This is a genomic window from Pedobacter sp. 22226 (assembly GCF_052045455.1).
Taxonomy (GTDB): Bacteria; Bacteroidota; Bacteroidia; order Sphingobacteriales; family Sphingobacteriaceae; genus Pedobacter; species Pedobacter jeongneungensis.
Genome location: NZ_JBQEPB010000007.1, coordinates 288358 through 346028, shown reverse-complemented (window position 1 = coordinate 346028; position 57671 = coordinate 288358). Strand labels below are relative to the sequence as shown.

Below are 57671 nucleotides of genomic sequence, written 5' to 3'. Positions count from 1 at the left end.
CAAGCTAAAGTTTTTCTGAACTAACAATGCTGCAACTCTGTTTAATGAAGCAAAAGATTTAGAACGGATAGTTGCTTTACCTAAATCGAATTCTAAGTTTTTAATCGCTTCGTTAACTACCTTACGGTCTTCTTCAGTTACGATTACTTTTTCTACAACTTTTTCAGGAGTTTTTAATGGACATCCAGAACCGTCAACAACTGTACCTGAAGGTGTATCAGGACATTTATCCAATTTATCTGCAACACCATCACCATCTGTATCTTTTAAGATGTCGTTTAATTCTGCACGTAATTTTGCGTTATCAGCTTTTTGCGCATTTAAATCAGATTTTAAACCTTCTGCAGTTTGTTTTGCTTTTAATGCTTCATCATAAGTTAAAGCAACCGGATTGTGGAAAGCCAATTGTTTTCCGTTCCCTAAAGCAAACTCTAAACCAGCGTAAGCATAGTTATATTTGTCGTTTCCGCCTCTGTAATAACCGTCAAGGTTATCGCCATCAAGGAATGTGATTGTCCAGCCTAAGTCGAAATTAACCGCATCAGAGATTTTAAATTTAGCACCTAAACCTACAGGGATAATTAATTCGTTGATGTTTTTATCACCTGCATATAAAGATGTACCAGCTGCTGTAGTAATAGTAGGTTTATAACCTGCAATACCGGCACCGGCTGAAGCATATAGCTGTAAAGTGTTCTCTTTTTTAAACATATCGATGTTGAACATGTTCACTACAGCGTTTAAACTTCCAGAGTACGATAACTGAGTATCAAAAGCCCTTACCGGAGAATTATTTACCACACCGCTTTCGTAGGCTTCCGTATTATCGCCTTTTAATTTACCACGAACTCCGTCTAAACGTAATGAGAAATAAGGTGTAAATTGTTTTTTGATGTAAAGGCCATAACCTAAACTCGATTTGTTGTTGCTAAAATCGTTTTTACCACCCAATGGAGAAAGGGGAGTTAAAACACCTGCATTAACTCCAATCGACCACGTTTTGAACGATGTTGATGAAGTTGCCGGACTTTCCTGAGCTGAAGCAACTGACCCGATTAATAAACCAGCGAGTGCTACTGGTAGGGTTTTGAATAATTGTAATTTCATAATTTTCTGTATAACGTTGAATAAGCGTCGTACAACCTTTACAATAGCCATACCAAAATTACAAGCTGATTAAAATAATTATCAACTTGTTAACACTCATGGCTAATACTTTTAATATGGCGAGCATTGAATCTGTCCGTTTTATGATTCTTCCAGGTGTTTTTAAGATCATAAATGAACAAAAAAGCCATTTTCAAGTAATAATTACCAGTTATTCTTAAACATGCTGCTTAATTAATAATCTATGTCATTTTTTTTTAGAGACATGTTATCAGAATTTGCACCAATTAAATTTCTTACCACAAAGTCTGATTATACCTACACATAAAAACTCATGAGTGCTATAACATCTGATTTATGACTGGATTATACGTTCGCTACCTCACCCAAAGAATTTATCAGACCGGTCAACGTGAAGATGGAAAAATTGAAGCGATTACCAGCCGACAGCCTTATCATCACCGCGTGGATCAGCGCCGCCCTGATAATTACCCCATTTGGTTTTTAAGATGGCATCAACCCTGCCTATTGGCCCCCGTGGAACTATTTTATAACCTTTTGCTTTTAATTTTTCTGTCGACAGGCTGTCGATTGCATCTTTTTCTACATATACTTCATCGGGTAACCATTGATGGTGGAATTTCTTTGCCGCTACAGCCTCTTGCATAGACATGTCGAAATCGATTACATTTATAATGGTTTGGAATACAGAAGTAATAATAGTTGATCCGCCTGGTGTACCCACAACCATAAATAATTCCCCATCTTTCTCTACAATACTGGGCGTCATAGAGCTTAACATCCTTTTATTTGGAGCAATGGCATTGGCTTCGCCACCCACTAAACCGTACATATTCGGAGCACCGGGTTTAACCGAAAAATCATCCATTTCGTTGTTTAACAGAAAGCCTGCGCCTTTTACAGTCACCAGGGATCCATAAGACCCGTTTAAGGTTGTGGTAATCGAAACCGCATTTCCATCACGGTCTACAATAGAAAAATGTGTGGTTTCTTCGTGTTCTGCACCTTTTACCTCTCCAGCCAGTACTTCACTGCTTGGAGTGGCCGCAGCCCAGTTAAAGTTTGCCATGCGGTTTTTGTTGTAATCGGCATTTAAAAGCTGTTGTTGTGGCACGGCATAAAAATCGGGATCACCCAAATGTGTTGCCCGGTCGGCATATACCCTTCTTTCGGCTTCTACAATTACCTGTACTGTGGAATCTGCATTATGACCCCACTTTTTTAGGGGAAATTTTTCTACACTTTGCAACAGTTGCACCAGGGCAATACCACCGCTTGATGTTGGCGGCATGGTAATAATTTTATAACCCCTGTAGTTACCTGTAATGGGTTTGCGCCAGGCTGAATGATAATTTTTTAAATCTTCCTTTGTGATTAATCCTTTACCGCGCTGCATTTCGGCAACAACCGAATCAGCCACCGCACCTTCGTAAAAACCTGCCCTGCCTTTCTCCTGAATGAGCTTTAAAGTATTGGTCAGCTCTTTTTGAACGAGCACATCGTTTTCCTGCCAGGTACTTTCAAGGTTTACAAAAGCTGTTCCACCAGGATTGAAATCCATAAATTTCCGGTGTAAACTGTTCAACTCTCCTGCCTGGCGTTTGGTAATTTTGAAACCATGTTGTGCCAGGTCTATTGCCGGTTGCAATACCTGCGCCAAGGAAAGTTTTCCATATTTTTTATGCGCTTCGACCATACCATCAACCGATCCGGGAACTCCGGCGGCTAAATGGCCGTAAAGGCTTTTATCAACGATTGGATTCCCTGCGCTATCGAGGTACATATCCCTGCTGGCAGATGCGGCAGCTTTTTCGCGAAAGTCCAGCGCATTAATTTCGCCATTTGCACCACGGTAAACCATAAAACCACCGCCACCAATATTCCCGGCATTGGGGTAAACCACGGCGAGGGCAAACTGTACGGCAACCGCTGCATCAATGGCATTACCGCCCTTTTTTAAAATATCTATCCCAACCTGCGATGCTTCGGGATGGGCAGAAACCACCATCCCGTTTTTATATTCACCACTATTATTTTTACCCAGCTGTCCGGTTACACAACCAGCCAATAATACCAGCAGGATTATGGAAGCGAATGAATTTTTAAATTTAATGAGGGGCTTTATAGTTTTCTGCATCCTTGTATATTTTTTCGATCACCTCATTGTTTTTCTCGGTAATCACTTTTCTTTTTAAGCTTAATTTTGGGGTAAGTTCGCCTCCATCTATGCTCCATTCTTTTGGTAAAAGCGCAAATCTTTTTACTTGTTCCCACTTACCGAAACCCGCATTTGCAGCTTCGATAACCTCGTTATATTTGGCAAGCACCTGTTCGTTTTTAATAATCTCTTCGTTGGTGGTAAAAGCAATTCCTTTTCTACCGGCCCAGGTTTTTAAGGTTTCATAATTTGGGACGATTAATGCTGATGGGAATTTTCTGTTTTCGCCCAATACCATAATCTGTTCGATAAAGATCGATTCTTTATATTTATTCTCCAGCATCTGCGGCGCCACGTATTTACCACCTGCTGTTTTAAACATTTCTTTTTTACGGTCGGTAATTTTTAAGAAACGGCCATCAACCAGTTCACCGATATCTCCGGTGTGGAACCAGCCATCTTTATCAACCGCTTCGTCAGTTAAATCAGGTCGGTTGTAATAACCTTTCATTACCTGATGACCGCGGGTTAACACTTCGCCATCTTCTGCAATTTTAACTTCTACACCTTTTATTACTTCACCAACAGTTCCGAACATCGTTCCGCTGAAATGGTTAACGGTAATTACCGGTGAAGTTTCGGTTAAGCCATATCCTTCGAAAACAGGCATTCCCGCTGCCCAGAAAATCCTGGCCAGGCGTGGATTTAGTGCCGCTCCACCTGAAACAATCACTACAATTTCTCCTCCAAGTGCTTCCTGCCATTTTTTAAAAACGAGTTTACGGGCAATACCAAGTTTAAAGTTGTACCATCCTCCGGCATTAACGGTATATTTTTCTGCCAGTGCTACAGACCAGAAGAAAATGCCTTTTTTAATCCCTGTTAGTGCTTTCCCTTTCTCCATAATCTTATCGTACACTTTTTCGAGTAAACGCGGAACGGTAGAAAATGCATTAGGTTTTACATGCTGAATATCGGCCACAATGGTATCCATACTTTCGGCATAATAAATAGCCGTGTAATTAAAGAGGTACAGATAAATGATCATCCGCTCAAAAATGTGTGAAAGCGGCAAAAAGCTAAGTCCTTTTTTAACCCCCTCTGGCATTACTACCGCTGAATTTACAAAGTTTGCCACCAGATTGTTATGGGTGAGCATCACCCCTTTTGGCGTACCTGTAGTACCGGAAGTGTAAATTAAAGTTAAAATATCTTCTGGAGCAACTTTAGCACGGTATTCATCCAGATTGATATCGGTACTAGCTTTGCCCAATTCGATTAATGTGTTCCAGTTATCGGCTTCAGGAATTTCATTAAAGCTGTAAATCTTAATATCAGGTTTTATGGCATCAGCACAGGGCTTTATCTTATTATACAGTTCTTCGTCGGCTACGAAAATGATCGAAATTTCGGCATCTTTTAAAATAAATTCTATATCGTGTTCGGCAAGTGTGGGGTATAAGGGAATCTGATAGGCGCCGATCTGATTGGCTGCAAAATCCGCAATATTCCATTCGGGCCTGTTATGCGACATTACCGCTACCCTGCCCCCTTTGGCAATGCCTTGTTTAATCAATCCACGGCTAAGGTGATCTACTGCATCACAAAAATCAGCTGTACTATAATTTATCCATTTTCCATTAACTTTTCCGCTGATGAACTCTTGCTTTGGATTTTCGAGGCTGTATTTCAAAAGATCAAAAACCCGTTTAATTTCTGCCGCCATATGAATTGTATAATATTTGGTTAAGTTAAAAATTCAATCTTAAAGATTGATGTCTATGTGTGTTTTTAATAAAAATAATACCTCGCAATTAAGAAACCGCTGTATTTATGCCTGTCAAAAAATATTTAAATAAACTTAGCAATTAGAAAATTACTATGCAAGCATTGTTTTTTATCCTTTCAGATTTTGACCCAAAAAACATAATCGGCATCAAAGTTGTTAGGCAGGTATTATTTTACAAAAACATTTAAATTATGAAAAAGTTATTTACAATTTTAGGTTGCATTGCATTATTTGCCTTTAGTACAACAAACGTTAAAGCTCAAAATTATAAAACCGGACTAGGTTTAGGTATTGATTTTGGAGATGGTGCTACGTTGGTTGGTCCTTCAATCAGACACCACTTCAGCTCAAAAGCAGCAATTCAGGGCGATGTTTTATTTGGTGGAAATTCTACTGTAATCCAGGCTTTTCTTCAATACAACTCTTCAATCCCCGGAGCAAAAGGATTAGATTGGTATTTAGGTGGTGGTCCATCAGTTCAATTGTATGATGGTGGCTCTAGCTTCTACTTAGTGCCAATGGTGGGTTTGGATTATAAATTCTCAGGTGCGCCTTTAGCATTAGCTTTAGACTGGAGACCAAGATTATACATCGGCAGTAACGACAGCGATTTTAACGCCGGAAGATTTGGTTTAGGCTTTAGATATACTTTCTAGGCAAAGCGCATGGCGCTGAGCGCAAAGCGAACATAAAAAATCCCGTAAGAAATTTATCTTGCGGGATTTTGTTTATGTAGACAGTCTAAATTATGTTATAATATTTTAATTACTGGTAACACAAGGTGATGCGTGATCTAAAGCTCATTGCTACTTTTTTATTGTTACATTCTGCTGGTTCCCAATCGGCGCAGGTTTTTAATAATTTAATCATGTTACGATCCAGCCGTGTATAATCTTTAGGTAGTTTCTGGTAAATGCCAATGCCTTTTACATGACCTGAAGCATCAATCACAAAAGTTGGAAAAATAGTTGATTGCAATAATTCGTTATTAACTCCTTTCAACGGCACACTTCCAATAAATTTATAAAATTTAGCAATTCCCCCAGGATATTCTGGCATCTTATCAACTTCTGTATAAACAAATAGCCTCAATTCCTTGTCATAATAGCCTTTACAAGGGGTTTGTTGTGCAAAACACTGCTTACCCTTTAAAAAGGACAAGCTTAAAAGGCATAAAATGAACACAGGATATTTTATCATGGGTTTGATATTAACATAAAAATATCAAAAAAAAGATTCCGTTGTGCTAACGGGATCTTTTTTATTTTGCTTGTATTTAAACCTTACTTTCCGGTCCATTTAGCGAGTACTGCTTTTTGTGCAGGAGTTGCATTTTCGTTAACGGTCGCTTTTAAGCGCACATTCGGGTTTTCTTTTAAGGTTAAAGAGATTTCTTTTTCAAGTCCATCGCGTTTAACTTTTACTTTCAAAACATCACCGATATTCTTTTTGGCTACCAAAGGGATAACATCTAAAGAAATCATCGGGCTTTTTAACCTTACGGTTGATAATGCATCGCTTAATGAGGTATCATCTAAACTGAGTACCACATCATTTACGTTTAACCCGCTAACCCAGGCTGCAGAATTTCTTGTGGTAGAAGAAATCACCAAACCATCATTGGTTAACTGTCCGGAAGCTCCGGTAACCGGTTTGCCTGGCGTAGCATTTTCTGTTGATACATCTACACCGGCATAAGCAAAGTATTTTACATACTCTACATCATCTACCCCATTAACATATTTTGCCCAGAAACTGGTAAAACTGATGCCCGATATTTTTTCTACCATAGCTTTAAACTCCGCATCGGTATAACCACGTTTTAAGGTTTTGCACTGTAAGTACATGGCTTTCATTACATCATCCAAACTTTTGGTGCCTTTTGTGGCGTTGATGATTTCTAAATCCATCAAAATACCAATTACTTCTCCTTTATTATAATAAGAGATGGAATTGTTTTTTGAATTTTCATTCGGACGGTAACCGATAATCCATGCATCGTAACTTGATGAAGCTGCCGATTGATATTTGGCTCCGGGCGTATTTAAAACCGTACCTACACCGCTGGCAAGATCTTTCAAAAACTCATTTACATCGGTAAAACCAGCCCTGTGGATGTATTTATTCTCGTAGTATGAAGTGAATCCTTCTGCTACCCAAAGGTTGGTGGTATAATTTTCGTTGTCGTAATCAAACGGACCTAAAGCCACGGGGCGTAAACGTTTAACATTCCACAGGTGGTGATATTCATGTGCCACCAGGCTCAAAAATCCTTTATACCCTTCTGCAGTATTGTATGCGTTTCTGGTTGCACCCAAAGTGGTAGAGTTTAAATGCTCTAAACCGCCGCCACCTCTTAAAAAGTTGTGTACAATAAAAACATAGTGTTTATTTGGATTTTCGCCATAAACCTCAGTCTCCTTCTCCACAATTTTGGCCATATCTACCTTAAGTTTCTCCTTATCGTAGTTACCACCACCATACATGGCTACTTCGTGGCGAACGCCTGCTGCGGTAAATTCGAAAACATCCTGGTTACCTACTTCGATAGGGCTATCGTAAAGAATGTCAAAATCGGTAGCTTTATAGGTAAACTGTTCGCCGGCAACAGGAGTTAAACCGGTTGAAACTTTGCTCCAGGTATTAAAAGGAATAATTTTTACCGTACTTGGCGATTTAATCATGCCATCAGGATGCATAAAAATCCCTGTTGGAGATAAAAATGCATGCGATTCGTCAATAAACGGTGTACGCACCGAAATTTCGAAGGCATAAACACGGTAATTGATCTGGATATTGGCTGCCTTTGCAGAAAAAATCCTCCAGGTATTTTTTCTTACTTTTTCTACTCTAACCGTTTTTCCTGCTGCTGTAGCTTTAAATTCTTCTACACTTTTTTCAAACTCACGTACCAGATAAGAACCTGGAGTCCATACCGGCATTTTTACATCTACATAATCTTTCGCCAAGCCAGAAATATTCATCTGCACTTCAGCATAGTGTGCCTGTGGTTCTTTAAAAGAAACCTCAAAGCCTATTTTTACCTGCGCCTTCGCTGCCATAATACACGTTAGTAGTAAAACTAAACTTAAAATTGATTTTTTATTAAACATATTGAGGGTGTTTTGCCACAAATTTATATTTATTGGTGATGTTTTGGAACAAAATAGCTAAATGTGGTGTAAAATAGTTGTTTCTGTTTGCCCCCGCGTTTGGCGTTGGGCGATATGCGGAAAGTAGATGGAACTTTAACAGCCAAGTGGCACCAGGCATTAATTTGTTGATTTTCGAGGGATAATAATTGATCAGTACTTATTATTTTGCATCCAAACTATGGACTTCCGACTTCAGACTCCGAACTCAAAGCTGTAACATCCTTAATACAACAAATTTAGGACTAAACTATTTGAATATTTTTACGCTCTAATTCTGGAACATTAATCTTATTTTAATATCCGGAATACGCACGACACAAATATAAACATGAAGAAAAGGTATATTATCTATGCTGTTTTAGCCATAGGCCTGGCTTATTTAGTCTATTACAGAATTAACGCTAACAAGAAACTCGAAGGAAAAGGCGGGGCATCTGCTGCAGGGGCAGGAAAAGGGAAATCAGGTGGTAAAGATGGTAAATCGGCACCGCTTGTGGTTGATGGAATTGTAGTAAAAACAACTTCATTTGATAACGATCTTGAAGTTACAGGCGCAATTGATGCCAACGAATCGGTGGTGCTTAAAAGTGAAGTATCGGGATTGGTAACCGGCATCTTTTTTCAGGAAGGCACAACGGTATCGAAAGGAAGCGTTTTAGTAAAAGTAAACGACAGAGACATCCAGGCACAGTTGCAGGATGCATTAACCAAACAAAAACTTTCCGGCACCAACGAAAACCGGGCAAAACAGCTTTTGGCCAAAGGCGCCATCAGTCAGGAAGAATACGATACTTCTTTAGCCGATTTAAAATCATTGCAGGCACAGGCACAATTAATCAGGGCACAGCTTGCCAAAACCACTATCCGCGCTCCTTTTACAGGTCGCGTAGGTTTACGCAGCATTTCTGCGGGTACTTATTTAACCCCGGCAACAGTAATTGCCAATCTGGTAAGCACCAATCCGGTTAAGGTTACTTTTTCAGTTCCAGAGAAATATGCAGGTCAGATTAAAATAAATTCGGAAATTACTTTTACAACAGATGGTTCTTCAAAAGAGAATAAAGGAAAAGTTTATGCCATAGAGCCGGGTATTAACGCTGCTACGCGTACTTTACAGATCAGGGCTTTAGCTCCAAATGCTGATAACGCATTGTTGCCAGGATCTTTCGCCAAAATTAAACTGGCTTTGAATACGCTTCAGAATGCGATTCTGATTCCTAACGAAGCCGTAGTACCGGTTTTAAAAGGCAAAATTGTGTATATCCAGAAAAATGGCAAAGCGCAGGAGGTAAAGGTAGAAGCCGGCACCCGTACCGACGAAAACATTGTGATTACTTCCGGATTAAAAGTTGGCGATACGGTTTTAACCACCGGATCGATGGCTTTAAAGAAAGATGCTCCTGTAAAAGTTCATTTGGTTAAAGAATAATTATGAGTATCTCCACCACGAGTATAAAAAGGCCTGTTTTGGCCATTGTGATGAACTTATTGATTGTCCTTTTCGGGATAATCGGCTATACCTTTCTGGGTGTAAGAGAATATCCGTCAATTGATCCAACGGTAGTTTCGGTGAGAACATCTTATCCGGGTGCAAATTCGGATATCATTGAATCGCAGATTACCGAACCTTTGGAAAAATCGATCAATGCCATTGACGGAATCAGGAACATTTCTTCCTCAAGTAACCAGGGTACCAGTAACATCACCATCGAGTTTAACCTCGATAAAAATATTGAAGAGGCTGCGAACGATGTACGCGATAAGGTATCGCAGGCCGCCCGTACTTTACCCAAAGATATCGATGGTTTACCGGTGGTAAGCAAGGCCGATGCCAACTCCGATCCGATTCTATCGATGACGATCCAGAGTGATAAACGGAATACGCTGGCTTTAAGTGATTATGCTGAAAACGTAATCGCCGATCGTATCCAGACCATCCCGGGAGTAAGTAGTGTGCAGATTCAGGGCCAGCGGAAATATGCCATGCGGATCTGGATGGACCCGAATAAACTGAGCGCTTATGGATTAACCTCGCAGGATATTGTAACCGCATTGGATAATGAAAACGTAGAGCTCCCATCAGGAAAAATTACCGGGGCAACCACAGAGTTAACCGTAAAAACCCTTGGAAAACTAACCGACGAAAATCAGTTTAACAACCTGATCCTGAAAACAGACAGCAATCAGGTAATTAAATTAAAAGATGTGGGTTATGCGGTTTTAGGTCCGGAGAATGAGGAAACTATTTTGCGCGAATCAGGCAGGCCGATGGTGGCCATTGCCATTATTCCACAGCCCGGCGCCAACTACCTCGATATCAGTAAAGAGTTTTATAAACGTTTTGATAAATTAAAAGCTGATATTCCGCAGGATATTAAACTGAAAGTTGCCTTAGATAATACCTTATTTATTAAACGTTCGGTAACTGAGGTGGCTGAAACTATCGGTTTATCGCTGGTTTTGGTAATCCTGATCATTTACCTTTTCTTTAGGGATTGGGCCATTGCTTTCAGGCCATTGATTGATATTCCGGTATCATTGGTTTTCACTTTTTTTATTATGTATGCTTTCGGTTTCTCGATAAACGTATTGAGTTTGCTGGCTATTGTACTCGCCACCGGTTTGGTGGTGGATGATGGTATTGTGGTAACCGAAAATATCTTTAAAAAGGTTGAAGAGGGCATGTCGCCATTCGAAGCCGCTATTAAAGGATCAAATGAAATCTTTTTTGCGGTAATTTCCATCTCCATTACCCTTGCAGCGGTATTCCTGCCCGTAATTTTCTTACAAGGTTTTGTGGGGCGCTTGTTCAGGGAATTTGGCGTGGTAATCGGTGCGGCTGTATTGGTATCGGCTTTTGTATCTTTAACCTTAACACCGATGTTAAATGCCTACCTGATGAAAAAAGGTGGACACAAACCCTCCAGGTTTTACAATTGGACAGAACCATATTTCGTAAAGTTAAATGATGCTTATCAATCGAACCTGAATAAATTTTTAGATAAAAGATGGCTTTCCATTCCGATTATTCTGGTATGTATGGGTTTAATTTTCTTATTCTGGAAGATTTTACCAAAAGAAACTGCTCCATATGATGACAGAAGCGCCGTTAACATCAACGTAACCACGCCCGAAGGTGCATCTTTTACCTATACAGATCAGTTTATTATGAAACTGAACCAGTTGGTAATTGATTCAGTCCCTGAGAAAAATGTAAATATCACCATTACCTCGCCAGGTTTTGGCGGATCGGGCTCGGTTAACTCCGGTCTCGTGAGGATGGGTTTGGTAAATCCGGAAGATCGCGAACGTTCACAAAAAGACATTGCCGATATGCTGACGCGGGTGACCAAAAAATACACTGAAGGCAAAACCATTGTCAGTCAGCAACCTACCATTTCAGTTGGGCGCCGTGGTGGTTTACCGATCAGTTATATTATTCAGGCACAGAATTTTGAAAAGCTGAGAGAGAAAATTCCTTTGTTTATGGATGCGGTTTCGAAAGATCCAACTTTTACCGTTTCGGATGTAAATTTGAAATTTAACAAACCCGAAATCAACCTGACCATCGACCGTGATAAGGCTAAAAACTTAGGTGTTTCTATCTCTGCTATCGCCCAGACTTTAAACTTAGGTTTAAGTGGACAAAGGTTTTCGTACTTTTTTATGAACGGAAAACAATATCAGGTAATTGGTCAGTTTGACCGCGGCGACAGAAAAGATCCTTTAGATCTGAGTTCGGTTTATGTGCGAAATGATAAAGGCGAACTGGTTCAGCTCGATAACGTAGTAACCGCTAAAGAAGAAAGCAGTCCACCGCAATTATACCGGAACAACCGTTTTATCGCGGCTACTGTTTCAGCAGGTTTAGCCCCCGGAAAGAGTATCGGCGAAGGTATTGATGCCATGGATGCCATTTCTAAAAAAGTACTGGATGAGACCTTTTCTACCGATTTAAGCGGAGAATCGCGGGATTTTAAAGAAAGTTCGTCAAACACCTTTTTTGCATTCGGTTTAGCCCTCCTGCTCGTTTATTTAATCCTTTCTGCACAGTTTGAGAGTTTTAAAGATCCGATTATCATCATTTTAACGGTACCAATGGCCGTTGCAGGTGCATTTTTATCGCTATGGTTATGTGGCCAGAGCTGGAATATTTTCAGTCAGATCGGTACCATTATGTTAATTGGTTTAGTAACCAAAAACGGTATCCTGATTGTTGAGTTTGCCAACCAGTTAAAAGAAAAGGGAATTGCCATTCCTGAAGCCATCCGCGAAGCTGCTGTTTCGCGTTTGCGCCCGATTTTAATGACCAGTTTGGCCATTGCTATTGGCGCTTTACCTATCGCACTCGCTTTAGGTGCCGCTGCAAAAAGCAGAATGAGTATGGGAACCGTAATTGTAGGCGGAACATTATTCTCGCTGGTATTAACCTTATTTGTAATCCCGGCCATTTACTCTTACTGGGCAAAACCATACAAACCGAATAAAGAATTAAAAGAAGCCCATCGTTTTGAACAAGAAGCTTTACACACAGAAGAATAAGATGAGCAAGAAATTTAAAATATTGATCCTGTTGCTAAGCCTGTCGATTTCAGGCTTTGCGCAAGAGAAATTAAGCTTACAAGAGGCCATTACCATTGCCTTACAGAATAATTACGACATCAAAATCAGCAAAAACCAGATCGATATTGCAAAAAATAATGCCAATATTGGTAATGCAGGCATGTTGCCCAATTTAACCGGGAATTACACCAATGGCGGAAGTATTCAGAATACCCGTCAAACGCCTGCAACCGGGCCCGACCGCGTAATTACAGGCGCTAAAAGTACCAATAATAGCTATGGCGCCGATTTAAACTGGACCATTTTTGACGGTTTTAGCATGTTTGCCAATTACGACCGTTTGAAAGAACTGCAAAAGCAGGGCGAACTTAATTCGAAGTTAACCATTTTAACAACCGTTGCTGATGTAATTACTGCTTACTATGACGTGGTGAGGCAACAACAGCTGGTTATTGCTGCTGATAGTGCAATGGATGTGTCCGTTTTACGTACCAATATTGCCAAAACCAAATTGCAATTGGGCAGGGGTTCTAAACTTGATGTATTAACCGCACAGGTAGATTATAATACCGACACTTCAAATTACCTGCAGACTAAAAATGCCTTACAAGTAGCTAAAGTACGTTTAAACCAGCTGATGGTTAGGGATATTGGCACAACATTTACAGTAGATAGCAACATTGATGTAGATAAAGGAATTTTATATAGCAAAATGGCCGAATTGGCCGAACAGCAAAATCCGAATGTGCAGAATGCCTTTATAAACCAGCGGATTGCTTCATTAAACTTAAAATCGATCCGTGGCGCAAGGTATCCTGCAATTAGTTTAAATTCGGGATATAGCAGGGCGAATAGCACCAGCCCCACGGGTTTTAACCAGAAATTTGCGGCTAACGGATTTACTTATGGTGTAACCGCCAGCATTAATCTATTTAATGGCTTTTTACAAAGGCAAAATGAGCGAAATGCAAAGATAGAAATCGATAATTCGGCCCTTACGCTCAGCAAAACCAAACTCGATGTAAATTCGCAATTGCTCACCGCTTACGAAAATTACAGTACCTATCTCGACCTGATCAAGTTAGAACAACGGAATGTAGATATTGCAAAAGAAAACCTCGACATTACACTTGCAAAATACCGTTTGGGGAGCATAGCTCCTTTAGAACTAAGGGAGGCACAACGCAATGCCATTGATGCCCAAAACCGTTTTATCGAAATGCAATATCAGGCCAAAATTGCCGAAACCAACTTAAAAGCAATTAGCGGGAATATAGATTTATCGAAATAGTTTTATTGGTTCATTGGTAAATTGGTAAATTGGTCATTGGTTATTGGTACCTTGGTCATTAGTGTGGCCAATTCATCATCCTGTTAGCTGTTGCAAGCTGGCAATTAAAAACTATAGCTGATTATTGTTTTTTTTGTTTGTTATTATTAACTTAATGCCTGGTTAAGAACATTGTTGTTTTATCCCTAAAAGAACAATTCAAAACCAAAAATTTGAAGCCCAATTTTCCCTGTTGAGCAATTATTTGTTAATAATATGGAAAATGGATTAGTCAATATACTTAAAATGCGTTTTGCAATATTGCAGAACCAACCTTTAACCGGCGGCATTGTAGCCAAAAACCTGCACATTAGCGATAATGGCAACGGCGAGCTCAGCCTCTATGGCGATTTTACCATTACCCTAAAAGTATTGGATTTAACTACTAACGGTGCTCCAAATTTAAACAGCCTGATGACTTTTACGCAACAGTTAATTTCAAACAAATTACGGGGTGGTGGGTATAAAAGTGGAGTTAGCGTTTTAAAGTACAATCCTGTAAAAAGAGCATTCGATAACAGTAAAACCTGGACTTACTCTATCCGTTATCATTTCAACTTTACGGTAAATGTAATACAAATCAACATGTTAAACCAGTTAAAGGGAAACGATTTCGTATTAGCCGTGGTAGATAGTATTGGATACCAGCATATAGATCAATATGGAAGGCCCCAAAGTGCTGCAGGGCTTACACAAGGTGAAGGCGGCCCGGCTGTGGTGAGTTACAATGGATGGCTAAAAAATAAAAACTTTGGGGTTCATGAGTTTTTTCATACTTTGGGTTTGGCTGATATTGAAGATGGTGATAAGAAGAATAGATTAATGTACCATTTAGGGGATAATGCTGGTCAATCAATATCTGAGAGAGAGAAAGGAGATATGATGGAATATATTTTAGGAGGAGCTAACAACCTGACTAAGAAAAATTATACAAATGCAAGCCTTAATACAGTAACACGATTAAGAACTTTTTTAAACAATCCAACCAATGGTTTCAAATACAATAAGGCTAAGCTTAGGTAGCTTATTAATTTTTTTGATGTTGGCATGTAGAAGTGAGCCAGATAATGTTACCAATGTTGCTCAAAAAAAACCAATTGACACTTGTAGATATTACAGATACGATGCTCGTCATATCGTTTCCGATCTTGGGTGCTATAACTGTCATGTAAAGAACGGTGAAAGATGGTACGAGATGCCAACATTTAAAGAACTATCTGCAATGGATAGCTTAAAACTAATTGATTATGCTTTTACAAAGAAGCATAAAGGCTGGTATAGTAAAAATGGGACCTTCAAAACTGTGAAAATGGATACATTGAGCGATTGTGAAATAAAAAGCGCCATACGTTATATAAAAGATTATAATAGGGATTTACCACCTATGCCTAGCCAATAATCCTTCTAATGGTTTCTAATAAAATAAAGCGAAGTTTAGGCAGCATACTTTTAGTATTCTTTAGCTGCCAAAATGCAGATAATAAGAAAATTAATGTGAAGGTAAGTCCTATCGATGCTTGTAAATATTACAGGTACGATGCTGGCCAAACCATATCTAATCTCGGTTGCAAGAACTGTCATTTGTTAAGTGATATGGAAATCAAAGATGATCGAGGATGGGCGACATTTGGAGGGTTAGCTAAAATGGATAGCTTAAAGCTGATTGATTACGTCTTTAAAAAAAAACACAAAGGTTGGTATAGTAAAAATGGAACATTTAAAACGGCTAGAATGGATACCCTGACTGATTGTGAAATAAAAAGCGTAATTCGCTATATCAAAGATTATGGAAGAGATATTGTATTATATAATCCATAGCTAAGCCAATGGTTTCAAATATAATAAAGCTAAGTTTAGGTAGTTTATTAGTCTTAATATTTTTCAATTGCAAAAATGCAGATAATAGGGGCAAAAATATGACCAAGATATCTACTGATACCTGTAACTATTACAAATATGATGCCCATCAAATTGTATCTAATCTTAGTTGCTATGATTGCCACCTTAGAACAAACGAAAGGCTAGATAATAATATCCCAACATTTGGTGAATTGTCCGCAATGGATAGTTTAAAACTAGTTGATTATGCCTTTACTAAAAAGCATAAAGGAGATTATAGTAAGAAAGGAGCATTCAAAACATCTAGCATGGATACACTTACTGATTGTGAAATAAAAAGTGCCATGCGTTATATAAAAGATTTTGGCAGAGATATTCCAATGTCAAGCCAATAATGTTAATTAAAATTGGCCGATCATGTTAAATTTGCAAAGCATTGATAATCGGGAAATTACTTTTTTCATTAATTATTATAATTACTAAAACGGTTTAACAGAAGTAAAGAAATTATTGCAATCAGGAAATTCTGTAATTAATTTTTATATTTAATCCATGATACTTGTTGCAGATAGTGGCTCATCAAAAACTGATTGGATGGGCTATCATAATGGCGAAACCATTAAATTTAGCACTCCCGGAATAAACCCTTATTTCTTAAGTGAGCAGGAAATTACCAAACTGATAACCAAAAATGAATCGTTGATCCAATATGCCAGTGAGGTTAAGGAAATCTACTTTTTTGGCGCAGGTTGTTCCTCACCTGATAAACACGAAGTGGTTTCCAATGGCTTATCGGCTGTTTTTGAAAATGCTTTTATCTCTGTAGATCATGATCTTTTAGGCTCTGTATATGCCACCTGCGGAAATGCCGAGGGCTTAAACTGCATTTTAGGTACAGGATCGAACATCTGTTATTTTGACGGCAAGAAAATCCACGATGGTCACCACGGTTTGGGTTATGTACTGGGCGATGAAGGATCTGGTACTTTTTTTGGTAAAAAGGTGCTGCTAAGCTATTTGTATAATAAAATGCCGGCAAATTTAGCGGCAGAGTTTAAAAAAACTTTCCCTTTCGAAAAGGAACAGATTATTACCAATGTTTACCAAAAACCTTTCCCAAATATTTATTTAGCAGGGTTTAGCCGTTTCATGGCCAACCATAAGGACCATCCCTTTATTCAGGATATTCTTCGCACAGGTTTTCAGGAATTTGTTGATACCAATGTTAAAGATTACCCGAAACACAAAAGTGTTCCATGCCATTTTGTTGGCTCAATAGCATATTACTATCAGGATTCATTAATTCCGGTATTACTTGAAAACGGCATCGAGCCCGGAAAAATCCTACAAAAACCAATTGAAGAACTATTCAATTTCATCTTGCAAAAAGAAGGTATTGTACAGCAGGCCAGTTAAAGCTGAAATCTATTTTCGGGCAATTATAAATTTATTGTTAAAATATTCTTAAGATTGTAAACATAACAACACAAACCATTGTTATATTTTTAATAGCATTTAAATTGCTAGCACATATGAAGAGAATACTGGTAGTAGACGATGATATTGAGGTTTTAGAAACCATACAATTGATACTGGAAATCGGAGGCTTTAAGGTCTCGGCACTTAGTGATGGTGAAGAAATTTTCAACAGGATTGAAAATTTTAACCCGGATTTAATTTTACTCGATATTTCTCTTGGCCATATTGACGGGCGTGTATTATGCGAACAGTTAAAATCAATAGAAAGCACCTCTAAAATTCCGATTTTGTTGATTTCAGGCTTATACGATCCAAAAGATTTTACCACCTTGAATTATGGTCAGGATGATTTCTTATCAAAGCCTTTCCAAATGGACGTGCTGCTTAAAAAGATTTCAAAAATCCTTTCACTGGAAGAAGATAAACCAAGTTTTCATTTGAATTAATTTCCATCCGGATTAAAATATTAGCCAGAAAGACCTTAAATCTATCTGGCTTTTTTATTTTTATAGCAAATCTATCTGTAAACAAAAATTACTGTCATGAAACCAAGTGAAACGTGGTTAAAAACCTGGAATGAAAAACGCAACCTGTTGGCTTGTCCAAATAACCTTAACGATTATTTCGAAGAAACAACAGTAGCAGGCAAAACAATCGACCATCTTGAACTCGGAAGTGTTTCTATCCCAACCGGCGATATTCTGGTACGCGATCCTTTGGTTTACATTCAAAAAGACGCCGAACCGTACCTGATTAAAGTGCCAAAAGGCGAATTTCCTGTTACAGCGGCCGTAGTGGTACCCGATGATAATGATGATGATTGTGCCCGTTATGCCGCAGTTAAGGTTCAGTTTACCGCTTATGATGCCGTTAGATTTGAAGAGGCATTAATCGGAACCGAAGACCTTGTTGATTTTAATGAAGGTGAATTTTTCGGCTTTAATGTAGATGCTGGTTTAGGTTGTGTTCTGGATAAAGAAACACTAAAACATTTCTGTGCTTTTCAGGATAAATTCCATAGCGAAAATCCGGGCAAAAACTTGTATGATAATTATTTCGCGATCCTTTTTGCCGCTAATTACGCAGAAAATCCAATTTATCAGCGCGAAGCCGGCGACTGGATCAACTGGAAAATCCCCGGAACGGATTATCATATTCCATTTTTCCAGAGTGGTTTTGGTGATGGTACCTACCCTGTTTATTATGGTTTTGATGTTGAAGGTAATGTTTGCTCGCTGATTATCCAGTTTATTGATATTGAACTGGCTTATGTTGAGGAACAATAAGGATATTATTTTATGGCCATAAAATACTGGAATAGTAAAACGAGGGTATTTAACCACAGATTCACACAGATAAACACAGATCTTTTACATGATGTTGGATACTAAGTGATCCGTGGAGACACAGACCCCGGTATCAGAGACACAGACCGCGGAACGGAGGACACAAACCACCGAATAAAATAGTTGTCATCTCGACTGAAGTGAAGCGGAACGGAGAGATCTAGCTCGGGGCAGATTTTGCTTCGCGGAGCCTTCGGGTTCTCGGCTGCGTTGCACTTCGCGCGAAATGACAATAGTTTATAAAAATGGTTCCGGAAAACCACATCCTATTTTCATTTGCTTCAATTTCCCCCTCCATCATCCCTTTTCCATCTTCCATTCCCCATTCTTTCCTGTCATTTTGTCAAATAAATCCTTTTGGAACAACCCTTGTTATGCTCGATGTAGATTTAAACAATTTATTTACGTATGAGCATACAGGAAAAAGGAAATATCTCGATACATACCGAGAACATCTTCCCGATAATTAAGAAGTTTTTATACTCTGATAACGAAATTTTTCTTCGTGAATTGGTTTCTAACGCGGTAGATGCTGTTCAGAAAATCAAAAGATTAGGTTCATTAGGTCAGTTTAACGGAGAAGTTGGCGCACCGCTGGTACAGGTTGCTGTTGATAAGGAAGCCAAAACCATTACCATTAGCGATAATGGTTTGGGAATGACTGCCGAAGAGATTAAAAAGTACATTAACCAGGTTGCATTTTCCGGCGCAAGTGAGTTTGTAGAGAAATTTAAAGATGCTAAAGATGCCAACGAGATCATCGGTAAATTCGGTTTAGGTTTCTACTCGGCATTTATGGTGGCTGATTTGGTTGAAATCCAGACTTTATCTTACCAGGATGGCGCAGAACCTGCACGTTGGGTTTGCGACGGAAGTACTGAATTCGAGATTACTGAAGGCACTAAAACAACCAGAGGTACCGATATTATTCTTCACGTAAACAAAGATTCTGAAGAGTTTTTAGAACAAAGCAAACTTCAGGAAATATTAGATAAATACGCTAAATTTTTACCCGTTCCGATTAAGTTTGGTACTAAAACCGAATCTGTTGAAGATGGCGTTGACGAAGAAGGTAAAGCAAAATATAATGATGTTGAGGTTGATAACATTATCAATACGACTAACCCAATCTGGACAAAAGCTCCTGCAGATTTGTCAGATGAGGATTATTTAAGTTTTTACCGCGAATTATATCCATTTAGCGAAGAGCCATTGTTCTGGATCCACCTGAATGTTGATTATCCGTTTAATTTAACCGGTGTATTGTATTTCCCTAAGTTGAAAAACGACTTTGAAATGCAACGCAACAAAATCAAGCTTTACTCACGCCAGGTTTTCATTACCGACGAGGTTAAAGATATTGTACCTGAGTTTTTAATGTTATTGCATGGTGTAATCGATTCGCCGGATATTCCTTTAAACGTATCACGTAGTTTCTTACAAGCCGATAGCAACGTTAAAAAGATCAATAACTACATTACCAAAAAAGTTGCTGATAAATTAGCTGAATTATTTGCTAAAGACCGTAAAGCTTACGAAGATAAATGGAAAGACATTGGTCTTTTTGTAAAATACGGCATGATCAGCGAAGAGAAATTTTACGATAAAGCCAAAGATTTCGCGCTGGTTGGAAACACTAAAAAAGAACTTTTCACCCTTACTGAATATAAAGAGAAAGTATCTCCATTACAAACCGACAAAAATGGTACAGTGGTTTATTTATACACTAACGATGCTTCAAAACAGGATGCATTTATCCAATCGGCCAATAAAAAAGATTACGATGTCTTAGTGCTGGATTCGCCGATTGACAACCACTTTATCAATCAGTTAGAGCAGAAACTGGAGAAAACTTCAATTAAACGTGTCGATTCCAGCGTTGCTGATAAACTAATTGAGAAAGACGAGCAAAATGAGCACGTTTTAACTGAAGATCAGGTAAAAGAAGTAACTACAATTTTCGAAAAAGCAATTACCAAACCGGGTATGCAGGTAGAAATTGTGGCTTTACATCCTGAAGAGCTTCCTGTAACCATTACCATGGATGAGTTTATGCGCCGTATGAAAGATATGGCTGCAATGGGCGGTGGAATGGGTTTTTATGGCCAGATGCCAGATAACTATAAGGTTGCCATTAACGGAAACCACAAATTAATAAGCAAGATTTTAAACGCTGATGAAGCAGAACAAAGCACTTTAGCGAAACAAGCGATCGATTTAGCGCTTTTGGCGCAAGGCATGTTAACCGGTGCAGAATTAACTGCATTTGTAAGCAGAAGTGTAGAACTGATTTAATCAGGTTATCACAAATAATTGAACTGAGGGTGTTTGGAGAAAATCCAGACATCCTCTTTTTTTGCGCAAAGGGGTTGGTGTTTGGCGATAGACGTACATTTATCTTCCATTAGCTAGCTATTTAATAGCTCAGCTTGAATGCAGCTTTTTACGATTAAACGATTTAAATAATTAACCGATTCACGCCTTTCTTGCATAAAAAAAGTCCCAATCATTAGACCGGGACTCTTTTAAGGCATTCAGGAAATTAATTCGCTGAAAGATATTTTTAGCTTGCTAATGTAGCTTTATGATCTACATTGAAGTAATCTTTGTGTTCTTCGATCATTTTTGCAATGGTAGCTGCTTTAGTATCGGTAATTTTAAACTCGAACAAAGGCTCCTGGTTTTTCTTTGATCTCACCATTTTCTCTGTGTAAAAACGGTACACTAAACCATTGGTTAATAAACCGTATTTAGCTTTTGTTTTACGGAAATACTTAGATAAACGCGAATCGTGGATATCCAAATTGTCGTTATGGTGTTTGCATTCTACCAAAATTGTAGGTTCGCCATCTTTCATGATGGTATAATCTACTTTTTTGCTCTTTTTAACCCCAAAATCTAATACCGCTTCAGACTGAACCTCAGAAGGGTCAAATCCTAAGATTTGGATAAAAGGCATTACCAAAGCATTCCTGGTTAAATCTTCAGATTGAACTTGTGGAAGCATTTTCTTGATTCTTACGGCAAATTGCCCTATTTCGTCTTTTAATTCCATGTTATATATCTTTTTTAGGTTAGTTTTTTAAATTATACTGGTTAAATACCGAATTTGCAGTGATAATGATCTGATCTAAACTTTGTTTGTCAAAAAAGTTCCTGTTCAGCATATCTACCATATAAGTCAACTTGTTAATATCAGTTGCTTTCATGCTAAACTGAAAGCTTTTTAATCCGTCTTTAATGGCTTGCTGAACGTAGTTGCGAACAACCAAAAAAGATTTTCTGAATGCATAATCGCTATCTAGCTTTCCGTTTACAAGACTTGGCACGTCCAAGTTGCTGTATTCGTTTTGCATTCTCTGATACATATCAGCGTTGATTCCCTGGCTTTTAAGAATCCCCTTGTAGTAAATTTTGTTAAGTAAGTACTCGTATTCGTTGTGTTTCATTTTGGAGGTAGATAGATGTAGGGGAATATTTCTTATTTTTCGGTATTTCTTCTTTTTTAAATTTTAGTAAAATCTGTAACCCAGTGTTGTATGGCCTGTTTTTATTTTCTTATCCACAGGCTACACAATAATGGGCAGGTAGATGTTTAATTTTAATCCAGGCTTTTAACTCCCTGATTGTTTTGTTTTTGGCAAACAGTTTAAAGATTACAAAAAGAAGTGTGCTGTGTAATTTTTTTACATCAACCCCGTAGAATATTACACGAAACCGGTAGGTTTTTTAGATGAAAGGGATTCAAGATTTTTTTTGGCCCATTTGCTAAATCAATTCATTTTTATTTAACTTGCATTCAAATCAAATCAAAACAAACATATTTAAAATCATGAATCTAAAATGCGTTGTTATAGACGACGAGCAACATGCAATTGAGGTGCTAACTGACCATATTGCAGAAATGCCGGGGCTAACCATTTTTAAGACCTTTACCAGCCCAGTGCAGGCACTTATGGAGATCAGCATCGACGATGAGATTGATTTATTGTTTATGGATATCGATATGCCTGGCATTAATGGTTTAGAACTTGCCAAAAACATCAGGGAAAAAGCAAAATATTTGATTTTTACCACGGCCCATCCAGATTATGCCCTTCAGGCATTCGACGTACAATCTGATCAGTATCTGCTTAAACCCATTTCGTTTGCAAAATTTGCGCTGGGCATTGATCGCATTTTAAAGAAAGAGGCCAACAATACTAAAGTTACTACGAAAGAAACAGAGCAGGCGGCTGCGCTTTATATCAAAGGCGATCATAAATATGCTTTTTCAAATATTGCAATTGATGAAATACTTTATATTAAAGCTTTACAAAATTATATCCAGATTATCACCAAATCTGAAACCCATACCACCTATCTTACATTAAAAGAGATTGAAAAAGCCTTAGAAACTCATGCATTTATAAGGGTTAATAAATCAAATATTGTTGCTAAATCAGCAATTAAAAAGGTAGATGGAAATATTATCCGTTTAGTAAACAATGAAATGATACAGATTGGCGAAGGCTATAAAGAAGCTTTCTTTACCTATGTTCAGAGCAGTTTACTCAAATCGAACCGGAACCAGTAAATGAGGTCACATCGATCCGGTTAATAATAATTAGTTTGGAAACTCCATGATAAAACTTGTCATTACAGTGTGGCTCTGATCTCCTGTTGGATTGGTTGAATAAGCATTCTGAGCTTTGATGTTTTTATAAACAAAAACAGTTTTCTTAGCAAGTTTTGTAGTATTTTGAGTTTTCATGGTATTAAAATATTAAATATGATGATATAATTATTAAATTAAGGTAATTATGGAAATTAAAATTCCATGATAAAACTTGTCATTGCACTATGGCTCTGATCTCCGGTTGGACTAGTTGCGTAGTTATTTTGAGCTTTGATGTTTTTATAAACAAAAACTGTTTTTTTAGAAAGTTTAGCTGAAGTATTTGTGTGTTGAGCTTTCATAATATGATGTATATAATTATTGTGATTATCGTTGTGATTAATATTCTGTAAAGATGCACCTCAAAACCACACGCAACCACTTTTTTACACAAACCCCTGCTTTTGGGAGATAAAAGCCCCATTTCAATAGATTAAAGAGAAAAAAATGAACTTTTTACACTTAAAAATATTCTACGAAAAGTATAAGTTTCACCTGTTGGTATGGAGTCTTTACATCGTTTATGAGGTATTTATTCTTGGTTTAACTACAAATCGTTTCAGAGAGCCGGGCGCGTATCTACTTGTGTACATCGTTAATATTTTAACCTTTTATACCTATGGTTTTTTATTTAAAAGCATATTAAAAACCGGATCAAATGCTATAAAAATTTTAAAGGTTACCATCCTCATTGCAGTGATAATTTTTGCATACGTGGTTTCTACATTTCTCCTTATTATTTTATTCGAAAAAATAAGTTTAATTAAAACAAATCCTGCCCGATCATTTGACCGGGAATTAATATTATCCTGTGTTTACCGGTCTATACTATTTATTGGTTATTCTACAGGTTATGTTTATATCACCAAATCATTTCAGGATCAAAAGAAGGTTGAAGCACTTGAAAGACTGAATCTGATTACCCAGCTCGAGAAACAAGCTTTAGAGAACGACCTGGTACAATCGCAGAACAATTACCTGCGCAGTCAGATCAATCCGCACTTCCTGTTCAACACCTTAAACTTTATTTATAACGACGCCCGTAAAAAGGCACCCATGGCAGCCGATGCGATTATGAACCTGGCTGAAATGATGCGCTATGCACTAAAACGCCCTGAAGCGTCAGAAATGGTTCCTTTAAGTGAAGAAATTGAGCAAATTGAGCATTTAATCAATCTTCATAAACTCCGAACGGCTAACACGATTAATCTGGAACTTGAAGTAACGGGAGATTTATTTGGGTTAAGGTTTCCACCCCTTATTTTATTAACTTTAGTAGAAAACATATTTAAGCACGGAAATGTTTCACACTCTACACAGCCGGCGTTAATTAAAATTGTTTACGAAAAAGACAATCTCCATATCAGCACGATCAACATGATTAATGACAATAAGGGAAAGCAAAGTGAGAGCCATCATGTTGGTATTGAAAACATTGGCAAGCGCCTGAGTAACTTTTACGGCAACGATTATGTATTCAGGTATTATAAAGACCCGCTTAACCGATACATTACCGAAATTGAAGTTACTGTAGTTAACCCAATGGCAAGGCTAAACCGCTAATTGTTAATGGCATTTTGCCGTTGAATATCTTTTAGCAGAAAATAATACATCACCATTTCATGTGTGCGCTGGTTTTTATTAAAAAGCCTGTTTACATGCATGTGCATTAAATCGCTGAATAATTTAGCACGTTTTTCGGGCTGCGCCTGCTGAAGAATACTGATCAATGAAGCTGAAAATTGTTCAAACTGCTCTTTTTGTGCTGAGGTTAGCGCAATAAATTCGGATTTCCTGAACAACTGGTACTGGTTATTGAGCTGTTTAAAATCGGCCGCATCCAAATGATGTTCATGGTTGAAAGAATCTGATAATGACCTGATTATTTTCCCTGCTACCTGCTGATCAAACAATCCGGCTTTAATAAGTCCGGCAAAAAGAACGGAGCACAGTTTATATTTATCAAAATGATCAGGCTGTGTTTCGAAAAGGGACAGTACAAATTCACTATCTGCAGCAAAATGTTTTTCAACATCCTCAATGATGTCGCTGCCATAACGTTCGAGTTCGCGCTTATAGGTTTTAATCTGCACATCAGATACCAGCCCTGAATTTAAAAATACGGTCAGGCTATTCATTAAGCTGGCCATTAATGCCTGCATTTTAAGTTTATCGTTTAAAAGCAGCCTGAACCTGATGTGGTTTCCATTTTCATTATAGCGGATAAAAAACCAGGAACTGATATCAGCCGAATGATTGGCTAAAAACGGGGCAATTACTTCAGCTAAAATCTGATCTGACCTTTGCTGGTGGCAAAAAATCTCGAAATAAAGCCATTCTGATCCTGGCGGGAAATACCGGATTGCGCCAGCATTTTTTTCCTGAGGTAACAAACCATTATAAATTTTCGCTGCATGGCTGATGTTTAGAACAAACTGGGCCAGATAGGGTTTCCCCTCTTCATCTTCTACAATGCTATTTTTGGGCAGGTTTGCTTCTTCAATATACAACGAGGTGTGTTTTTGCATGTATTGAAGAAAAGCACCAAGATCATCATCACTGTGCAACGCGAAACATAGGGTTTGATCGGATACCCCGGCTTTAAAATATTCACCCACACCTATTTTTACAAGATGTGCGCGGAACAGTTCAATTGATAAAAGTTTTTGGTCTATACCTAAAAGATCTTCCTTTTTAATTTTCCACTTGTAATTGCTTAGTACTATGTTTTGATATTGTAAACGCGGATAATATTCGAGATCGGGAAACAGGTTATCGAGCGGTAATGAAAGGCTGGTAACCAGGCCCTGATGCTGCAAATCGCACAAGAGCCTGAATACCGAAAGATCTGAACGTGAATAATTATAAGCAGAGGCCATGCGGGGCACCAAACGCCTGTTTAAACGTTTAGAGCTCAGTACAACCTCGGTTCCTTTAACTGAAAGCAGAATATCGTTTAAACTGAGTGGATCGGCGGAGGTATCATAATTGAGGATTGACAGCTGATGATCGTAAATCAGTTTCCGGCGGTTTACATTATCAATGTTGGTTTCTACCATGTAGGCCACATCAAAAAACAACACATCGGGATTGGCCTCTTGCTCTGCAGCAGCTACGTTTTTAGCATAATTTTCAACGGCTTCACCGGCCATGGTAAACCTGCCGGTTAGTGCGTTGGCAGTTGCCCCTCCTATCTGCTCGGTAAAAAGTAAATCGTCGTGTACAGTCAGGAGCATACTGAATGAATTGGGTAACGGCTTCAGGTTTTCGTTTGGTTTTATAGCAAGTTTATTTAAAAACACAGGCTTCCCTTTTTCAAAACTTTGCGTGGTGAGGCTGTTTTTAAGTACTGCTTTAATGCTATCGGTATCGCTCTCCTTTTTGCCCGACTTATTGTTTAATTTCGATATAAAATCATCATTTTCGCCGGTTTGCTCGAGCTGATCATAGCCAACCCCCATTTCGGGATCTAGTGCGATTAAAAGCGGTACTTCCTGATCTTCAAATTTCTTTTTAAAATTTGTGATGAACTGGCTCAATGCCCCGCGCTCACTGTTTGGTAAAATGCCATGAAGCATTTTGATCAGCCCCGGAACAGCATGAAGCAATTGTGCGTTTAAATGTCCTGATTTAACAGTTCTATGGGCAATCAGGTATTTTGGCAAATCTGTTGCATTGCTAAGCCCCAGGCGTTCGAAATAGTCGTTACCAATAATATTTGGGTCGTAACTGGTAAATATGAGCTGCAAATCGTGCATATCCTGGAGCAGGCCGAAAAGGTTTTCTACTTCTTCGCTTTGCAAATTTAAGGTCCTGATGAGTTCATTGGTACGTACCGGTTTTATACAGGCATCCAATATCTGTTTTACAAAATCATCTTCATCGAGTTCTGCGAGTTCGAAAACGCCATCGGTGCAGGCAATATAACGGATACTGTTTGGGGTAAAATAGTAACTGCTGTTACTGAATAACAGGCAGTTTTTCGTTAACAGATCAGCTAAGGGCAGTTGAATGTTATTTTTGCAGGGCCAGTCAACAAGCCCGCAGATTTTTTGCTCTTCTTCTATAACAATCTTACTATCAGATGGTTTAATGGCATCGTTTAACAGGCTAAAACCTGCAAATGTACCATAGGGCGTAGGGCGAAACTTTGCACGGTTAAAATACTTCCAGATGGTAAAATAAACCTTTGGAGGCAGGCTTTGTAGCTGGTTTGCTTCTACATCTTTAATATTTTCGTAGAAAGCGGCAGAAGATATGGCGATGGCTTTTTTTAATTCCTCCCAGCAATCGGCAAGTTCGGATTGATATGAAAATTTAGGCGTTCTAAAAATTACTGTGGGTTGGATATTAAGCTTCATCGGATTTAAATGGTGGTGAAAATTACAAAGATTAATTTAGATTACCAGTTTTCGGTTGGAGTTGAGGTTGAAAAAGAGTTGCCCAGATTATACAGATTTACGGTTGGATTAATCGTGTGATTCAGGTTTTCACTACGTACTGGTTATTGGGTTTTGGTTTGTGAGGATACTGGACCGGGGCGGAGTTACAAATCCCGACCAACAAAACCCCAACCAACAACAAAAAAGCCATCTCCTTTACGAAGATGGCTTTACCGGGATGTTAATTGTATTCTATTTTTTGGTTACTTTAAATTCAGTTCTTCTGTTTTTAGCCCTTCCGTCGGGGTTATCTTTTTTCTTGCGTCTAACGATGATTTCGTTTGGTGCAATTGGCATCGACTCGCCGTAACCTTTAGAGGTCATCCGGGAAGCGGCAATTCCTTTGCTCTCTAAATAATCGGTACAGGATTTTGCCCTTCTGTTTGATAAATCGAGGTTGTACTCATCTGTGCCGATATTATCAGTATGTGAGCCTAATTCGATTTCCATTTCGGGATTATCTTCCATAATCGGGATGAGGAAGTCGAGCACTTTTTTAGATGGTTCGGTTAACTCGGCGCTGTTAAATTCGTAATAAACATTATCTAAAGCGATTGGAATGCCCAATTTGAAAGGACTTAGGCAGTAATCTTTATAAATTAAAGTATCTGCTTTTGCCAATTCTTCGTAAGCATAGTTTTTGGTAACGGCAAAATAATTGTCTTTTGCGAAAAGCAATTTGATTGGTCTTTTCGAATCTACTTTAAATTTATAGACGCCATCGGTACCGGTAACAACTTTTTGCGGACCTTCTGCATTGTTAAGCGTTACGTTTGCGCCAGCCAAAGGCAATTTGGTTTTACAATCGGTTAGCAGGCCAGAAATTGATAAATATTCTTTTTTTACTTCGAATATTTCCAAACAGCATGATGATTCGCGGTCGGAACTGATGTACCCTTTTGTGCCTTTATCATCGGTTGCGGTGAAGTAAATATCGTCTTTTGATGAATTGAAAGGATAACCCATATTTTTTGGGGTGGTCCAATCAACCAGATCGCCTTCTGATTCAAAGAAATCAAGGCCACCAAAGCCTATTCTTCCATCGGTACTGAACAATAATTTTTTGGTTAGGGTATTGTAGTAGGGTGCACGTTCATCATCTTCGGTATTAATAGTGGGACCTAAATTTACTGCCTGACCCAATGAACCATCTTCGCGTATGGCACAATACCAAATATCGAACTTACCGTAACCCCCACTTCTATCAGATGAAAAAAGAAGAAATTTACCATCACTGGTAACAAAGGGTTGCGATGAGTTAAAATCTTTACTGTTTACCTGTAAGCCCACTGCCTGCGGATCAGACCATCTATCGCCGGTTTTTTTAGCACTGTAAATGGCGTATTTATCTTTATCTTTCCAGGAGGTGAAATAAAGTGTATTTCCATCTGGTGTAAAAGCAGCAGCTGCAATTTCGGTACCCCTTGCAAAATTGATATCAAGCTTCTTAACAGCAATATCTGCTGTATTTAAATCACCTTTGGCCGAATAAATATTATTGATAAATGGATTAGCTTTGGTTGATACCTGAACTTCGCCACCGGCTTCGGTTTTAACCATGTCTCTTTTGGTACCTACGGCAACCGGACGTGATGAGGTGAAGAAAAGCTCGTTGTTTATTTTTACCGCAGCATAGTTAGAACCAAGGCCATTTACATTAGCCGGAACTTTTTTGATCTGCACCATGCGTGGGAAACGCATTTCTTCGATGGCAAACTTACAAGATTCGATTTCCTTTTGTGCTTCTTTAGCTAAAGGATCGTCACCATTTTTTTGAATAAACTGCTGATAAGTATCAATGGCAAGGTTAAATTTTTTATTGGCCCTTAAGCTTTCTGCATAATAAAACAATGCCTTCCTGAAACGGGTATTGGTAAAAGTACTGGCTATGGCATAATATTTTTCGGCTTCGTTAAATTCACGGTACAGCCTGCTCGATTCGGCAAGGTTATAAATCGATCCTTCATAATCTTCTATCACTTTATCATCAGCCGCTGATTTTCTTTCCTTGCCATAAGGTAAAATGGCCTGGGTACTATCGCCTGTAATTTTAAGGGCTTTTTTATAAAAGGTAGATGCAGCATAGTAATCCTTATTTTCGAAATAAGTATCAGCAACCTTTTTATAATTTACCACATACTGCGCGTTAGCAAAACCGCCAAATGCCACTAATAAAATGAGTAATATTTTTTTCATCTTTATAAATTATTAATCGTTTTGCTATCGTTTTGAACGCTAGCTCGGTTTGTTAGCACTGATGATAAAGATTATAAACGCGGACAAAAGAAGTTTGGCCCGATAATTCCATTACGTCCAATTAAAGATACCGAAAGCTCTAAACCGCCATTACTGTTTGATGCACGGTTGAAAGTAGACGTGTTCACATCGTAACTCAGCCCGAAAACCATGTTTTTCAACTGCAGGCCAACAAAGGCGATTGCAGCATCTTTATTACGGTAATTACCGCCAAATAAAATGTTTGCTGATGGATTAACGTTTAATTGTGCATACGCCCCTAACGAAACCTCGTTGGTGTTACCCTGATACATAAATAATGCATTGGGTACTATATCCAGCAGTTCGGAAGCTTTGATCCTTGCACCACCATGCGCGGTAAAGCGAACAGGGATACGTGAATTGGTACCAGAGAAACGGTCCATAGGCCGGGTTAAGTGCGCTGCACTGGCGCCTAAGAAAACGTTTACGCTTTTGTTTGGATTGCCATCAAAGAACATGATCCCTGCGTTTACATCGGGCACCAGTGAAGACTGCGATGAAAGGGTTTCGCCGCTCATCATCCCGCCATCGTAACCTGATGTTGGATTAAACTGATTCCCAAATCTGGCCTGAGAGAAATCGAAACTGCGGTTAATTACCCCGGCCTGTAAACCAAAGCTTACCATCTGCAAACCTTCGGCACCAAACCTTAAACGGTACGAACCCGATACCAGGGCAGAAAGGTAGTTGAAATCCAACTCCCCTGCCCTTTGGTTTAAAATGGTTGCACCAAAAGCGAAATTCTTTTTCGGGGCGAGATCAAAAGATGCACCACCCGTTAAGAAAGAACTGTTAAGTGCACTCCATTGCTGCTTAAAGTTTACAGTTGCGCGGTAATCGCCGTCTATTACACCCGTTAAGGCGGGGTTAAGGTATAAGGGATTTGCATAATACTGTGAAAAATGCGGATCAGTTTGTGCAAAGGATTTAGCTGAACAAAGCAGTAATCCCAGCACCGCAACATATATTTTTAAAGCCGGTAGTATTTTCATGGTCTTTGATTTTATCTGTTTATTATTAATCCTCTTCTTTATCTGATCAGCGTTATTGTACCTTTTCTCAATGTGGTTGTTCCGTCGGTAAAGGTTACACCAACCATATATACATAAACCCCGATTGGTTGATTTACCCCTTTAAAGGTTCCATCCCATCCATTTGCTACGTTATCTGACTGGAAGATTAACTGACCCCATTGTGTGTACACACTCATTTTAGCGCTTGCGATGGTATTGCCGTAGATTAAGAATATATCATTCTTACCATCGTTATTCGGTGTAAACGCATTTGGTATGTAAATCTGGTTTCCAAACGGATTGGTTGCTTTACCTGTTACTGAACCGTTTGCACTGGTTTGGCAATCAAGTACTCCTTTAGCCCTAACCGAGATACTTACACTTTGATCAGGTTTTAAGCCTGTAACAAAGTAGGTTGTTCCGGTTGGTCCGTTTGTTGGATTGATCCAGGTTAAACCATTATCCAGCGATACTTCGTAAGCTGTAGCACCTGCAACCGCAGCCCACGCAAAGGTGATGCTGTTAGGTGTTGTGGTTTGTACCACTACATCAGGTTTAGCCAGCACAGGAAGCACACTTACTGTAACAGGCGTTCTGCCCGGACTTGCACAACCACCCACAGCTACAGCTTCTACATAGTAGATGGTGGTAGCGCTTAAGTTTGGCGTGGTAAAGGTTATACCTTCTGCCAGTACCGGACCATTAGAGCTTGCAGCATACCACCTGTACACTAATCCGGTTACCGGATTATTTACCGTTAATATGGTCGAGCTGCCTGCGCAAAGTGTTCCGTTTGCAGCTGTTACTGATGCTGGTGCAACTGGTACCGGTAGTGCAGTTACATTTACCGGTGTTCTTGATGTTGATACACAGCTTCCGTTTGCACCCTCTACATAATAAGTAGTGTTTGCAATAACAGCTGGTGTTGTAAAGTTTACGCCAGTGCCTACCGGTGCGCCACCTGCTGCGGCAGTGTACCAGTTATAAGTAACCCCTGTTTGAGGGTTGGTAACTGTTAATACTGCAGGGCTTCCTGTACATACACTCACTGATGATGAAGCTACAGTTGGTACGGTTGGTTTGGCATTTACGGTAACGGTTACTTTAACGCGGCCACCGTTGTTGTTACATCCGCCTGTACCAATTGCCAATACATAGTAATCTGTTGTGGCAGTTAAAGCAGTAACATTATAGCTTGTGCCCGTGAATAATAAATTACCACCAACTGCTGCATTGTACCATTCGTAAGTAACACCTGCCTGTGCATTGGTTACTGTCAGGGTTGCACCATCACCTGCGCAAATGCCTCCGTTCGGAGCAGATACCACAGGATTGTTTGGCAATGCATTTACAGTAATGGCAATCGCCCTTGCTGTTGCTGCAGAACTTTCGCATCTGTTATCACCTTTAACGGTTACATAATAGGTTGTATTTGCAGTTAACACCGGGGTAGTAAATACCGGACCAGTAAACACGACTGTATTTAAAGTGGCATCACTGTACCAGGTAAATATCGGGTTGGTAACTGTTGTGCTGGTTGCGGCCAATGTTGCGGCTGCATTTGCACAAACCGATGTTGAACCATTTACCGTAATATCTGTTGCGCTGGCAACCGGATTAACTTTAATGGTTACCGCTACCGCGTTTGCAGCAGTATTTTCACATTTATTAGTTCCTTTAACAGTTACATAATAGGTTGTGGTAGTGCTTAACACCGGTGTGGTAAATATTGGTCCGGTAAAGGCCACACTGGTTAGTGAAGCATCGTTGTACCAGGTAAATACCGGATTGGTTACCGTTGTACTGCTGGCATTGATTACTGCTGTACCCGATCCACATACGATTGCCGGAGTTGATAAGGTAATATCAGCAGCGGTTGCGCCTGCATTTACTGTAACAGTAACCACTTTTGCATTTGCAGCAGAACTTTCACATCTGTTATCACCTTTTACAGTCAGGTAATATTTAGTGGTTGCAGTTAATGCTGGTGTATTGAAAGTTGCACCTGTAAATACCGGGGTTGTTAAGGCAGCATCGCTGTACCAGGTAAATACCGGATTGGTTACGGTAGTAGTGCTGGCTACCAAACTGGCTGATGAGCCTGCACAGATGGTTGCATCTGCTGCGGTAACATCAGTTGCCGAAGCTACAGGATTAACCACCACATTTACTGATTTAGCCGTTGCTGCACTGTTTTCGCACTTGTTGTCGCCTTTTACCGTTACATAGTAAGTGGTGTTGGCGGTTAACGTTGGTGTAGTAAATACTGCACCTACAAAGGCTACATCAGTTAAAGTTGCATTGGTGTACCAGGTAAATACCGGGTTGGTTACGGTTGTGCTGCTGGCGGTTAATATTGCTGCAGAACCTCCGCAAACATTTGTTGAACCATTTACCACAATATCTGTGGCAACTGCAATCGGGTTAACCTTAATGGTAACTGCTGCAGCATCTGCGGCACTGTTTTCACATTTATTGGTTCCTTTTACGGTTACGTAATAAGTGGTGGTAGTGGTTAATACCGGTGTGGTAAATATTGGTCCGGTAAAGGCCACACTGGTTAACGAAGCATCGTTGTACCAAGTAAATACCGGATTGGTTACTGTTGTAGAGCTGGCATTGATTACTGCTGTACCCGATCCGCATACCAAAGTTGGTGTTGATAAGGTAATATCTGCAGCTGTTGCAGCCTGGTTCACATTAACCGTTACCACTTTAGCGGTAATTCCTGAATTTTCACATTTGTTATCGCCTTTAACCGTAACATAATATTTAGTGGTTGTGGTTAATACTGGCGTTGCAAATGAAGCTCCTACATAAGCTACCGAAGTTAAGGCAGCATCATTGTACCAGGTAAAGGTTGGGTTGGTAACCGTTGTGGTGCTGGCCACCAAAGTAGTACCCGATCCTGAGCAAATGGTTGCATCGGCCGCGGTAATATCAGAAGCGGTAGCCACCGGACTAACGGTAATGGTAATTACCCTTGCCGTACCAGGTGCATTCTCACATTTATTATCACCTTTTACTGTTACATAATAAGTGGTAGTGGTGTTTAATGGTGGTGTAGTATATGTTGCACCAATGAAACTTATATTGGTTAAAGCAGCATCACTATACCAGGTAAATACCGGATTGGTTACTGTTGGTGAAGTTGCACTCAACACTGCCGATGAGCCTGCACATGCTGTTGTACTTCCGTTCAGGATAATATCGGTAGTGGTAGCCAACGGATTAACCGTTACAGTAACTGCTTTCGCATCTGCTGCGGTGTTTTCGCACTTATTGGCACCTTTAACACTTACATAATAAGTGGTAGTGGCCGTTAAACCAGTTACAGTAAAGGTTGGACCAGTAAATACCACACTGGTTAATGAAGCATCACTGTACCAGGTAAATACTGGTTGCGTTACCGTGGTGCTTGAAGCCATTAACATTACAGTAGAACCCGAACAGATTTGGGCATTGCTTACCGCAATATCTGCTGCGGTAGCAAAATCTTTAACCGTTACGGTAACTACTTCAGCATTGGCTGCAGAATTTTCACATTTGTTATCACCTCTTACGGTTACATAATAAGTAGTAGTTGCATTTAATACCGGTGTAGTAAAGTTTGGCCCTACGTAAGCTACTGTTGTTAAAGCTGCATCGCTGTACCAGGTAAACACCGGATTGATTACTGTGGTAGTTGAGGCAGATAATGCTGCGGTTGATCCTTTACAGATCGAAGTAATTCCGCTTGCGGTAATATCAGCATCTGTTGCAGCCGGATTAACCGTTATGGTAATTGGTTTTGCTGTTACCGCGGTGTTTTCGCATTTGTTATCGCCTTTAACCGTTACATAATAAGTGGTTGTGGCATTAAGTGCCGGCGTAACAAAACTGGTTCCGGTAAACGCTACCGAAGTTAAGGCAGCATCATTGTACCAGGTAAATACAGGATTGGTAACTGTTGTACTTGTTGCAGTTAAGGTAACTGAAGAACCACCGCAAATGGTGCTTGTTCCAGCTAAGTTAATATCTGTTGGGCCTGCAACCGGATTTACCGTAATGGTAACCTCTTTTGCATTGCCCGCTGTGTTAGGACATTTATTTGTTCCGCCAACAGTAACATAGTATTTCGTTGTTGCTGTAATGGCCGGAGTAGTAAATACTGCACCTACAAAAGCAACCTGTGTTAAAGCTGCATCGCTGTACCAGGTAAATACCGGGTTGGTTACTGTTGTGCTGGTTACAGTAAGTACTGCGGTACCAGAAGCACATAATGAAGTTGATCCAGTTACGGTTAAATCGGTAGCTAATGCTGATGGATTAACCGTGATAGAAACTTTTGTACGGGTTGAGCTCGGACAAGCTGCACCACTTACGGCTTCTACAAAATAATCGTAGGTTCCTGCCGCCAATGTTGCAGGCGTATTAAAGCTGCTGTTGTTGGTTACCAACATGTTTCCGCCAACTGCTGCATCGTACCAGTTGTAAGTAATACCTGCAACTGCCTGCACACTTAAAGTAGCCGATGTACCGATACAGGTTGTAGCCGGATTGGTTGTTGACGGAACAGGCGCTACTGCCGGTGGCAATACGGTTACTGTTATTTTAGTACCTAAAGTTTCGCAACCATTGGCTGTTGCTGTTACCGAATAAAGGTAATTATCAGCCAATAATGCCGGATCTGTTGTGAAAGTTGGTCCGTCTTTTCCTGCCTGATAAGTGGTGCCGATGTACCATTTGTACACTACACCTGCCTGCGGGTTCTGCACGCTTAATGTGGCAGATGAACCCTGACAAACACTTACCGCATTCGACGTTACTACCGGAGCAGTGATTACCCTTTGTGCATAATCTAAATTAACAGAGGTTAATGCACCAAGCAAACCTGAGTTTAACCTCAGTTCGGCCCCATCAAACCTGCTGGTTGGTACGAATGTTAATATGGCCGATGTTCCGCCTGATAATAATTGTAAGTTGATTAATGGGTTAGATACAGAAACTGCATCGTTATTGCTGGTTGTACCCTGGAAAGTTGTTACTGTTAAGTTGTTTAACACCCCTACCGAAAGCAAAGTTCCTGGTGTTGTAATTTTTACCCTTAAAGTATCGCCTACATTTGACAGGCCAGTAAAACCAACCTGGTGGTAAACAGATGCGCCCAATAAGCCAACCGGGATAACCAGGCTAGATCCTGTATTAATATCATTATCAACCGCAAATGTTGGGTTATAAACACCTGCCAATAATGCTACACCCGTTACACCGCTTGCTACTGTAGTGGTTGCCGCGCCGCACGGGGTAACCACAGGGTTGCCGTTAGGCACCACCGTTACGGTTACCGTTGCCCTGCTGGTTGCAGTACATCCGCCAGGAATGGTCGCCTCCACATAATAAGTAGTGGTGGTGCTTAATTGTGGCGTTACATAAGTTTCGCCAGTATATACCGGAATGGTTCCGTTTGCAGTAGTGTACCAGTTAATGGTTGCTCCTGCTGTGCTTGATGTTGCTTTTAATACCGCAACAGAACCTTCACTGATGGTGATTGATGGCGGCGTAATTACCGGAACATCAATCGTTCCAAGCACAATTTTGCCTTCAGTTCTGGTTGATGAAGTACCGCAGCTGTTAACCGCAGCTACAAAATAACTTCTGTCGGCCGTAATTAATGGTGTGGTAAAGTTATCACCTGTAAATAACACAGTCGTAGAAGTTGCCGTATCGTACCAGTTATAAGTTGTGCCTGCAACCGGGTTTTTAACCTGGAAGGTAACTGAAGTGTTAGGACAGGTATTAACCGCTGCCGAAAGGAGATCAGGAGTAACCGGAGCAGGGTTTGTGGTCACGTTTACTACTGTTTTATAGCTCACACAACCTGTTGCAGATACTGCAGCCACATAGAATTTAGTATCACCGGTTAAAACAGGGGTGGTAAATATAACACCGTCTCTACCGCTCAGATAAGTTCCGGTAGCATCGTACCACCTGTAAGTTAAACCTGCTGATGGATTGCTCACCTGCAATTGAGCGGTTGAGCCCACACAAGCAGTAACATTAGCAGATGCTACAGTTGGTGCAACCAGAACACGTTGTGCATAATTTAAGTTGATTGATGTTAAGGCACCCAATACACCTGAATTTAACCTTACTTCTACTCCATCAAATACATTGGTCGGAACAAAAGTGATTAAGGCCTGTGTATTACCGCTCAACAACTGAACATTTAATAAATTATTGTTTAACAATTGCGAATCGCCATTGCTGTTCGTTCCAACATAAGTGGTGACAGTCGCATTGCCCAATAATGAAAGTGACAATAGTTTTCCTGGCGAGGATACCAATACACGTACGGTATCGCCCACAGTAGATAGTGATCCAAAACCAACCCGCTGATAAACCGATGCGCCAAGTGCGCCAACCGGCATAACCAGTGATGAGGCTGTTTGGGTATCGTTATCGATAGCTAAAGCCGGGTTAAATACACCTGATAATAAGGCTACACCGGTAACGCCGTTAACCTGTGTGGTAGCTGCCTCGCAAGGAACAGGATTTGGCGATCCGTTACCATCAACCGTAATGGTTACCTGAACGCGGCTCGCCGAAGTACAGCCATTGGTAGAAACCGATTCTACAAAATAAGTGGTGGTAGCCAGTAACGGAGGGGTAACATAAGTTGCTCCTACATAAACCGGTGTTGTTGAGGTATTAGAAGTGTACCAGTTGAAAGTATTGGTTGGATCAGCAGAGGTTGCTGTTAAAATTGCGGTCTGTCCTGGACTCACGGTAGATGAACTTGCAGTGACAACAGGCAACACCGGACGAGGATTAACCGATACCGCAGCTGCAGTACGTGCCGCACTGGTACAGTTTCCTTGCGATGCTTCTACATAATAAGTAGTTGCCGCTGCTAAAGCCGGAGTTTGGAATACCGAACCGGTGAATACCAGATTACCAGCTATTGCAGCATCGTACCATTTGTAAGTTACCGCCGGATCAGGGTTAGCAACCGATAAAGTAGCTGAAGATCCTTCGCACACATTGGCAATGGTTGCCAATACCGGAGTAGCTAATGCTGGTGTAACGGTTACAGTTACCGGAACCCTGGTTGCATTTGCGCAGGTTCCTTTGCTTACCTGGATATAATAAGTAGTGGTAGCAGTTAAAGCTGGCGTAGTAAAGGTTTCGCCAGCGGCCAGTTGTGTTCCGCCGGTTGGCGCATCAAACCAGGCCAATGTTGTGCCACCGTTTGCAGTTGCAGTTAAAGTTGCTGTGCTTCCCGCGCAAATGGTTTGTGCACCTGCTGTTACGGTTGGGTTAGGATAAATGATGGTTGCGCCATAAACATCTAAACTGGTTACTGCAGAAACTAATGCACCGAAGCTCACCTGTACCCTATCGTAAGCACCGCCTGCCAATATAGTCGCAGCAAAACGGTTGCCCGAAAGCAACTGAAGATTTAATAATGAAGAATTTAACTGAACTGTTCTCACCACTGTGGTACCGTTCATTACATTTAAGGTAACATTACCCAATGCGGTTAAATCCAATAAACCACCTGGTAAGGCTAAATCTAAACGAATGCTATCTGTAGCCGTTCCAGCTGATGGGAAAATTAATTGCTGATATCCCGAAGCACCCACACCTACTGAAAGCGATATCCTGGTAAAGTTAGATGGATCTGCATCAGTAGAATTTCCAGGATTGGTTACGCTACATAATAAGCAGATTCCGGTGATACCAGAGTTTTGCGAATTTGCAGCATTACAAGCTGTACCGCCACTGTTGTTTAATACGGTAACTGTTACCGCAACACGGCTTGCGCTTTTACAACCACTGGCATTTGTAGTTTCTACATAATAAGTTGTAGTTGCGTTAAGTACAGGTGTGGTAAAAGAAGTACCAGCTCCTACCTGTATTCCGCCTGTAGCAGCATCGTACCATTGGATGGTATTACCAGCATCGGCGGTAGCTAATAAAGTAGTAGACTGACCAGCATTGATCACCTGGCTGTTGGTGGTTACCGTTGCAGGCGTTGCCGGTGGATTAACGGAAACATTTACAGCAGTTCTGCTACTCACCGCAGTGCCGGATACTGCTTCTACATAATATACGGTTGGTGAGGTTACCGCAGGTGTTACAAAAACACCTGTATTATTGGTTGCTAATGGGGTATTTCCTGTAGATGCATACCAGTTATAAGTTACACCTGCCTGTAAATTGCTAACACTTAAAGTAGCCGGACTTCCTGAGCAAACTGTTGCCGCAGCAACTACCGGAGCGTTTACGGTTACGTTTAAGCTGTAAGCTGTAGTCGCCTTATTACCATTTGCATCTGTTGCAGTTAAAGATATAGTATAAGTTCCACCTAAAGTTGGTGTTCCTGTTATTTCTCTTGTCGCGGTATTAAAACTTAATCCCGGAGGAAGACCGGTTGCCAGATAAGTATATGGTGCAGTTCCACCGGTTACTGCTGGTAAAGTTTGTGTTGGATAAGCCGTACCTACAATACCGTTCGGTAAAGTTGCGCCAGGTAATGTAAGTACACCAATTACTTTAAGTGCATAAGTGTTACTTGCTGTTCTGCCTTCACTATCTGTAGCGGTAACACCGATCGAATAATTTCCGGCCTGGGTAGGTGTACCCGAAACCTGTCTGGTGGCCGGGTCAAAAGTTAATCCTGCCGGAAGATTGGTTGCCACATAAGTATAAGGACCAACACCACCGGTTGCTGCTGGTAAGGTTTGCGTAGCATATACAGTTCCTTCTGTTCCGTCAGGCAAAGTTGCTGCCGGTAACTGTAAAGGATTAACAATGTTTATGGTATAATTACTGGTTGTTGTTTTTCCATCGGCATCGGTAACGGTTACCGGCACCGTAAAAGTTCCTGATTGTGTAGGTGTTCCTGTAATTGTTCTGGTAGCAGGATCGAAGGTTAATCCCGGAGGAAGACCAGTTGCCGAATAAGTATAAGGCGTTGATCCGCCCGTTGCAGATGGAATAGTTTGAGGCGTATAAACGGTTCCTGTGGTTCCATCAGCTAAAGTTGCTGGTGGTAAAACCAATGGATCAGTTACTTTTAAGGTATAGTTAGCCGTAATGGTATTGCCATTGGCATCGGTTACGGTAACCGGTATCGTAAAGGTTCCGGTTTGAGTCGGTGTACCTGTAATTTCTCTTGTTGCCGGGTTAAAAGCCAATCCCGGAGGAAGACCTGTAGCCGAATAAGCATAAGGACCGGTTCCACCTGTTGCAGCCGGAATACCATTTGTTGTATAAGCCGTTCCGGTTACACCATTAGGCAAAGCGCCCGGGGCCAGTGCCAGTGCTGGTGTGGTTGTTAAGGTAAAAGTTGCTGTTGTGCTGCAGCCTTTGCTATCGGTTACCACCACATCAAATGTAGGGTTACCGGTTGCAGTTGGTGTTCCGCTTACCAATCCACTTGTAGATAAAGTTAAGCCTGCCGGTAAAGTGCTGCCCGAAGCCAGAGCATAGGTATAACCTGGTGTGCCTCCTGTTGCCACCGGAAGTTGTTTGCTATAAGGAGAAGCAATTGTTGCATTGGTTAAAGTTGTGCCTGCAAATATAATTGCCGGATTAACGGTAATGGTTACCGGAACCCTTGTAGTATTAGAACAAGTGCCTTTGCTTACCTGAACATAATAAGTGGTGGTAGCGGTTAAAGCCGGAGTAGTGAAGTTTGCACCTGTACCCACCTGTGTACCGCCTGTTGGCGCATCAAACCAGGCTAAAGTAGTACCGCCATTTGCAGTTGCACTTAAGGTTGCGGTACCGCCCGAACAGATCGATTGCGCACCAGCGATAAATGTTGGATTAGGATAAACTACGGTTGCACCATAAATATCTAAACTGGTAACTGCTGAAACCAAGGCACCAAAGCTCACCTGAACCCTATCATAAGCGCCACCCGCCAAAACAGTTGCTGCAAAACGGTTGCCCGATAAAAGTTGAAGGCTTAATAATCCGCCGTTTAACTGTACAGTTCTTACTACTGTAGTACCATTTAATACGGTAACTGTTACATTATTTAAAAGTCCAACATCAGCTAAACCGGTTGGTAAGGCTAAATCTAAACGAATACTATCAGTAGCTACCCCAACTGAAGGGAAAATTAATTGCTGATAACCATTTGCGGTAACACCTACAGCAAGAGAAATCCTGGTGAAGTTGTTCGCATCGGCATCTGTTGAGTTACCTGCGCCAGTAACAGCACATAATAAACAGATACCATTTATACCTGTATTCTGACTGTTGGCGGCATTACAAGCAGTTGCACCACCACCATTAATTACGGTTACCGTTACCGGAACGCGGCTTGCGCTTTTACATCCGTTGGTACTGGTGGTTTCAATATAATAAGTTCTGGTTGCTGTTAAAGCCGGTGTAGTAAATGAATTTCCTGACCCTACCTGGGTACCTGCAGTTGGTGCATCAAACCAGGCAATGGTATTACCGGCATCAGCTGTTGCAGTTAAAGTTGTGGTTTGGCCAGCGTTAATTACCTGATTGTTGGTAGTTACTGTAGCCAAGGTAGCTGGCGGATTTACCGAAACACTAACCGATGTTCTTGCACTTACAGCCGTTCCGGAAACAGCTTCAACATAAAACACAGTTGATGAGGTAACCACAGGCGTTGTAAAGGTACCGTTGTTGCCAGTGGCTAATGGTGTACTTCCGGTAGAAGCATACCAGTTATAAGTCACACCAGCCTGAAGGTTGCTTACCGTTAAAGTAGCCGTGCTTCCTGTACAAACTGTTGCAGAAGCTACCACAGGATCATTTACCGATACTGCTAATGCATAAGTAGTAGTGGCTTTATTATTATTTGCATCAGTAGCCGTTACCGAAATGGTATAACTACCACCTTGTGTTGGCGTGCCGGTAATTTCTCTTGTAGTTGGGTTAAACGATAATCCCGGAGGAAGACCAGTTGCCGCATAAGTATATGGGCCAACACCACCGCTTACTGCCGGTAAGGTTTGTGGCAGATAAGAAGTACCCACAACGCCGTTTGGCAAAGTCCTGGTTGGCAAAGTTAACGTTCCATTTACCTTTAATGGGTAATTATTACTGGCTGTTTTACCCTGGCTATCAGTTACCGTTACACCAATGGTGTAATTACCTGCCTGTGTTGGTGTACCGGTAATTTCTCTTGTAGCAGGATTAAATGATAATCCGGCAGGAACACCAGTTGCAACATAGGTAAACGGACCAACACCGCCTGTTGCAGCCGGTAAAGTCTGCGTAGCATAAACTGCTCCTTCAGTTCCATCAGGCAAGGTTGCCGCTGGTAAAACCAATGGATTGTTTACTGTAATGCTGTAATTGGTGGTTACCGTTTTGCCGTCAGCATCGGTTACCGTAACAGGTACAGTATAAGTTCCGGCAGTGGTTGGGGTACCCGTAATGGCTTTGGTAGCCGGATTAAAAGTTAAACCCGGAGGAAGTCCCGTTGCCGAATAAGTATAAGGCGTGGTTCCTCCCGTTGCAGTTGGGATAATCTGCGTGGTGTAAACCGTTCCTGTTGTTCCATCAGCCAAAGTAGCGGTTGGCAACAATAAAGGATCAGTGATTTTTACAGTATAATTTGAAGTAAGGGTATTCCCGTTTGCATCAACAACCGTAACTGGAATATTGTAAGTTCCGGGTTGAGTTGGTGTTCCGGTAATCTCTCTTGTAGCCGGATTAAAAGTTAAACCCGGAGGAACACCAGTTGCTGTATAAGTATATGGCCCTGTGCCGCCAGTGGCAGCCGGAATAGTCTGCGTTGGATAAACCGTTCCTGTTATGCCGTTTGGCAATGCACCCGGCGTAAGTACCAATGCTGTGGTAACCGTTAAACTATAATTTGCAGTTGCTTTACAGCCTTTGGTATCAGTTGCTACAACCGAAAAAGTATAAGCATTTGCCACCGTTGGTGTTCCGGTAATTACCCCTGCTGATGATAAAGTTAAACCTGCTGGCAGTGTACTACCTGCCGCTAAAGCATAAGTATAAGGTCCTGTTCCACCTGTGGCTACATCGAGCTGTTTAGAGTAAGCAAAGCCCGGAGTGGCATTGGTTAAGATAGCTCCGTTAAAAATAATCTGTGGGTTAACCGTAATTACAACCGGCACCCTGGTCGATTCTGTTGTACACCCTATTCTTCTGGCAGCAACATAATAAGTTTTGTTGGCCGTTAATGCCGGCGTGGTAAATGTACCATTGTAAGCAACGGTTTGTAAGGCGGTTCCACCTTCTACCACATCGTACCAGATTAATTGGTTGGCACTTGAGGTTGTGGCAGTTAAAGGTACTGTAGTGTTGTAACATGCAGCAATGGCATTACTTGCCGGTGCGGAAAAAGTTGGTCTTGGTGCCGAACGGGTTGCACCATAAACATTAAGCGTTTGGGTAAGGTTTACGGTTAAAACCGATCCTAAGGTAACTTTTATCCGGTCGAATACCACTCCTGCTCCCGGAGAAAAAGGTATGGTTACCGGCTGACCGCTATTTAATAAGCCAAGTAAATCAAGATTCAATGTAGTTGGAACCGATCCGGTATAAACCTGGGTGTTTCCGTTATAAGCCGTTATCGAAATGTTCTGTAAAACTCCGGCGGTTAATAATGCTGGTGTAGTACTGAACCTGAGGTTAATATCATCACCAGGATTTGAAGGCGTTGTAAAATAAAAATTTTGGCTGATGGATGAAGCCACGCCAAGTACACCTAAACTTAATGTAGAAAAATTATTTGGATCGCTATCAATCGCCCTTTCACTATTGGTTACACCCGAACTGCCCAGTTGTAAAGCGTCAAGCGTTATTCCTGTTCCCTCATAACCTGTGCTAAATGCCTGTGCACAAGGATCGGTACCCGAAACATAAAATGCATTGTAAACCCTGGTACTGTTGGTTACCCCTAGTAAAACCGCATTGGTAACGTCTTTAATATATATACGGTCATATGCCTGTGTTGGCGTTATGGCCACATAAAAGAAACCATTGGCATCTTTTACAATCCTGATATTATCTGTCGAGAAAGCCGCTGTACTACTGCCTGTTAATACAGTTGAGGCACCGTTTCTGGCTCCTACCTCGAACGAGTGGTTGCCCAGAACTACCGTACCACCCACGTTAGCCAGCAGGCCGCCTAAACTTCCTCCCAGCAACCTGTTCAGGATGTCTCCGTCAAAATCTATTCTGATGAAGGAAGTTATTCCCGCATTAACCGCAGCCGGATATCTTAATTCCAGCTCGCCGCTGTATCCACCAATACCAACAGCAACTCCGCCATACGAATTTACCGTAGCGAAGGTGTTATCGTTCAGTGTAGCGTTGTTCGCATTATCGACCCTGCTTTGTGCAGATACGGTATTCGCAAAAACTTTTGTTTGCGCATACGATTTTGAGTAGAAGAGCGTTAATAGAATGATGACTGCAACACAGGTATTGCGGATTATCCCTATTTGGGACGAAAAAGTAGGAGTTTTCATCATGTCAGGCGTTATTTAGAAGACTTACTATGTGGGATGCTACTGTTAGGTAATTATTTTTTCAGGGGCATTATATAATTATGACAAATCTATATCTAGAATAGCTACCTATCCTATCCATTGCTATTCATTTTTATGAAATGCGTTTCATTCATTTTATTCATACAGACCATTCTTCGTGAATAGATTTCTTCAATTGTGAAATTATGATGACATTAGCGCTAGTCATCCCATCAGTCAATTCATGAACGCTAACGATCTCCTTATCGAACTCAGGAAGTTTGTCCTAATAAAATCTGGTTTGAGAAACATCGACCCAGCCCATTGTAAGATTATCTCCGAGTATGTATTTCAAGAAACCAAGAACTACGTAAGTGAAACTACTATTAAGCGCTTCTTCGGCTTCGCCAATACCCTACATAAATTTTCGTTGTTCACGCTGAACAGCCTTTCGCAGTATATCGGCTACAATGACTGGGATGCATTTTGTAAAGACAAGGAAAACCAAACCACTTCTGTTCAGAGTGTATGGCAGGATTTAAAGCTGAAAGCACATGCCATTACCGACGTATCGTTAATTGCAAAAAAAAACAACTCTGGTGTTCCGTTTAATGCCACGGCGAACAGAAGCTTTTTCTATCCCGATTTTGATTACTTTTTAAAAAACAACTACCAGTTTACTACGGTAAGTGCACAGCCAGGCCAGGGGAAATCAATTTTGCTGGCGCACATGGTGGAGTATTTTTTCTTTTCAGAAAATGCCCTCTATAAAAACGACATTGTTTTAATGGTAAACTCTACAAGCATCAATACCATTATGCAAAGCGGAGCAACGTTAAAAGACTGGTTTTTAAAAGAATTTAAGTTTGGAAGCCTGAGCGAACTGATCGGTTTTTTTAAGAAAAACCCCGAAAAACGTGAAGGCCGGTTTATCATTATTGTGGATGGCATTGACGAACTGTTGGCCAGAAGCAATTATTTTAAAACATTTATAGATTTTTTATACAGCATAGAAGAGAACAATTTTGTTAAGCTTGTTTTCGGACTGCGCACCAATAGCTGGATTAATTTACAGCCCGCCATTTACGGATCTGCATCTTTAACCAAGGCCTGGTACACGGGCCTGTTTTATGATGAAGATACCTTAAGCAATGTGCCGCCCTTAAATGCCGATGAGGTTTTGTACACCCTCAGCCACATCGAAAACAAAATCATTAACAGATCTGATGTAAGCCCTCCCCTGCTGGCCCAGTTTAAAACGCCATTCTGGTTGCAGGTTTATTTCAAACTCAAAGATGAAAACCACCATCTCGAGCTGAGTAATCCTTTATTGTGTTACGAATTAATCAGTTATTTCTTAGAAAAACGCGTATTCCTTGCTAAAAAGAGTACCGAAAAGATATTTCTGCTCAAAAAAATAAGCGATTGTATTTCAGAAGGGAACAAAAAACTTAGGGTATCAAAAGAAAAGATCCTAAGCTACATTAACTGCTATCCTGATGCTTATGAAGAACTTTTGCACGCGGGGATTATTATTGAAGAAAAGCGGTTAAGTACAACCATTCCGACCGAGATTGTCCGTTTTTTAAGCGACGATATTTATACATATTTTCTTTTTATCCAGATTACCGATAAGTTTGAATATAAACCCGGAAAATCATTTTTCGAGTATATTTTAAACAGTTTTCCGGCACAAAATTCGCGCAGAGACCATATTTTAAACTGGTCGATCAGGTTTTGCATCAACAGAAATGAAATTGCGGCATTAAAAAACATTTTCAAACTTCCCTTTACCAACAGGGAGAAAAACAGTGCTTTCGATTTTATTTGTTATGTATCCAAATTCGAACTCGGCAAGCCCAATTCGAACTTTAATAAGTTAAGTATCGATGTCGATTTTGTTGACATTATGGCCTCAGGGCGTACCATGAGTACACTTTACAAAGAAACGATCAAAACCATTTCGGAAAATGTACTTAACGAAGATATCCAGATTATGCTGCATGTAATAGAGTGCAATGTAAACCTGATTGATGTAGATAAAGTATCGCTGGCCAATACCATGCAACTCCTGAAAAGGAATTACAAAAGACTGAATGAGCTCTTTCCGATCAACCCTTACGATTTAATCCTCTATTTCTACAATAACCTGGTTAACAAACCCAACGAAAGTAAGACCCTTGAAGATAAAATTATTAAACTTTGCCAGGAAATAGACAGAAGCAACCCGCGGAAAAATGAAGAAATCACCGCGACTGAAATTTTATCGTACCGCCTGGTGTTGATTACGCTTTTCTCGCAAAAAAGCTATGCAGAATGCCATCGCTTTATTATGGCCATTTTAAGCAAATATCCGAATATTTTTTACATCAGGTATTCCGTTTTCTCGCCATTTCTATTGCTTCATTTGGGCCAAACCTATATAAAGCTCAACTATTTTAAAAAAGCACAGCGCATTATGCAGTTTGTAGATAAGATCATCAGCAGCGATTATACCTACCATACCAATTTTATACTGGCCAGCTTTAGTATTTTTAAGGCAAACTTTTATAATGCAACGAACAATTATGAACAGGCCCTGATAGAAGCCAATGCTGGACTCGAAATTACAAACCGGAACGATTTTAAAATGTTCGAGATTTCGCTATTGCTAAGTAAAATCGACACCCTAAAACACACAGAAGAATCAGAAGAAGTATCAAACGTAATTAAAGAACTGCTTAATTTTTTAACCGTACACAAACTTTCTATGCCAGATTATTCGAACCTGAGTGGCAGTGAATTTGAGCATACCTTTAAGATTTTAAAATCATACCGCAGGCACCAAAACCTGTAAAAGAGGATTTTTTCTTCAAAAACTATAAGTTTCTCATTTTCTAATGTTAACACTTTTCTGGTTTAGAGCGCAAGGCCTGTACAAAGCAATAAGTTTCTTCCCGTTTTTCGCTTTACGCTTCGCTTCCTCGTGCCTCGTTGCTGTAGGGTAACGCTTCAACCGGGGCTATGCGGCAAAACCAGCTTTTCATTTTTAAGGTTGCAGGGTGCATAAACCATTGTTCCTAAACACGACAGCAGCGAAAATACTTTTTGTTGCAGCAAGCCTGAATATTGCTGTCATGCTGAGGTACGAAGCATCTGCAACCTATAAAACGGAGGCTTCGTACTTCAGCACTACAGTAGCACAAAAAGATTGTAGCAAATGGCGGGACTGCAAAATCCTAAGTACTGCTGCACCTTCATTTTCTAATCCTTAAAAAACCGATTTAAATGTTAACACTTTTTTGGTTTGGAGCGCAAGGCCTGTACAAAGCAATAAGTTTCTTCCCGTTTTTCGCTTTACGCTTCGCTTCCTCGTGCCTCGTTGCTGTAGGGTAACGCTTCAACCGGGGCTATGCGGCAAAACCAGCTTTTCATTTTTAAGGTTGCAGGGTGCACAAGCCCTTGTTCCTAAACCCGACAGCAGCGAAAATACTTTTTGTTGGCAGCAACCATGAATATTGCTGTCATGCTGAGGTACGAAGCATCTGCAACCTATGAAACAGAGGCTTCGTACTTCAGCTCTACAGTAGCACAAAAAGATTGTAGCGAATGGCGGGACTGCAAAATCCTAAGTACTACTGCACCTTCATTTTCTAATTCTTAAAAAAATTTAAATCTATACACAAAAGCCCTGCAATTGTTGCAAGGCTTTTATATATCGGTTAGCGGACTTGTAAACTGCCAACTTAAGTTACTTAATCAGATTATAAAGTTCATCCAGTTTAGGAGAAAGCACGATTTCAATCCTTCTGTTTTTGCTTCTGCCCTCGGCATTTGCGTTGGTACCCAATGGCTGGAATTCGCCTTTACCGGTAGCCGTCATCCTCACGCTCTCTACCTTTTCGTTCTCCGTTAAATAACGTACAACTGATGTTGCCCTGAGTACACTTAAATCCCAGTTATCTTTAATCTGCCCCAAATTATTTATTTTCTGGTTATCGGTATGGCCCTCAACTGCAATATTAATTTCGGGCTGCTGCTTTAATACATTGGCCAATTGGGTTAAAGCCTGTTTACCTTTTTCATCAATAATGATACTTCCTGAAGGGAATAAGAGTTTATCGGTTAAGGAAACATAAACCTTACCGTTTTTAATTTCGACAGTTAAACCGCTCTTGGTAAAGCCCAATAAAGCCTGTTGCAGTTTTTCTTTTAACGAGTTGGTGGCCTCATCACGTTTGCGCAGCACTTCTTCCACTTCTTTTAAACGTTTCTCGCGGGCAGCTAAATCGCCTGATAGCTTGGTGATCTCGCTTGAAGAATTGTTTTTCAGTTTTTTATAGTTCGCATCAACGGTATTGTAGCTATTTTGAAGGTCGCGAAGCTCTTCGGCCATTAATGTAGTATCCTTTTTCAGTTTGGCAACTTCTTTTTCAAGATTTTCGATTTTAATTAAACCTTCGTTAAAAGCGGTATAAAGTGAATCTTTCGATCCCAATAAAGCTTTGTACTTTTTAGGAGACAGCACCACACAGGAGGTTAGTGAAGAAAAAAAGAGGAGAACGGCAAAGGCAAGAAAGGTATTTTTCATTGTGTTATTTGGGGTTAATTGGTTCACTGGTCATTAGTTGATGGTTCATGGCTAATAGCCAGATTTGGTTAATTGTTGCTTAGCGCCAAAACAGTTAACCAATTTATACGATTTATACAGTTAACCATCTATTGCGTTCCGTAAAAATGCAACTAATGGTTGTACTGTTTTAAAAGAACTTATCAACTTATTAACGAGGTTCGGTTTTAAAAATTCTTCATCGCTGATTTTGGTAGTGGCCTCGAAACTTTTCAGTTTTAAAAATTCGATGTTCGGATCTGCCGGATCATATCCTTTCGGGGCATTTTTAAGCGCATTATCAACACCTAGCTTAAAAATTTTCCTGAAATCTTTTTCGTTGATGATTTCTTTGAAATCGCCGATGTTATAGTCAATTTCCTGTCTGATCAATTTTAAATGTGACGCTTCAGGCATCCAGTAGCCACCAGCCAGAAAACCCTTGCCCGGCTGGATATGCAGGTAATAACCCGGCTCGTTGCCTCCCTTGCTTTTTGCCGAAAACCAGATACCGAAATTATTTTTATAAGGATCTTTATTTTTACTAAAACGTACATCGCGGTAAATGCGCAAAAGGCTTTTTTTAGGATCTGCCTCTGCCGAAAGTAACGGATCTACTTTGGCCAGCTCTGGAATAAGCGCGGCCACAAGCCCGAGCACATCAGCTTTTGCAGTTTCGTAAACTTCTTTATTGGCAGCAAACCATTCGCGGTTATTATTTTCGGCTACGTCTTTTATAAAATTTAGCGTTTCTTTTTTAAGCATAAAGTTTTATGGTTAACTGGTTAATTGTTTTAATCGGTTAACCGGCTCAAAGGCCAGCCACAAATTTCAAACTCGTTTATCAGTTAATTGTTTGATCTAACAGTTAACCAGTTTATACAATTTAAACAATTAACCTTTATCATAATACGGCTTGTATTTGATATTAGGCGACAAAACATGAAGCAATATAATTCTCGAGTAACGGTAATTAAAGGGATACAGGATAAAACAACCTGCAAAAATGACGATCAGATAATGCCAGAAAGTAGCATCAGTAAGCGGTCCGAAAATTAAATAGGTAATGAAACTGGCAAAAAGCATTTCGATTACGTTCATTGCATAGCTTACATACATGGCGGCGTAAAAGTAACCGGGTTCGATTTCTATCCGCTGTGCGCAATGACCACATATTTCTTTGGTATGCTGAATGTTCCAGCCGTACATGCTGCCGGTAAAAATGTTTCCCCTGCGGCAATGCGGGCATTTACAATGCACAATGGCATATAACTTTGAAGTTTGCCCCTCCACGTTTTTAATTTAAATTAAAAGGTTCTTTTTTCATATTGAGGTGGATATTCTTTTTACGGTATTTTTTATACCAAACTACCCCCACAATTATTGCCATTAAATATGGAACAGACAATAAGTACAATACCCCAGTATTTAAACCCGCCGTTTGTGTATTGCCATTTTTAACACCCTGCTCGGCATTTATGGTACACATAGAACATTGTGCATGTAAATTAGGGCTTACCGCAAAGGTAAATACCAGCACAAACAGGATAAAAATTGCTTTCTTCTTCATGAGTTACAAATATAAGCATAAAACGTTTGGAGGGGTTTAAAAATTATGTCATAAAAAAACCTCACTTTTTAGGGTGAGGTTTTTAAATTTTTGAAGCTTTATTTTATTGAGCAATTAATGCCGCATTATTGCCTGAGTTTAATGTTAAGGTAACTGAGAGCGTGCCTCCTGCCGATGTTCCGTAAATATTCCCTTCAAAATGGCTAATCTGATTACTTAATAATGAGCGTACCAAATTGCCTCCTACCGAGTTTATGGTATAAACTCGAAATGCCCCTCCACTATTCGGGATTTCTTTCATTACGCTTCCGCTTAAAAACTGATCTGTTGCATCATCAAAATACAATTCGCCAAAATAACCGTCAACACCTAAACTGATTAAAACAGGTTCTGTTTTATGCAAATTCTTTTTAGAAACTGATTGAAACGACGATAATCCAGCAATAGAAAACACCCCTAACAGGAGAATTAATAGATTTTTTTTCATAAACAATAATTTTATAAGGATTTGATATATAGATAAATATACAATTTTGAGAATAAAATAAAAAGCAATTTTTCAGCTACAAATAATCTATAAATTAAAGTCTTAAAAAGTACTCACTAAATAAAACGTTAAATGAGCTTAATAAAAAACCCTTACTTTCTAAGGTAAGGGCTTTAAGAGCATATATTAATTTATTGAATATATCCTATCTAGGTCTCCAGCTAATCCAAACTTGCGCATCAGATTTACGTACCATATCGTAACGAAGTCCATCAGGAGAGGTAGGAATTAGGTACCAATCTTGAGAACTACCTGCTGTTGCCCCACCATACAGAAGAGCTCTTGCAGCTGTCATTGAAACAGCCAGTGGTGCAGTTCCTGTAAACGTTCCGGCGCTTGAAACCAGTGTAAATCTGGCAATACCACTAATAACAGTAACAGGTGTTACTGAAAAAGCATAAGGGGCAACTAGTCCGGTTGTAAAAGCGATTAAACCATCATTGGCACCACCAAACACTGAAGCTCCCGCATACCATAAATTTGTATAACCAGGAACACTTCTGAAATTACAAAAATCATCAACGCCATTAGCATGAAAAGCTTTATCAGAAACCCAGCAATCATTAAAGTTTAAAGCCTTTTGATTGTACCATTTTTGTGCGGCAGTTGCGTCGAATTTTAAAGGAGCTATAGCCTCATTCAATGAGAAGGCAGTACCATTTATTGTTCCTGCAAAAACCCTGTTTGTAGCATCAAAACTTGTGTCCTTAATTTGGCTTATAGTCGCAGTACCTATCGTAATTGGATTAAGAAATACCATTGTTGTTCCGTCCACATAAAAAGCTCCGGTTACAACGACAGCTGCACCATTAACATAGTAGGTAAAAGTTAATTGTTTGTTGGTTGGATCAACTTTAACTTCACATTCAACCCCACCAATGGTAGTCCTTTTAAAATAAGTTCTTAGCTGTCCTAATTTTGACAATACATCGTTTGTACCTTTTGGAAATGCATCGTATTCTGCAGCTGTTTTAGCTTTTACCAAAAACAACTTACTTCCTAATCTGTTCCCTATAAGTTTAATGGTATCGCCTGAAGTTTTATCGAAGTAAAACTCAAAATCAGATTTATACCCCTGTCCTCCCTGGCCTCCTGCAACTGAAGGATCCGGATCGGCTAACAAGTGAATATAAGAATAAGTATCAAAAAGTAACGATGGTGCCTGTTGCAATCTTAACCGATAACTACTCTCAGCACTTGTTGATGCTGCAGCTGTTGTGAAGTCTGATATCATATTAACTCTGTCGTTGGTACCAAATTTCATTGAGAATAAGTACACGCCGCCTCCTGATGGAAAAAGCAATGCTTTCCATCCATTAGTATTACCTGTTAAAGCATCCTTATAAGCCGTTAGTGCGGCTTCCGTTCTTTCTTCCGGCCTTTCTCCTGGTCCTGGATCTATGCCTTTCTTACAACTGTTAAATAGTACAACAGAAAGCAGGGCATATAATATATATTTTTTCATGTTTATATTTTTAAGTATGAAAATTAATTCAGCGTTCCAATAATGAATGATGTTGGATCAGTGGATTTATAGAATGCACCAAAAGCACCTGGCAAACCCTTAGTTCCAGGAACGAAGTTTGGTGCGTAATCTATTTTGAATTTATTATTAGCCACATAAGCAGCAAGTCCGGCAAGCGATGTTTTAATAATGCCATAATTACTATAAGTTGCTGAAGTTGGTTGCACACTGTTTAATGTTAGTGTTGCTGTTCCATTTGCATCAAATGATATCGTATAGTCTGCATCACCACTAAATGTACTTGTACCTTGTGTAAAAGTATATCTGATGGTAACCAGGTTATTGGCCCCGAATAACATCGAATAGGTAGTTAAACCAAAGCCCTGAGCAGTCATCGCCGTCTTAGCCGTATTCCAAAGAGCTAAAAACTCAGGAGATTGTGGCGTTTGCGTAGAAGGACTGGCTACAAGACTTGTGTAGGTTTTCCCTGTGCCTATTGCAGTATATAGTGGTGGTGCATTACGATCTGTAGCAGCAGTAACTTCAGCCTGAAGCGCGTAGAAATCAATATTAAACGCCTTCTTGAAATAATCTACAACAAATGCTTCTTTTTTGCGAAGCTTTGTTCGAGAATCAGCTGTTAAGGCGTTAACTGTTGCATCGTATTTTACCTTACCATATTGTAACATAATAGAAGTCATTTCGGCAAAATCTTCTAACGGATTAGAGCGTGAATATTGCGTAATAAAACCTAAAGTTCTGGCAGTAGCCTCACTTGGGATGTTCCAGTTTGCGGTATAATCTGCTTTGGTTACCAGATCGAAGTTTACATCATAAGCCACCTTTTGATTCAAAATATGTGTAAACTCATGTTCAATTACATGTATCATTTCTGAAGTAGCTGCAGTATTACTCTTAGAGAAATTATTGATTACATATAAAACAATTTTCTTTCCTCCTTCTGCAGTACCTAAAGTAATGGTACCGTCACCATTATAAGATGGACTACCCACCAGGTAAAACTGCTTGGGTGTGTATATCTTCATAAAATTCGGACCGCCTACTTTTTCATAAGGCTTTATCCAGATGTCTCTAACCGTCTCCATCGCCGGGATTACCTGGCTTTCTTTGGGAGGGGTTATATCTTTGTCCAAATCAGCTTCAAAAGGATCGAAGCGATACTTCACTTCAATGTTATAAGGATTAAGATAATTGGTGGTCAACCAGTTATCAATATCTGATTTTGCAGTATTATTTCTGTCAATTGCATCTAAATTTGCGTTAAGTGTTTTATCCTTTTTGCAAGATGATGCGGCAATAGTTACAACCAGTGCCAACAAACTTATTTTAAATATCTTTTTCATATTTCTATATTTAATAATACTATCTAGGATTTTGGTCTATACCTGATAATTTAACCTCAGAAGGAAGTTGAAATAAACGTCGTGGATCAGTTGGTGCAAGTGTTACAAAAGTATCAGAATTGTCTACCGCCTTAATGTTGTGTCTTACAGTTAAACCTAACCTTACAATATCCAGCCAGCGTAAACCTTCCTGAGCAAATTCTTGCTTTTTAAAGTCTAGAACTGTTTTTACTAATCCTTCTTTAGGATCGTTTGTATTGTAGAAAGAAGCAACTTTTGCCAATGTTACACCATTTGTGGTTGAGTTGTAGCTTTGTATTCTTGTGCTCACGAATGTATTCAAATCGGCCAATGCTAAGGTATTCTGTCCTAAATTTGCATAAGCTTCTGCCCTGTTTAATAAAACTTCATCGGTAGTAAACTGGATCATCATGGTGTAAGGGAAACCTATAGTTGCATTAGGACTTGTACGGATAAATAATTCTAGATATTTATAGAATGTATAATTGGGTACACCATAATTCAATACTTTTTGAGAAGTAAAGCTTGTTCCGGTTACATTTGGCTGATACGAAGCTGCGTTTAATGTTAAGCCCATTCCGTAACGGTAAAAGGCCTGATTACGTGCCCAACTAGATGCCGCTTCAGTAATTAATAAATTTGAAGGCTCAGCAGCTTGGGTAAATGCAATACGAAACTCGTTTGCTGATGCCGCATAATAACGTGTATTCCATGGCCTGATAATCGTTGCAAAACTACCGCTTGGTGCTACCGCAGTAGCATAGGTTACCACTTTTGCATAGTCTCTTTTGAATAAATAAAACCTGGCAGCGAAAGCATTCGCGGCAGCCTGATTGAAATGATATTTCGGAACTTTGTATGCATTATCTTTTAATAATGGCATACCTTCTAAAAGATCTTTCTCTATTGCTGCATAAGTTGAAGCAACTGTTCCACGGGTGTACTGACCGAAAACTATTTTTTCAGGTACGGTTACGTATGGAATACCCGGAGAATCATTCGATGTTGTTGGATCGTATGCTTTTGCAAAAAAGGTTGCCAGCATAAAATGTGCATAAGCACGGGCAACCAGTGCCTCACCTTTATAAGCCAGATATGCTGTTTGATCTGGCATACTATTTATGGCTTCAAGAGCTGCGTTAGCTGCAGCTATAGCAGTATAACTCGCATTCCAAAAGTTGGTTGGCGTTCCGGTGTCTCTACCATTTACATCTCTCCACAAATAAGCATCCTGATTTTCAACTGCGATATCACCAACATTAACACCTTTATCTTCAGAGTTATCAGAAGCAGCTTCAGCAAAAGTAACATAATCTGCCTGTGCATATGCTGTGGCTAAAAGCTCACCTACCTTTTCAGGGGTATTTAATTTGGTACGTTGATCGGGAGCAGTTTCTAAATATTTCTTACAACCACTAAAAGAAGTAACTGCAAGAATTAATAATACTGAACTATATATTTTTTTCATCATGTTATAAATTAAAATCCAACTTTTAATGATAAAGTAAGCTGACGTGGAATTGGCAAGGCCACACCACCTGTTCCAAAGAATTCCGGATCTTGTCCGTTCAGCGCCTTATCTGAGTAAATTAAGATCACATTATTCGCAATAAGACTTAATGAAGCTGTTCTGAAACCAAACTTGCTGATTAATGCAGGTTTAACATTATAACTTAACGAAACTTGTTTCAACCTCACAAAGCCACCATCTGCAACCCTCGCCGATGAGTAATTGTAATTGTTATAAGGGTATCCATCCAGTTGCGCAACCTGTCTTCTGTCAAGAATTGATGGCACATTGGTCGTCAACTCATCACCAGGCATTTCCCATCTGTTAAGAAAAACGGATGACATTGCATCTAAATCGTTGTAGCTCGATTTGAAAACTGGATTTAACCTTACTTTATTGCCGGCACTAAAAGTTACCAATGCGCTGAAAGTAAAATCTTTATATCTGAACGAGTTGTAAAAACCACCTGTTAGGGTTGGATCAATCGGGCCTTCGTATTTTAAGTATTTGGTTACGTCGCTCTGCAAATAAACATTTGTTCCTACTGTACCATCTTCTTTAATAAATTGAGGCACACCATTGTCGTGGCTCAAACCTTGAAAATCGATAGAAAACAAACCTCTTTGTGGATAACCCAATTGCGCACCACCATCAGAATTTACTAAATCAAATATTAAAGGTTGATTTTGTAAGTTGGTAATTTTTGAAGTATTGTGTCCAAAGTTTAATTGGGTATTCCATCCCCAATCTTCTTTTTTGACGATTGATGCACCAATTGTTGCCTCAATACCTCTCGATTTCATATCAGCATAGTTGGCAACTTTAACCGGCTCACCACCAATACCAGATGTTCTGATTGATCCGATCAGATCGTAACTTTTTCTATCATAGGCATCAACCGTCAAGGTTAAACGATCGTTAAAAAAGCCTAAATCCAAACCTAAGTTTAATTCATTCATTTTTTCAAATGTCAGCTGAGAATTTTCTAAGCCGGAAATAAACAAGGCTGTTTCTTTTTCAGATAGGTATGGCCTGCGTGTACCTTGTGCCAAAAGAACCAAACTGGAATTTGTAGCAGGGCCTAAACTTGCAACTAAACCATAAGTTGCACGTAAAGTTGCACGGTTTAACACTTTTTTAATGCTTTCTTTCTGCATGAAGTTTTCAGTATCGATATTCCACGCACCTGATACGTTCCAGGTAGGCAACCATCTTGCCGTACGCGATTCTCCTAATAAATTAGAACCATCATAACGGCCTGTAGCATTGATGCTATATTTACCTTTATAAGAATAAGCTGCCCTTAAAGAATAGTTTAAATAGCGCTCGTAATTATATTTCATACTGTAATAGTTGAAGTTAGACTCCACATTCTGCTTTACAATATTAGGATCGATAAATGGCACACCACCCTGATCGTATTGATAGCCATAGCCATCAAAAGTTTTATGCTGACGGTTAATGTACCTTAACTCCTGAGTAGCAAAAATATTTACCAGGTGATCTTCATTAAAGGTTTTATTATACTCTAGTGAGTTACGGAAATAATAATTGGTAATATTATCATCAACAGTATTGTAAAAACCACCAAATGGTAAAACTGAAACTGGTAAAGCATTCGGATTATCTGGGTTTCTGTAAAGGAAACGGTTATTGTTGAGAATGGTTGGATTTTGTTCTGCCACACCAGCACGATAAGCTTTTGCCTGATTCGAATTTTCAGTGATTTTATGCTCCTGATTTGTTTTAGCAAAGCGGTAGGCACCATCAAATGAATATTGTAAATCTTTAATTATTTTATATTTAATACCTACCTGACCTTTAAAATCGATTTGAGTAAGGCCTAATGTATTATTTTTTAACTCATCGATAATATTGAACGGAGCATAATCTTTAGTAAAATATTCGAGATTGCCGTTTGCATCGTATGGGGTTAAAACACGGCTGGTATT

At 39.9% G+C, this 57671-nt stretch carries 36 protein-coding genes (2 of these 36 only partly in view); 15 read left to right on the top strand and 21 right to left on the bottom strand.

The window, feature by feature from the left end:
- The 3 genes from ACTJKC_RS17810 to ACTJKC_RS17800 all read right to left on the bottom strand — a co-directional run.
- A protein-coding gene (locus ACTJKC_RS17810; protein ID WP_344852626.1) for a DUF6089 family protein crosses the window boundary here: on the bottom strand, positions 1–1107 show its 5' portion. Its footprint begins 216 nt before the window's first position; 1107 of the gene's 1323 nt are visible here — the first part of the coding sequence; it begins with the start codon at positions 1105–1107; its stop codon lies beyond the left edge, outside the window.
- 436 nt (positions 1108–1543) lie between these two features.
- Entirely contained in the window at positions 1544–3265 is a 1722-nt protein-coding gene (gene ggt / locus ACTJKC_RS17805) for a gamma-glutamyltransferase (RefSeq protein WP_440793983.1), read from the bottom strand.
- Positions 3237–5012, bottom strand: coding sequence for an AMP-dependent synthetase/ligase (locus ACTJKC_RS17800; protein ID WP_440793981.1), 1776 nt, complete (start codon positions 5010–5012; stop codon positions 3237–3239). The genes ggt and ACTJKC_RS17800 overlap by 29 nt, the downstream gene beginning before the upstream one ends.
- Before the next feature lie 254 nt (positions 5013–5266).
- Here ACTJKC_RS17800 and ACTJKC_RS17795 point away from each other — a divergent pair, with 254 nt between their 5' ends.
- Positions 5267–5731 carry a hypothetical protein gene (locus ACTJKC_RS17795; RefSeq protein WP_344852623.1) on the top strand — a complete coding sequence of 155 codons (465 nt, stop codon included), beginning with the start codon at positions 5267–5269 and terminating at the stop codon, positions 5729–5731.
- A 109-nt stretch (positions 5732–5840) separates the two neighbouring features.
- Here the strand turns inward: ACTJKC_RS17795 and ACTJKC_RS17790 are convergent, their stop codons facing one another.
- Positions 5841–6275 carry a hypothetical protein gene (locus ACTJKC_RS17790; RefSeq protein WP_440793978.1) on the bottom strand — a complete coding sequence of 145 codons (435 nt, stop codon included), beginning with the start codon at positions 6273–6275 and terminating at the stop codon, positions 5841–5843.
- Between the two features lie 83 nt (positions 6276–6358).
- Complete coding sequence (locus tag ACTJKC_RS17785) at positions 6359–8137, bottom strand: M61 family metallopeptidase (RefSeq protein WP_440793976.1); 1779 nt, start codon at positions 8135–8137, stop codon at positions 6359–6361.
- Between the two features lie 421 nt (positions 8138–8558).
- Here ACTJKC_RS17785 and ACTJKC_RS17780 point away from each other — a divergent pair, with 421 nt between their 5' ends.
- From ACTJKC_RS17780 to htpG, 11 genes are all read left to right on the top strand, one after another.
- Entirely contained in the window at positions 8559–9659 is a 1101-nt protein-coding gene (locus tag ACTJKC_RS17780) for an efflux RND transporter periplasmic adaptor subunit (protein ID WP_440793974.1), read from the top strand.
- A 2-nt stretch (positions 9660–9661) separates the two neighbouring features.
- Positions 9662–12772 (top strand): efflux RND transporter permease subunit, encoded by a 3111-nt coding sequence (locus tag ACTJKC_RS17775; protein ID WP_344852619.1) that lies wholly within the window; start codon positions 9662–9664, stop codon positions 12770–12772.
- Between the two features lies 1 nt (position 12773).
- Positions 12774–14084, top strand: coding sequence for a TolC family protein (locus ACTJKC_RS17770; protein ID WP_440793971.1), 1311 nt, complete (start codon positions 12774–12776; stop codon positions 14082–14084).
- A 255-nt stretch (positions 14085–14339) separates the two neighbouring features.
- The gene (locus ACTJKC_RS17765) at positions 14340–15146 is read left to right on the top strand and encodes a hypothetical protein (protein ID WP_440793969.1); all 807 of its coding nucleotides are present in this window, start codon (positions 14340–14342) and stop codon (positions 15144–15146) included.
- Entirely contained in the window at positions 15112–15522 is a 411-nt protein-coding gene (locus tag ACTJKC_RS17760) for a hypothetical protein (RefSeq protein ID WP_440793967.1), read from the top strand. Before ACTJKC_RS17765 ends, ACTJKC_RS17760 begins: the two co-directional genes overlap by 35 nt.
- A gap of 8 nt (positions 15523–15530) precedes the next feature.
- Positions 15531–15941: a c-type cytochrome gene (locus ACTJKC_RS17755; RefSeq protein ID WP_440793965.1), complete on the top strand. Its 411-nt coding sequence runs from the start codon at positions 15531–15533 to the stop codon at positions 15939–15941.
- Between the two features lie 8 nt (positions 15942–15949).
- Positions 15950–16357, top strand: a complete 408-nt coding sequence (locus ACTJKC_RS17750) for a hypothetical protein (RefSeq protein WP_440793964.1) — start codon at positions 15950–15952, stop codon at positions 16355–16357.
- A 157-nt stretch (positions 16358–16514) separates the two neighbouring features.
- Positions 16515–17378: an N-acetylglucosamine kinase gene (locus tag ACTJKC_RS17745; protein ID WP_344852613.1), complete on the top strand. Its 864-nt coding sequence runs from the start codon at positions 16515–16517 to the stop codon at positions 17376–17378.
- Between the two features lie 116 nt (positions 17379–17494).
- A complete protein-coding gene (locus ACTJKC_RS17740; protein WP_025144091.1) occupies positions 17495–17887 on the top strand; it encodes a response regulator in 393 nt (130 codons plus the stop codon).
- A 96-nt stretch (positions 17888–17983) separates the two neighbouring features.
- Positions 17984–18727, top strand: a complete 744-nt coding sequence (locus tag ACTJKC_RS17735) for a DUF4241 domain-containing protein (RefSeq protein ID WP_440793962.1) — start codon at positions 17984–17986, stop codon at positions 18725–18727.
- A gap of 468 nt (positions 18728–19195) precedes the next feature.
- Positions 19196–21082 carry a molecular chaperone HtpG gene (gene htpG, locus ACTJKC_RS17730; protein ID WP_440793960.1) on the top strand — a complete coding sequence of 629 codons (1887 nt, stop codon included), beginning with the start codon at positions 19196–19198 and terminating at the stop codon, positions 21080–21082.
- Positions 21083–21350: 268 nt separating this feature from the next.
- On the opposite strand, the gene ACTJKC_RS17725 is transcribed toward htpG, so the two are convergent.
- Together ACTJKC_RS17725 and ACTJKC_RS17720 are read right to left on the bottom strand one after the other, a co-directional pair.
- Positions 21351–21842 carry a type I restriction enzyme HsdR N-terminal domain-containing protein gene (locus ACTJKC_RS17725; RefSeq protein ID WP_344852610.1) on the bottom strand — a complete coding sequence of 164 codons (492 nt, stop codon included), beginning with the start codon at positions 21840–21842 and terminating at the stop codon, positions 21351–21353.
- Between the two features lie 19 nt (positions 21843–21861).
- On the bottom strand, positions 21862–22236 hold the full coding sequence (locus tag ACTJKC_RS17720) for a hypothetical protein (protein ID WP_344852609.1): 375 nt from the start codon (positions 22234–22236) through the stop codon (positions 21862–21864).
- A 383-nt stretch (positions 22237–22619) separates the two neighbouring features.
- On the opposite strand from ACTJKC_RS17720, the gene ACTJKC_RS17715 reads away from it, so the two are divergent.
- A complete protein-coding gene (locus tag ACTJKC_RS17715) occupies positions 22620–23363 on the top strand; it encodes a LytR/AlgR family response regulator transcription factor (protein ID WP_344852608.1) in 744 nt (247 codons plus the stop codon).
- Between the two features lie 30 nt (positions 23364–23393).
- Here ACTJKC_RS17715 and ACTJKC_RS17710 read toward each other — a convergent pair whose 3' ends face one another.
- Positions 23394–23540, bottom strand: coding sequence for a hypothetical protein (locus ACTJKC_RS17710; protein WP_162799938.1), 147 nt, complete (start codon positions 23538–23540; stop codon positions 23394–23396).
- 351 nt (positions 23541–23891) lie between these two features.
- Here ACTJKC_RS17710 and ACTJKC_RS17705 point away from each other — a divergent pair, with 351 nt between their 5' ends.
- Entirely contained in the window at positions 23892–25007 is a 1116-nt protein-coding gene (locus ACTJKC_RS17705) for a sensor histidine kinase (protein WP_344852607.1), read from the top strand.
- On the opposite strand, the gene ACTJKC_RS17700 is transcribed toward ACTJKC_RS17705, so the two are convergent.
- The 4 genes from ACTJKC_RS17700 to ACTJKC_RS17685 form a co-directional block, all read right to left on the bottom strand.
- The gene (locus ACTJKC_RS17700) at positions 25004–27805 is read right to left on the bottom strand and encodes a thiopeptide-type bacteriocin biosynthesis protein (protein WP_440793956.1); all 2802 of its coding nucleotides are present in this window, start codon (positions 27803–27805) and stop codon (positions 25004–25006) included. The two genes, ACTJKC_RS17705 and ACTJKC_RS17700, sit on opposite strands and share 4 nt — an antisense overlap.
- A gap of 273 nt (positions 27806–28078) precedes the next feature.
- On the bottom strand, positions 28079–30082 hold the full coding sequence (locus ACTJKC_RS17695; protein WP_440793954.1) for an OmpA family protein: 2004 nt from the start codon (positions 30080–30082) through the stop codon (positions 28079–28081).
- Positions 30083–30153: 71 nt separating this feature from the next.
- Positions 30154–31155 (bottom strand): PorP/SprF family type IX secretion system membrane protein, encoded by a 1002-nt coding sequence (locus tag ACTJKC_RS17690; RefSeq protein WP_344852604.1) that lies wholly within the window; start codon positions 31153–31155, stop codon positions 30154–30156.
- Positions 31156–31193: 38 nt separating this feature from the next.
- A complete protein-coding gene (locus ACTJKC_RS17685) occupies positions 31194–44657 on the bottom strand; it encodes a putative Ig domain-containing protein (protein ID WP_440793952.1) in 13464 nt (4487 codons plus the stop codon).
- Between the two features lie 298 nt (positions 44658–44955).
- Here ACTJKC_RS17685 and ACTJKC_RS17680 point away from each other — a divergent pair, with 298 nt between their 5' ends.
- Complete coding sequence (locus tag ACTJKC_RS17680; protein ID WP_344852602.1) at positions 44956–47490, top strand: hypothetical protein; 2535 nt, start codon at positions 44956–44958, stop codon at positions 47488–47490.
- An 894-nt stretch (positions 47491–48384) separates the two neighbouring features.
- Here ACTJKC_RS17680 and ACTJKC_RS17675 read toward each other — a convergent pair.
- The 9 genes from ACTJKC_RS17675 to ACTJKC_RS17635 form a co-directional block, all read right to left on the bottom strand.
- Positions 48385–49224, bottom strand: a complete 840-nt coding sequence (locus ACTJKC_RS17675) for an OmpA/MotB family protein (RefSeq protein WP_344852601.1) — start codon at positions 49222–49224, stop codon at positions 48385–48387.
- A 120-nt stretch (positions 49225–49344) separates the two neighbouring features.
- On the bottom strand, positions 49345–50007 hold the full coding sequence (locus tag ACTJKC_RS17670; protein WP_440793949.1) for a DUF2461 domain-containing protein: 663 nt from the start codon (positions 50005–50007) through the stop codon (positions 49345–49347).
- A gap of 129 nt (positions 50008–50136) precedes the next feature.
- A complete protein-coding gene (locus ACTJKC_RS17665) occupies positions 50137–50535 on the bottom strand; it encodes a hypothetical protein (RefSeq protein WP_025144077.1) in 399 nt (132 codons plus the stop codon).
- Between the two features lie 4 nt (positions 50536–50539).
- A complete protein-coding gene (locus ACTJKC_RS17660; RefSeq protein WP_344852598.1) occupies positions 50540–50812 on the bottom strand; it encodes a hypothetical protein in 273 nt (90 codons plus the stop codon).
- 103 nt (positions 50813–50915) lie between these two features.
- Positions 50916–51299, bottom strand: coding sequence for a hypothetical protein (locus tag ACTJKC_RS17655; RefSeq protein ID WP_440793947.1), 384 nt, complete (start codon positions 51297–51299; stop codon positions 50916–50918).
- 205 nt (positions 51300–51504) lie between these two features.
- Positions 51505–52824 (bottom strand): DUF4302 domain-containing protein, encoded by a 1320-nt coding sequence (locus tag ACTJKC_RS17650; protein WP_440793945.1) that lies wholly within the window; start codon positions 52822–52824, stop codon positions 51505–51507.
- A gap of 23 nt (positions 52825–52847) precedes the next feature.
- The gene (locus ACTJKC_RS17645) at positions 52848–54188 is read right to left on the bottom strand and encodes a zinc-binding metallopeptidase (RefSeq protein ID WP_440793943.1); all 1341 of its coding nucleotides are present in this window, start codon (positions 54186–54188) and stop codon (positions 52848–52850) included.
- Between the two features lie 19 nt (positions 54189–54207).
- Positions 54208–55680, bottom strand: coding sequence for a RagB/SusD family nutrient uptake outer membrane protein (locus ACTJKC_RS17640; protein WP_440793941.1), 1473 nt, complete (start codon positions 55678–55680; stop codon positions 54208–54210).
- Between the two features lie 8 nt (positions 55681–55688).
- Positions 55689–57671 carry the 3' portion of a SusC/RagA family TonB-linked outer membrane protein gene (locus ACTJKC_RS17635; protein ID WP_440793939.1) on the bottom strand. The gene runs 1632 nt beyond the window's last position, so 1983 of the gene's 3615 nt are visible here — the last part of the coding sequence; its start codon lies off the right edge, out of view — the gene reads right to left on this strand; it ends in the stop codon at positions 55689–55691.

Bases quoted from the DNA above. Each gene is read 5' to 3' on its own strand.
- ggt (WP_440793983.1), bottom strand. From the start codon at position 3,265: ATGCAGAAAACTATAAAGCCCCTCATTAAATTTAAAAATTCATTCGCT.
- ACTJKC_RS17800 (WP_440793981.1), bottom strand. From the start codon at position 5,012: ATGGCGGCAGAAATTAAACGGGTTTTTGATCTTTTGAAATACAGCCTC.
- ACTJKC_RS17795 (WP_344852623.1), top strand. From the start codon at position 5,267: ATGAAAAAGTTATTTACAATTTTAGGTTGCATTGCATTATTTGCCTTT.
- ACTJKC_RS17790 (WP_440793978.1), bottom strand. From the start codon at position 6,275: ATGATAAAATATCCTGTGTTCATTTTATGCCTTTTAAGCTTGTCCTTT.
- ACTJKC_RS17785 (WP_440793976.1), bottom strand. From the start codon at position 8,137: ATGGCAGCGAAGGCGCAGGTAAAAATAGGCTTTGAGGTTTCTTTTAAA.
- ACTJKC_RS17780 (WP_440793974.1), top strand. From the start codon at position 8,559: ATGAAGAAAAGGTATATTATCTATGCTGTTTTAGCCATAGGCCTGGCT.
- ACTJKC_RS17775 (WP_344852619.1), top strand. From the start codon at position 9,662: ATGAGTATCTCCACCACGAGTATAAAAAGGCCTGTTTTGGCCATTGTG.
- ACTJKC_RS17770 (WP_440793971.1), top strand. From the start codon at position 12,774: ATGAGCAAGAAATTTAAAATATTGATCCTGTTGCTAAGCCTGTCGATT.
- ACTJKC_RS17765 (WP_440793969.1), top strand. From the start codon at position 14,340: ATGGAAAATGGATTAGTCAATATACTTAAAATGCGTTTTGCAATATTG.
- ACTJKC_RS17760 (WP_440793967.1), top strand. From the start codon at position 15,112: ATGGTTTCAAATACAATAAGGCTAAGCTTAGGTAGCTTATTAATTTTT.
- ACTJKC_RS17755 (WP_440793965.1), top strand. From the start codon at position 15,531: ATGGTTTCTAATAAAATAAAGCGAAGTTTAGGCAGCATACTTTTAGTA.
- ACTJKC_RS17750 (WP_440793964.1), top strand. From the start codon at position 15,950: ATGGTTTCAAATATAATAAAGCTAAGTTTAGGTAGTTTATTAGTCTTA.
- ACTJKC_RS17745 (WP_344852613.1), top strand. From the start codon at position 16,515: ATGATACTTGTTGCAGATAGTGGCTCATCAAAAACTGATTGGATGGGC.
- ACTJKC_RS17740 (WP_025144091.1), top strand. From the start codon at position 17,495: ATGAAGAGAATACTGGTAGTAGACGATGATATTGAGGTTTTAGAAACC.
- ACTJKC_RS17735 (WP_440793962.1), top strand. From the start codon at position 17,984: ATGAAACCAAGTGAAACGTGGTTAAAAACCTGGAATGAAAAACGCAAC.
- htpG (WP_440793960.1), top strand. From the start codon at position 19,196: ATGAGCATACAGGAAAAAGGAAATATCTCGATACATACCGAGAACATC.
- ACTJKC_RS17725 (WP_344852610.1), bottom strand. From the start codon at position 21,842: ATGGAATTAAAAGACGAAATAGGGCAATTTGCCGTAAGAATCAAGAAA.
- ACTJKC_RS17720 (WP_344852609.1), bottom strand. From the start codon at position 22,236: ATGAAACACAACGAATACGAGTACTTACTTAACAAAATTTACTACAAG.
- ACTJKC_RS17715 (WP_344852608.1), top strand. From the start codon at position 22,620: ATGAATCTAAAATGCGTTGTTATAGACGACGAGCAACATGCAATTGAG.
- ACTJKC_RS17710 (WP_162799938.1), bottom strand. From the start codon at position 23,540: ATGAAAACTCAAAATACTACAAAACTTGCTAAGAAAACTGTTTTTGTT.
- ACTJKC_RS17705 (WP_344852607.1), top strand. From the start codon at position 23,892: ATGAACTTTTTACACTTAAAAATATTCTACGAAAAGTATAAGTTTCAC.
- ACTJKC_RS17700 (WP_440793956.1), bottom strand. From the start codon at position 27,805: ATGAAGCTTAATATCCAACCCACAGTAATTTTTAGAACGCCTAAATTT.
- ACTJKC_RS17695 (WP_440793954.1), bottom strand. From the start codon at position 30,082: ATGAAAAAAATATTACTCATTTTATTAGTGGCATTTGGCGGTTTTGCT.
- ACTJKC_RS17690 (WP_344852604.1), bottom strand. From the start codon at position 31,155: ATGAAAATACTACCGGCTTTAAAAATATATGTTGCGGTGCTGGGATTA.
- ACTJKC_RS17685 (WP_440793952.1), bottom strand. From the start codon at position 44,657: ATGATGAAAACTCCTACTTTTTCGTCCCAAATAGGGATAATCCGCAAT.
- ACTJKC_RS17675 (WP_344852601.1), bottom strand. From the start codon at position 49,224: ATGAAAAATACCTTTCTTGCCTTTGCCGTTCTCCTCTTTTTTTCTTCA.
- ACTJKC_RS17670 (WP_440793949.1), bottom strand. From the start codon at position 50,007: ATGCTTAAAAAAGAAACGCTAAATTTTATAAAAGACGTAGCCGAAAAT.
- ACTJKC_RS17660 (WP_344852598.1), bottom strand. From the start codon at position 50,812: ATGAAGAAGAAAGCAATTTTTATCCTGTTTGTGCTGGTATTTACCTTT.
- ACTJKC_RS17655 (WP_440793947.1), bottom strand. From the start codon at position 51,299: ATGAAAAAAAATCTATTAATTCTCCTGTTAGGGGTGTTTTCTATTGCT.
- ACTJKC_RS17650 (WP_440793945.1), bottom strand. From the start codon at position 52,824: ATGAAAAAATATATATTATATGCCCTGCTTTCTGTTGTACTATTTAAC.
- ACTJKC_RS17645 (WP_440793943.1), bottom strand. From the start codon at position 54,188: ATGAAAAAGATATTTAAAATAAGTTTGTTGGCACTGGTTGTAACTATT.
- ACTJKC_RS17640 (WP_440793941.1), bottom strand. From the start codon at position 55,680: ATGATGAAAAAAATATATAGTTCAGTATTATTAATTCTTGCAGTTACT.